This is a genomic window from Pseudomonas putida group bacterium ESBL64 (assembly GCF_045277175.1).
In the GTDB taxonomy this organism is placed as follows: domain Bacteria; phylum Pseudomonadota; class Gammaproteobacteria; order Pseudomonadales; family Pseudomonadaceae; genus Aquipseudomonas; species Aquipseudomonas alloputida.
The window spans coordinates 631,405-687,310 of sequence record NZ_CP145799.1 but is presented as its reverse complement, the minus strand read 5'-3'; the positions used below and the strand labels follow the sequence as shown (position 1 = coordinate 687,310).

56 protein-coding genes and 2 pseudogenes (2 of these 58 running past the window's edge) are annotated in these 55,906 nt (G+C 59.9%); 38 read left to right on the top strand and 20 right to left on the bottom strand.

Annotation, left to right across the window (positions count from 1 at the left end; genetic code table 11):
- A protein-coding gene (locus V6093_RS03100; RefSeq protein ID WP_223817459.1) for a multidrug effflux MFS transporter crosses the window boundary here: on the bottom strand, positions 1-734 show its 5' portion. It extends 517 nt beyond the left edge of the window; the window shows 734 of its 1,251 coding nt (coding positions 1-734); it begins with the start codon at positions 732-734; the stop codon falls past the left edge of the window.
- A gap of 323 nt (positions 735-1,057) precedes the next feature.
- Here V6093_RS03100 and V6093_RS03095 point away from each other — a divergent pair, with 323 nt between their 5' ends.
- The 3 genes from V6093_RS03095 to V6093_RS03085 are packed head-to-tail and all read left to right on the top strand — an operon-like array spanning position 1,058 to position 2,698.
- Complete coding sequence (locus V6093_RS03095; RefSeq protein ID WP_047604906.1) at positions 1,058-1,549, top strand: cupin domain-containing protein; 492 nt, start codon at positions 1,058-1,060, stop codon at positions 1,547-1,549.
- Entirely contained in the window at positions 1,546-2,334 is a 789-nt protein-coding gene (locus V6093_RS03090) for a carboxymuconolactone decarboxylase family protein (protein ID WP_047604907.1), read from the top strand. The genes V6093_RS03095 and V6093_RS03090 overlap by 4 nt, the downstream gene beginning before the upstream one ends.
- Positions 2,335-2,347: 13 nt before the next feature.
- Positions 2,348-2,698 carry a hypothetical protein gene (locus tag V6093_RS03085; RefSeq protein WP_047604908.1) on the top strand — a complete coding sequence of 117 codons (351 nt, stop codon included), beginning with the start codon at positions 2,348-2,350 and terminating at the stop codon, positions 2,696-2,698.
- Here V6093_RS03085 and V6093_RS03080 read toward each other — a convergent pair.
- A complete protein-coding gene (locus V6093_RS03080) occupies positions 2,670-3,587 on the bottom strand; it encodes a LysR family transcriptional regulator (RefSeq protein WP_047604909.1) in 918 nt (305 codons plus the stop codon). The genes V6093_RS03085 and V6093_RS03080 overlap by 29 nt on opposite strands.
- A 214-nt stretch (positions 3,588-3,801) precedes the next feature.
- Here V6093_RS03080 and V6093_RS03075 point away from each other — a divergent pair.
- The 9 genes and pseudogenes from V6093_RS03075 to V6093_RS03035 all read left to right on the top strand — a co-directional run.
- A pseudogene (locus tag V6093_RS03075) lies at positions 3,802-4,692 on the top strand (transposase); the annotation flags it as partial.
- The gene (locus V6093_RS03070) at positions 4,598-5,587 is read left to right on the top strand and encodes an aldo/keto reductase (protein ID WP_047604910.1); all 990 of its coding nucleotides are present in this window, start codon (positions 4,598-4,600) and stop codon (positions 5,585-5,587) included. The pseudogene V6093_RS03075 and the gene V6093_RS03070, both read left to right, overlap by 95 nt.
- Positions 5,584-6,174 (top strand): flavodoxin, encoded by a 591-nt coding sequence (locus V6093_RS03065; RefSeq protein WP_014861122.1) that lies wholly within the window; start codon positions 5,584-5,586, stop codon positions 6,172-6,174. Before V6093_RS03070 ends, V6093_RS03065 begins: the two co-directional genes overlap by 4 nt.
- A gap of 24 nt (positions 6,175-6,198) precedes the next feature.
- The gene (locus tag V6093_RS03060; RefSeq protein ID WP_014861121.1) at positions 6,199-7,191 is read left to right on the top strand and encodes an aldo/keto reductase; all 993 of its coding nucleotides are present in this window, start codon (positions 6,199-6,201) and stop codon (positions 7,189-7,191) included.
- Positions 7,192-7,250: 59 nt separating this feature from the next.
- Positions 7,251-7,718: a cupin domain-containing protein gene (locus V6093_RS03055; RefSeq protein WP_406669696.1), complete on the top strand. Its 468-nt coding sequence runs from the start codon at positions 7,251-7,253 to the stop codon at positions 7,716-7,718.
- 229 nt (positions 7,719-7,947) lie between these two features.
- Positions 7,948-8,721, top strand: coding sequence for a carboxymuconolactone decarboxylase family protein (locus V6093_RS03050; RefSeq protein WP_406669695.1), 774 nt, complete (start codon positions 7,948-7,950; stop codon positions 8,719-8,721).
- A 121-nt stretch (positions 8,722-8,842) separates the two neighbouring features.
- On the top strand, positions 8,843-9,787 hold the full coding sequence (locus tag V6093_RS03045) for an alpha/beta fold hydrolase (protein ID WP_176393446.1): 945 nt from the start codon (positions 8,843-8,845) through the stop codon (positions 9,785-9,787).
- Between the two features lie 49 nt (positions 9,788-9,836).
- Complete coding sequence (locus tag V6093_RS03040; RefSeq protein WP_047604915.1) at positions 9,837-10,889, top strand: alpha/beta hydrolase; 1,053 nt, start codon at positions 9,837-9,839, stop codon at positions 10,887-10,889.
- 81 nt (positions 10,890-10,970) lie between these two features.
- Complete coding sequence (locus V6093_RS03035) at positions 10,971-11,864, top strand: LysR family transcriptional regulator (protein ID WP_003248221.1); 894 nt, start codon at positions 10,971-10,973, stop codon at positions 11,862-11,864.
- Positions 11,865-12,206: 342 nt separating this feature from the next.
- On the opposite strand, the gene V6093_RS03030 is transcribed toward V6093_RS03035, so the two are convergent.
- The 3 genes from V6093_RS03030 to V6093_RS03020 all read right to left on the bottom strand — a co-directional run bounded on the left by V6093_RS03030 (position 12,207) and on the right by V6093_RS03020 (position 14,643).
- Positions 12,207-12,968 (bottom strand): SDR family NAD(P)-dependent oxidoreductase, encoded by a 762-nt coding sequence (locus tag V6093_RS03030; RefSeq protein WP_019751731.1) that lies wholly within the window; start codon positions 12,966-12,968, stop codon positions 12,207-12,209.
- Positions 12,969-13,245: 277 nt separating this feature from the next.
- Positions 13,246-13,317, bottom strand: coding sequence for a DUF6196 family protein (locus V6093_RS03025; RefSeq protein ID WP_337994390.1), 72 nt, complete (start codon positions 13,315-13,317; stop codon positions 13,246-13,248).
- A gap of 69 nt (positions 13,318-13,386) precedes the next feature.
- A complete protein-coding gene (locus V6093_RS03020; protein ID WP_265978851.1) occupies positions 13,387-14,643 on the bottom strand; it encodes an NADH:flavin oxidoreductase/NADH oxidase family protein in 1,257 nt (418 codons plus the stop codon).
- A gap of 301 nt (positions 14,644-14,944) precedes the next feature.
- Here V6093_RS03020 and V6093_RS03015 point away from each other — a divergent pair, with 301 nt between their 5' ends.
- Together V6093_RS03015 and V6093_RS03010 are read left to right on the top strand one after the other, a co-directional pair.
- A complete protein-coding gene (locus V6093_RS03015) occupies positions 14,945-15,748 on the top strand; it encodes a type 1 glutamine amidotransferase domain-containing protein (RefSeq protein WP_014861114.1) in 804 nt (267 codons plus the stop codon).
- A gap of 114 nt (positions 15,749-15,862) precedes the next feature.
- Entirely contained in the window at positions 15,863-16,789 is a 927-nt protein-coding gene (locus V6093_RS03010) for an acetoacetate decarboxylase (ADC) (RefSeq protein WP_265978928.1), read from the top strand.
- A gap of 15 nt (positions 16,790-16,804) precedes the next feature.
- Here V6093_RS03010 and V6093_RS03005 read toward each other — a convergent pair whose 3' ends face one another.
- Positions 16,805-17,284, bottom strand: a complete 480-nt coding sequence (locus V6093_RS03005; RefSeq protein WP_004576673.1) for a MerR family transcriptional regulator — start codon at positions 17,282-17,284, stop codon at positions 16,805-16,807.
- 440 nt (positions 17,285-17,724) lie between these two features.
- On the opposite strand from V6093_RS03005, the gene V6093_RS03000 reads away from it, so the two are divergent.
- From V6093_RS03000 to V6093_RS02985, 4 genes are all read left to right on the top strand, one after another.
- On the top strand, positions 17,725-19,194 hold the full coding sequence (locus V6093_RS03000; protein WP_181321354.1) for a benzaldehyde dehydrogenase: 1,470 nt from the start codon (positions 17,725-17,727) through the stop codon (positions 19,192-19,194).
- Positions 19,195-19,212: 18 nt separating this feature from the next.
- A complete protein-coding gene (locus V6093_RS02995) occupies positions 19,213-20,337 on the top strand; it encodes an NAD(P)-dependent alcohol dehydrogenase (protein ID WP_265978855.1) in 1,125 nt (374 codons plus the stop codon).
- Positions 20,338-20,397: 60 nt separating this feature from the next.
- Positions 20,398-21,288, top strand: a complete 891-nt coding sequence (locus V6093_RS02990) for a transporter (RefSeq protein ID WP_108078594.1) — start codon at positions 20,398-20,400, stop codon at positions 21,286-21,288.
- Between the two features lie 85 nt (positions 21,289-21,373).
- The gene (locus V6093_RS02985; protein WP_265978858.1) at positions 21,374-23,164 is read left to right on the top strand and encodes a sigma-54-dependent Fis family transcriptional regulator; all 1,791 of its coding nucleotides are present in this window, start codon (positions 21,374-21,376) and stop codon (positions 23,162-23,164) included.
- Between the two features lie 14 nt (positions 23,165-23,178).
- Here V6093_RS02985 and V6093_RS02980 read toward each other — a convergent pair whose 3' ends face one another.
- From V6093_RS02980 to V6093_RS02970, 3 genes are read right to left on the bottom strand one after another with little or no spacing between them, the layout of a single operon-like run.
- Positions 23,179-24,246, bottom strand: coding sequence for an alkene reductase (locus V6093_RS02980; protein ID WP_108078596.1), 1,068 nt, complete (start codon positions 24,244-24,246; stop codon positions 23,179-23,181).
- Positions 24,247-24,286: 40 nt separating this feature from the next.
- Positions 24,287-25,081, bottom strand: coding sequence for an SDR family oxidoreductase (locus V6093_RS02975; protein WP_265978860.1), 795 nt, complete (start codon positions 25,079-25,081; stop codon positions 24,287-24,289).
- Positions 25,082-25,127: 46 nt separating this feature from the next.
- The gene (locus V6093_RS02970) at positions 25,128-26,126 is read right to left on the bottom strand and encodes an NADP-dependent oxidoreductase (protein ID WP_014861112.1); all 999 of its coding nucleotides are present in this window, start codon (positions 26,124-26,126) and stop codon (positions 25,128-25,130) included.
- On the opposite strand from V6093_RS02970, the gene V6093_RS02965 reads away from it, so the two are divergent.
- A complete protein-coding gene (locus V6093_RS02965; RefSeq protein ID WP_230623088.1) occupies positions 26,125-26,685 on the top strand; it encodes a helix-turn-helix domain-containing protein in 561 nt (186 codons plus the stop codon). The genes V6093_RS02970 and V6093_RS02965 overlap by 2 nt on opposite strands.
- Positions 26,686-26,828: 143 nt before the next feature.
- Here V6093_RS02965 and V6093_RS02960 read toward each other — a convergent pair whose 3' ends face one another.
- Complete coding sequence (locus tag V6093_RS02960) at positions 26,829-27,728, bottom strand: LysR family transcriptional regulator (RefSeq protein ID WP_144000055.1); 900 nt, start codon at positions 27,726-27,728, stop codon at positions 26,829-26,831.
- Positions 27,729-28,037: 309 nt separating this feature from the next.
- On the opposite strand from V6093_RS02960, the gene V6093_RS02955 reads away from it, so the two are divergent.
- The 3 genes and pseudogenes from V6093_RS02955 to V6093_RS02945 all read left to right on the top strand — a co-directional run bounded on the left by V6093_RS02955 (position 28,038) and on the right by V6093_RS02945 (position 29,883).
- Positions 28,038-29,066 (top strand): SDR family oxidoreductase, encoded by a 1,029-nt coding sequence (locus tag V6093_RS02955; RefSeq protein ID WP_108078597.1) that lies wholly within the window; start codon positions 28,038-28,040, stop codon positions 29,064-29,066.
- A 51-nt stretch (positions 29,067-29,117) separates the two neighbouring features.
- Positions 29,118-29,249, top strand: a pseudogene (locus tag V6093_RS02950) (histidine phosphatase family protein); the annotation flags it as partial.
- A 118-nt stretch (positions 29,250-29,367) separates the two neighbouring features.
- On the top strand, positions 29,368-29,883 hold the full coding sequence (locus tag V6093_RS02945; RefSeq protein WP_144000054.1) for a GrpB family protein: 516 nt from the start codon (positions 29,368-29,370) through the stop codon (positions 29,881-29,883).
- A 230-nt stretch (positions 29,884-30,113) separates the two neighbouring features.
- On the opposite strand, the gene V6093_RS02940 is transcribed toward V6093_RS02945, so the two are convergent.
- A complete protein-coding gene (locus V6093_RS02940) occupies positions 30,114-31,115 on the bottom strand; it encodes a zinc-dependent alcohol dehydrogenase family protein (RefSeq protein WP_144000053.1) in 1,002 nt (333 codons plus the stop codon).
- 107 nt (positions 31,116-31,222) lie between these two features.
- Here V6093_RS02940 and V6093_RS02935 point away from each other — a divergent pair, with 107 nt between their 5' ends.
- Positions 31,223-32,101 carry a LysR family transcriptional regulator gene (locus tag V6093_RS02935; RefSeq protein ID WP_003248202.1) on the top strand — a complete coding sequence of 293 codons (879 nt, stop codon included), beginning with the start codon at positions 31,223-31,225 and terminating at the stop codon, positions 32,099-32,101.
- Between the two features lie 62 nt (positions 32,102-32,163).
- Here V6093_RS02935 and V6093_RS02930 read toward each other — a convergent pair whose 3' ends face one another.
- Positions 32,164-32,985, bottom strand: coding sequence for an AraC family transcriptional regulator (locus V6093_RS02930; protein WP_014861104.1), 822 nt, complete (start codon positions 32,983-32,985; stop codon positions 32,164-32,166).
- 129 nt (positions 32,986-33,114) lie between these two features.
- Between V6093_RS02930 and V6093_RS02925 the strand changes: the two genes are divergently transcribed.
- Together V6093_RS02925 and grxC are read left to right on the top strand one after the other, a co-directional pair.
- Complete coding sequence (locus tag V6093_RS02925; protein WP_010953859.1) at positions 33,115-33,633, top strand: carboxymuconolactone decarboxylase family protein; 519 nt, start codon at positions 33,115-33,117, stop codon at positions 33,631-33,633.
- 13 nt (positions 33,634-33,646) lie between these two features.
- Positions 33,647-33,901, top strand: coding sequence for a glutaredoxin 3 (grxC, locus tag V6093_RS02920; RefSeq protein WP_047604923.1), 255 nt, complete (start codon positions 33,647-33,649; stop codon positions 33,899-33,901).
- 91 nt (positions 33,902-33,992) lie between these two features.
- Here the strand turns inward: grxC and V6093_RS02915 are convergent, their stop codons facing one another.
- Positions 33,993-35,087 carry a GNAT family N-acetyltransferase/peptidase C39 family protein gene (locus V6093_RS02915; RefSeq protein ID WP_014861103.1) on the bottom strand — a complete coding sequence of 365 codons (1,095 nt, stop codon included), beginning with the start codon at positions 35,085-35,087 and terminating at the stop codon, positions 33,993-33,995.
- A gap of 94 nt (positions 35,088-35,181) precedes the next feature.
- On the opposite strand from V6093_RS02915, the gene V6093_RS02910 reads away from it, so the two are divergent.
- From V6093_RS02910 to V6093_RS02900, 3 genes are all read left to right on the top strand, one after another.
- A complete protein-coding gene (locus tag V6093_RS02910; RefSeq protein ID WP_003248192.1) occupies positions 35,182-36,762 on the top strand; it encodes a RimK family alpha-L-glutamate ligase in 1,581 nt (526 codons plus the stop codon).
- Positions 36,763-36,765: 3 nt separating this feature from the next.
- Positions 36,766-37,677, top strand: a complete 912-nt coding sequence (locus V6093_RS02905; RefSeq protein WP_144000051.1) for a magnesium transporter CorA family protein — start codon at positions 36,766-36,768, stop codon at positions 37,675-37,677.
- A gap of 179 nt (positions 37,678-37,856) precedes the next feature.
- Positions 37,857-38,612, top strand: coding sequence for a DUF4239 domain-containing protein (locus V6093_RS02900; RefSeq protein ID WP_003248187.1), 756 nt, complete (start codon positions 37,857-37,859; stop codon positions 38,610-38,612).
- Between the two features lie 312 nt (positions 38,613-38,924).
- On the opposite strand, the gene V6093_RS02895 is transcribed toward V6093_RS02900, so the two are convergent.
- Positions 38,925-39,311 carry a putative quinol monooxygenase gene (locus V6093_RS02895; RefSeq protein ID WP_080580378.1) on the bottom strand — a complete coding sequence of 129 codons (387 nt, stop codon included), beginning with the start codon at positions 39,309-39,311 and terminating at the stop codon, positions 38,925-38,927.
- A 118-nt stretch (positions 39,312-39,429) separates the two neighbouring features.
- Positions 39,430-40,437: a zinc-binding alcohol dehydrogenase family protein gene (locus tag V6093_RS02890; RefSeq protein WP_003248183.1), complete on the bottom strand. Its 1,008-nt coding sequence runs from the start codon at positions 40,435-40,437 to the stop codon at positions 39,430-39,432.
- Positions 40,438-40,542: 105 nt separating this feature from the next.
- Here V6093_RS02890 and V6093_RS02885 point away from each other — a divergent pair, with 105 nt between their 5' ends.
- From V6093_RS02885 to V6093_RS02875, 3 genes are all read left to right on the top strand, one after another.
- Positions 40,543-41,433 carry a LysR family transcriptional regulator gene (locus tag V6093_RS02885; protein WP_003248181.1) on the top strand — a complete coding sequence of 297 codons (891 nt, stop codon included), beginning with the start codon at positions 40,543-40,545 and terminating at the stop codon, positions 41,431-41,433.
- A 124-nt stretch (positions 41,434-41,557) separates the two neighbouring features.
- Positions 41,558-42,130, top strand: a complete 573-nt coding sequence (locus V6093_RS02880; RefSeq protein ID WP_223817389.1) for a TetR/AcrR family transcriptional regulator — start codon at positions 41,558-41,560, stop codon at positions 42,128-42,130.
- Between the two features lie 47 nt (positions 42,131-42,177).
- Complete coding sequence (locus V6093_RS02875; protein ID WP_003248177.1) at positions 42,178-42,654, top strand: nuclear transport factor 2 family protein; 477 nt, start codon at positions 42,178-42,180, stop codon at positions 42,652-42,654.
- A 112-nt stretch (positions 42,655-42,766) separates the two neighbouring features.
- Here V6093_RS02875 and V6093_RS02870 read toward each other — a convergent pair whose 3' ends face one another.
- Positions 42,767-43,633: a DMT family transporter gene (locus V6093_RS02870; RefSeq protein ID WP_003248175.1), complete on the bottom strand. Its 867-nt coding sequence runs from the start codon at positions 43,631-43,633 to the stop codon at positions 42,767-42,769.
- Between the two features lie 121 nt (positions 43,634-43,754).
- Between V6093_RS02870 and V6093_RS02865 the strand changes: the two genes are divergently transcribed.
- A complete protein-coding gene (locus tag V6093_RS02865; RefSeq protein WP_047604927.1) occupies positions 43,755-45,137 on the top strand; it encodes a PLP-dependent aminotransferase family protein in 1,383 nt (460 codons plus the stop codon).
- Between the two features lie 128 nt (positions 45,138-45,265).
- On the opposite strand, the gene V6093_RS02860 is transcribed toward V6093_RS02865, so the two are convergent.
- Positions 45,266-46,600, bottom strand: a complete 1,335-nt coding sequence (locus tag V6093_RS02860; protein WP_108078603.1) for a HAMP domain-containing sensor histidine kinase — start codon at positions 46,598-46,600, stop codon at positions 45,266-45,268.
- On the bottom strand, positions 46,597-47,256 hold the full coding sequence (locus tag V6093_RS02855) for a response regulator transcription factor (RefSeq protein WP_003248169.1): 660 nt from the start codon (positions 47,254-47,256) through the stop codon (positions 46,597-46,599). Before V6093_RS02855 ends, V6093_RS02860 begins: the two co-directional genes overlap by 4 nt.
- Positions 47,257-47,388: 132 nt before the next feature.
- Between V6093_RS02855 and V6093_RS02850 the strand changes: the two genes are divergently transcribed.
- The 6 genes from V6093_RS02850 (at position 47,389) to V6093_RS02825 (ending at position 52,894) form a co-directional block, all read left to right on the top strand.
- Positions 47,389-47,712 (top strand): PepSY domain-containing protein, encoded by a 324-nt coding sequence (locus V6093_RS02850; RefSeq protein ID WP_003248168.1) that lies wholly within the window; start codon positions 47,389-47,391, stop codon positions 47,710-47,712.
- 91 nt (positions 47,713-47,803) lie between these two features.
- Positions 47,804-48,274, top strand: coding sequence for a DUF2271 domain-containing protein (locus tag V6093_RS02845; RefSeq protein WP_003248166.1), 471 nt, complete (start codon positions 47,804-47,806; stop codon positions 48,272-48,274).
- 25 nt (positions 48,275-48,299) lie between these two features.
- Positions 48,300-50,480, top strand: a complete 2,181-nt coding sequence (locus V6093_RS02840; RefSeq protein ID WP_265978876.1) for a PepSY domain-containing protein — start codon at positions 48,300-48,302, stop codon at positions 50,478-50,480.
- A complete protein-coding gene (locus tag V6093_RS02835; RefSeq protein ID WP_047604930.1) occupies positions 50,470-51,435 on the top strand; it encodes an FAD:protein FMN transferase in 966 nt (321 codons plus the stop codon). Before V6093_RS02840 ends, V6093_RS02835 begins: the two co-directional genes overlap by 11 nt.
- A 69-nt stretch (positions 51,436-51,504) precedes the next feature.
- Positions 51,505-52,206, top strand: coding sequence for a VIT family protein (locus V6093_RS02830; RefSeq protein ID WP_179053014.1), 702 nt, complete (start codon positions 51,505-51,507; stop codon positions 52,204-52,206).
- Positions 52,207-52,417: 211 nt separating this feature from the next.
- Complete coding sequence (locus V6093_RS02825; RefSeq protein ID WP_265978879.1) at positions 52,418-52,894, top strand: GNAT family N-acetyltransferase; 477 nt, start codon at positions 52,418-52,420, stop codon at positions 52,892-52,894.
- Positions 52,895-52,968: 74 nt separating this feature from the next.
- On the opposite strand, the gene V6093_RS02820 is transcribed toward V6093_RS02825, so the two are convergent.
- A complete protein-coding gene (locus V6093_RS02820; RefSeq protein ID WP_004576691.1) occupies positions 52,969-54,372 on the bottom strand; it encodes an ATP-binding protein in 1,404 nt (467 codons plus the stop codon).
- Positions 54,369-55,906: the 3' portion of a DAHL domain-containing protein gene (locus V6093_RS02815; RefSeq protein WP_144000047.1), read on the bottom strand. It continues 277 nt past the right edge of the window; only the last 1,538 of its 1,815 coding nucleotides appear in the window; its start codon lies off the right edge, out of view; it ends in the stop codon at positions 54,369-54,371. Before V6093_RS02815 ends, V6093_RS02820 begins: the two co-directional genes overlap by 4 nt.

Here is a 55,906-nt window from a genome sequence, read left to right as displayed (position 1 = left end):
GCGTAAAAGAACCCACCCGCAGCGACATAACCGATGAATTTGCGGTGGCTTAGCAAACTGCCGTAGCGCATCACGACTGCACAGGGTGAAGTAGGCGTTCGATGGTGAGCTGGGAGGGTCTCGGGCAGCCACAGCAGACTGGCCAATGTCGTCAGCGCAACCAGCACCAACGTCCAGAAGATCGCCTGCCAGGACAACCAGTGCAGAATCTGCCCACCCACAGTCGGACCGGCCAATGGGGCAATTGCCATGATGGTCATCAGCGTCGACATCTTCTGCGCAGCACGCTGGCCTTCGTACAGGTCACGCACCATAGCGCGTGCCAGGACAACATTGGCGCACGCTCCCAATGCCTGAATAACGCGCCAGATGATGATCGTCGAGCCGTCAGCAGCAAGCGCGCAGCCGCTTGAACCGATGATAAACAGCAGCAACCCCAAGGCGACTGGCAGGCGCCGCCCAAAGCGATCACTGAACGGCCCCCAAAACAGCTGGCCCAGACTGAACCCCGCCAGATAACCGCTGACCGTCAGTTCCATCATGCCGCTGCTGGCATGCAGCGACGTCGCCATGACCGGCATCGCGGGCAGGTAGAGGTCAGTGGAAATGGAGGCAAACGCCAGTAACGCACTGAGAATCAGCAGAACGCGCAGCCCATGCTCGACATTGTTCGTCGATGCGTCAGCCAGCGCGACATCATCACCACGCGGCGCAATCACCTCCAGTTTGCTCACTGTGTGTTCTCTCGGGGAAAAATACGAATGGTTGCCTCGCGGGATCATTCTCTTGGACTCTTGATCTTCAGTGCTGAACAGGGGCAACGCGACGCCATTGTTCGATGGGGTTACGGTAATGAACCGTGATGGAGACGAGTACCCGCCGAAAACGGGATGTTCCTGTGAGCAATGCTCATCAATCATCCAGGCCGCGTTGGCTTTGTTCGGCCGACCTACTGATGAGCATTGCTCATCGCTTCATGCAGGATTTGTGGGGTAGTTCTGCCGAAGATGTTCCTCTAGCGTTTCAGCTCTTCCGAATAACGAGCAGGCGCTTACCGATGAGAGCACTCGCCACCCTATCTACTCTGGCCGCGACATTGATGGCCTCGATGTCTGGCTACGGCGCCGACATTCCCGCCGAGAAGACCATGAATGTGGTTCGCAACGGCGAGCAGGCTTCCATCATGGGCGCCCCCGGCAATTTTGTCGGCAGCGCCCGGATCGATCCTCTTTTTGCTGTCCGCGCGCCGTCGAAAGTGTCGGCAGGTGCGGTGACCTTTCAGCCCGGCGCGCGCTCGGTATGGCACACCCATCCTCTGGGTCAGACGCTGGTTGTCACCTCCGGCATGGGCTGGATACAGCAGGAAAACGGCGAAAAAATCGTCATCAAGCCTGGCGATGTGATCTGGACGCCACCCGGCGTCAAACATTGGCATGGTGCAACAGCCACGACCGGGATGAGTCACATCGCGATTCAGGAGTCCCTGGATGGCAAGAATGTGGAGTGGCTGGAGCCTGTCACTGACGCACAGTACGAGGCGTCGCGATGAAGTGGGCGAAGGCCGGGCTGGCCTCCCTGTCATTGCTGCTGGCAGCCTGCTCGAACCACACGCCCGGCGACTCGGCTCAAGTACCTCCTGTTCCAAGCCTGGATGACATGCGTGCCGTGTCTCCAGCGTTGGCACACAACACTGAATCGATGCTGCTCGGTGAAGTGTGGAAACGCCCAGGGTTGTCTCCTCGCGACCGCAGCCTGGTCACCCTCGCAGTGCTCATTTCCAAGCAGCAGACTGTCGAATTGGCGTACCACCTGAACCTGGCCCTGGATAACGGCATCAAGCCTTCGGAAATTTCCGAAGTCATCAACCATCTGGCCTTCTACACCGGTTGGGGCAATGCCACCGCAACCATCCTGGTGACCAAGCAGGTCTTCGCCCAGCGCGGCGTCACAGCGGATCAACTTCCCCCCGTGTCCCCTCCGCTGCTGCCTATCGACCCAGCATCCGAGAAAGTGCGCACAACCTTCGTCGACAAAGCAGTCGGTCCGGTATCACCGGGTGTGGTGCATTACACCAGCGCTGCTCTCTTTCATGACTTGTGGCTACGACCTGGGCTCGCCCCACGGGATCGAAGCCTCATAACGGTCAGCGCTCTGATCGCCACCGGGCAGGTCGCACAACTCGGCGCACACCTCAACCGGGCCATGGACAACGGATTGACGCAGGGCGAAGCCTCCGAAGTGCTGACACAACTGGCGTTCTACACCGGATGGCCAAACGTCTTTACCGCAGTGCCCGTGGTCAACGATGTATTTGCTGGCCGTAAGAAAACCTGAGGAGCGAAGCTGCATGAGGGAAGAGAAGACATCCGACGCGACGCCTTCGGCCATGAGTCGGCGCAAAGTACTGATGGCGGGAGCAGGACTGGCGGCGGCCCCCTTGCTGAGCTTGGCCGACCGCGAACAGAACTGTCTAAAAGGAACGACATTCACCTACGCATCCCCAGACAAGGTGTTGGGAGGAATGACGTATGGTGGCTACTCCGAACGCATCGTGGTGGCCGAGCACTTTGCGATCCGCATGCCTTCGGGCGCCAACGTGGCGGACATGACGTCCTATAGCCGCCTCGAAAAGAGTCTGAGAAAGCCAGCCGCATCGAGGTCTGATGCGGCTACGGCAGGCAATCTCCCATCGGTTTGAGTTCTCTGATCAGGTCGATCAACAGCGTCAGGCCCATCGGGACCTGCCGGTGGCTCGAAAAGTACATATGAAATCCCGGCGCCACGCTGGACCAGTCATCGAGCACCCGGATCACCTCCCCGCGCTCCACCATAGGAGCAATCGCAGGCTCCGGGGCGTACATCAGACCCGCTCCCTGGCGCACCAGCGAAAGCCCGACGCGTGTCTCGTCGATGGTGATGCAGCCCGGTACGGTAATCGCCAACTGCTCACCGTCCTTTTCGAATTCCCAGTCATACATCGCACCATTGCCCAGGCGAATGCGCAGGCAACGATGTTGCACAAGATCGTTCGGATGCTGCGGCACGCCGAAACGTTTGAGATAGTCCGGACTGCCTGCCACCACCCAACGGATGTCTGGTGACAGACGCTGGGCGATCATGTCTTCGGGTACCGTACCGCCGTAACGAATACCGGCATCGTGCCCGCCGCCGATCACGTCGACGATCAAGTTGGTGACTGTCAAATCGACTTGCATGTCCGGGTAGCGGTCGTTATAGACCGGGAGAACCGGGCCCAACAAGAGGTCGGCAGCGTCACTGAGAAGATTCAAACGGATACGTCCGGTAGGCTCATCCCGATAACGATTCAAAGCTTCGGCTGCTTGAGCGATTTCGTCCATAGGCTTGCAGATGAAGCCGTGCAACTCCTCGCCAGCCGCCGTCAGCGTAACACTGCGAGTGGTGCGGTTGAGGAGACGAACGCCGAGACGCGTCTCAAGCCCCTTGATGGCATGGCTCAACGCAGACGCACTGATGCCAACCTCCTTGCCCGCCCGGCTGAAGCTCTCGTGCCGGACGATGGCCAGGAAATAAACGAAATCGGCAAAGTTCGCACGGTTAAGATTCATATTCCATGGTCCGTTCGTGATGGACGAGGCCCCGTTAGCCATCCAAAGTGGCCAGCATTCTACGGGTTATCGAGCTGACGATTGGTGAACATTAATCAACCTATCAGTACAGATTGCTCATCAATATCCCTAGGTCGATATTACGCGTGTTATTGGCCCCCACCTTCACGAATCTGCTTAATGCGTTGCGGAGGACACGACTGGTCGGTGATCGACGGTTGGCTACACCGTACAAACAGCAGTCGATGACAATCACCATCTGATCATCGCTCATCAAGTCACTCATGTTGGCAATGACCGAACGCAACTGAGCAATATGGCGAACCAGGCACGCGAAGAGATCGGCGCTGAGTCGCTGACAGTGGTCGCCGACCGAGGCTATTACAAAGGTCCGGAAATCCTTGCTTGCGAGCAGGCCGGGACCACCACTTTTGTCCCGAAGCCGCTGACATCAAGCAGCAAAGCGCAAGGCCGATTCGGTAAGCAGGACTTCATCTACATTGCTGCATCGGATGAATACCGATGCCCTGCGGGTCGGCTACTGACCCGCAGGCACTCTTCGATGGAGGACGGCATGTTGCTGCACTCCTACGGGTTCTCTGGCTGCCAAAGTTGCTCCATGCAGAAGCAGTGTACGACGGGTAAGGAACGCCGGTTGAAGCGCTGGGAGCATGAAACGGTAGTCGAAGCCGTGCAGATCCGATGGGAGCATGACCCAGGAAAGATGAAGGTTCGCCAGCAGACGGTGGAGCATCCCTTTGGAACGCTCAAATACTGGATGGGAAGCACTCACTTTCTGAGCAAAACCCTACCGAGGGTAAGCTTAAACGCGAACGGCCTGTTTCTGAGCACTTGCGAAGGGCGTCTAGGCGTTCATGAGGACACAGTCGCCACCTCCCGATTTCTGGGACTGATGAGCAAACCTCATGAACCCTTGCCGATTTCACCGTCTAGTCCCCGCTCGTTAGCTCGCTTACTGTGCTCCCAACGCCAAATGTCGGGAGATCCAAATGCACAAGCGCACACTCGGAAACAGTTCACTCGAAGTGTCAGCCCTGGGTTTGGGTTGCATGGGACTGAGCCATGGCTACGGCCCGGCGACTGACACAAAACAAGCCATTGCGCTGATCCGATCGGCGGTTGACCGAGGCGTCACGCTCTTCGATACCGCCGAGGTTTACGGCCCTTACCTGAACGAACAAGTGGTAGGCGAAGCCCTCGCCCCGGTGCGCGATCAAGTGGTCATCGCCACCAAGTTCGGCTTCACCTTCGGCGACGACAATAAACAGCAGATTCTCAACAGCCGCCCTGAGCACATCCGGGTCGCGGTCGAGGGTTCGTTGCGTCGACTGAAGACCGATTACATCGATCTGCTTTACCAGCACCGCGTCGATCCGGATGTGCCGATCGAGGACGTCGCCGGGGTGGTGAAAGACTTGATTGGCGAAGGTAAGGTCAAGCACTTCGGCCTGTCAGAAGCTGGTGCGCAGACCATTCGCCGTGCGCACGCGGTACAGCCGGTCGCAGCGTTGCAAAGCGAATACTCGCTGTGGTGGCGCGAGCCTGAGCAGGAAATCCTGCCGACGCTGTGGGAGTTAGGCATCGGCCTCGTGCCGTTCAGCCCATTGGGCAAAGGTTTTCTCACCGGCGCGGTGTCGGCGCAAGCCACTTACGGCAGCGACGATTTCCGCAGCATCGTCCCCCGTTTCAGTCAGTCGGCGCTGCAAGCCAATCAGGGACTGGTGGTGTTGATTCGTCAGATCGCCGCGCAGAAACAAGCGACACCCGCACAGATCGCACTGGCATGGCTGCTCGCACAGGCGCCATGGATTGTGCCGATTCCGGGGACAACCAAACTGCATCGCCTGGAAGAAAACCTCGGCGGCGCGGACATCACGCTTGACGCCTTCGAACTTAAGGCAATTGATACAGCGCTGGCGCAGATTCGCATCGAAGGCGAGCGTTATCCCGAGGCCCTTAAGGCGCGCGTAGGTCGATGAGCAACGATCACGACCCGCTGCGGCGCACGGTGATCGCCGCACTGGCCAGCGCCCCGCTGCTGTCGCTCGCCGACACGCAAGGCGTCCGTCAAACACCGCGCTCAGGCTCGCGGATTCTGGTCGCGTACTTCTCGCGCTCAGGCAATACCCGCGTGGTCGCCGGGCTGATCCAGCGTGGACTCGGTGCCGATCTCTTCGAGATTCGCCCGGCCCACGCCTACCCCGAGGACTATCTGCAAACCGTGGAGCAAGCGCGTCAGGAGCGTGACAGCGGCTTCGAGCCCGAGCTGCAAAACAAGGTTCACGCCCTCAGCGACTACGACACGATCTATCTCGGCTTTCCGATCTGGGGTGAAACCGCCCCGCCCATCGTGCGCGCCTTTCTCAGCGCCCACGACCTGACCGGCAAGACCCTCATCCCCTTCAATACCCACGGTGGTTATGGCTTGGGCAACAGCCGCAGCGTGCTGGTCGAGCACGCGCCGAAGGTTAGGGTTCTCGAAGGTTTTGTGATGGAGAGTGAGCAGGAGCGCAAGACCATGGAACGCGTGAACGGCTGGTTGAGCAATCAACCCAGCACGCGTTAATCGAATTCTGTACGGAGTGACATCATGAAAATCCGCACGTTGGGCAATGGCCTGGAAGTGTCTGCACTGGGCCTTGGCTGCATGAGCATGACCTCGGCCTATGGGCCGGCTGCCGACAAAGCCGGCATGATCAAGCTGATTCGTTCGGCCCACGAGCAAGGCATCACTTTGTTCGACACCGCCGAAGCGTATGGCCCGTTCGCCAATGAAGAACTGCTGGGCGAGGCCTTGCAGCCGATCCGCGAGCAGGTCGTCATCGCCACCAAGTTCGGCTTCGATATCGACCTGATCACCGGTGCACGCGGCGGTGGAACCAACAGCCGCCCGGAACATATACGCGCCGTGGCCGAGGCGTCGTTGAAGCGTCTGCGCACCGATTGCATCGACCTGTTTTATCAGCACCGCGTCGATCCGCAGGTCCCCATCGAAGACGTCGCCGGCACCGTCAAGGATCTGATCGCTGAGGGCAAGGTCAAGCATTTCGGCCTATCTGAGGCGGGTGTGCAAACCATTCGCCGGGCGCACGCGGTGCAAGCGGTCACGGCGGTGCAGAGCGAATATTCGCTGTTCTGGCGAGGCCCGGAGTTGGAGCTGCTGGCCGTACTGGAAGAACTGGGAATCGGTTTCGTACCGTTCAGCCCCCTCGGAGCCGGTTTCCTCACCGGCCAGATCGATGAGCACACGCAGTTCGATGCCAGCGATTTCCGCAACTTCGTCCCGCGTTTTTCCCCTGAAGCGCGCAAGGCCAATCTGGCATTGGTCGAGGTGGTGAAAGCCGTCGCGCAACGCAAACACGCCACGCCGGCGCAAGTGGCGCTGGCCTGGTTGCTCGCACAGAGACCGTGGATTGTGCCGATCCCAGGCACGACCAAACCCCATCGACTGGAAGAGAACCTGGGCGCAGTCGAACTGCAATTGACCGGTGACGATCTGCGCGAGATCAACCAACAGATGGCGCAGATTCAAGTGCACGGTGAACGCCTGCCGGAATCGGCACTGAAGATGACCGGACTCTGAGTCTGCCCAACGCGGCGCCACGTGCGGCGCCACTTTCGCGTCTGAACGGAGTTGACCCGATGAACCGATTGATTGCACCACTCGTTGCTTTGTCATTCATGGCGGCAGAATCCCAGGCCGCCAGCGAAATCCGCGTTACGCCGAACGGCTCGCAGCCCTCGGTCAAGGGCGCTGCTCAAAACTTTACCGGCACGGTGCGCGTTGATGGCCTGTTCAACGGTGATGCGCCGGCGCGCATCGGCGGCGGCACGGTGACCTTCGAGCCCGGCGCACGCACGGCTTGGCACACCCACCCGCTGGGGCAAACGCTGATCGTCACCGCCGGCGTCGGCTACATGCAGCAAGAGGGCGGCCCGCGACAGGAAATCCGGCCGGGCGACACTGTCTGGATTCCGCCGCACACCCGTCACTGGCATGGCGCCACGGCCAGCAACGGCATGACCCACATCGCCATCGCTGAAGCCGAGGACGGCAACACCGTCACCTGGGCAGAACAGGTCTCGGAGGCGCAATACGCCGGCCAATGAAGTTACGGAATGTGTCGAAGTTGCTCGCCCGGCACCTTTATCGCAGTCCGTCATCCGCCCTGCAGGCCCCGCATCAGCGGGGTCGCGCCGGAATTGCAGCGGTAAGGTCAAGGTCGACTCATGAGCTCTGCTCAGAAGTCCATGCGCAATTTCGGGGTTAATCGATACAACCACCCTCCGTACGATCCAGCGACACCCCGGTGACCTGCAATGGATGGAGCCTTTCACGATGACCATTGACACACGCAACAACGCTACCCTCCCCACACTCATGGCGCTTTGTCTGGGCATCGGGGCGATGTTCAGCGTTACCACTCAAGCAACCGAGGCATCGCAGACCATGGCCAGCAAGCCCGCCAGCGCAGCCACGTTGTCGCGCCAACAACAAACGATCCCTCTGATCGCCGCGTTCATGGCGACCAGCGACATGCCCAACCTCAACACCGCGCTCAATCAAGGGCTCGATGCCGGCCTGACCATCAGTGAAACCCGGGAAATTCTGGTGCAGCTGTACGCCTATGTGGGCTTCCCGCGTAGCCTTAACGCCTTGAACGAGCTGATGACCGTGGTGCAGGCGCGCAAAAAGCGCGGTATCGAAGACGCACCGGGGCGTGAGCCGAGCCGGCCGACCCCGATCGGGGATGAGCTGCTGGCCGCCGGCACTGCAAATCAAACCCGGATCTCCGGCGCCCCGGTCAAAGGCCCGGTGTTCGAGTTCGCGCCAGTGATCAACCGTTTCCTGCAAACCCACCTGTTCGGCGACATCTTCGAGCGTGACAACCTCGACTGGCAAAGCCGCGAACTGGCGACCGTCGGGGCCCTGGCGGCAACGCCTGGGGTCGAGCCGCAACTACGCGCGCACATGGCGGCGAGCCTGCGCGTCGGTCTGAGCCCGGCACAGTTGCACGAGGTCACGGAACTGCTGAAAAAACACGGCGATGCGCAGACGGCTGAACGCGCCAACACCGCGTTGGCCCAGGCCCAAGCGGCTTTGGGGAAATGACATGAAATCTGCAAAGTACCTGCTGAGCATCACGCTGTTGAGCCTGTTGGCGGCCTGCGCGAACCACCCCGATGGCCCGTTGCTGATTCAACAACAAGGCAGCTTCGCCGCAGGCGGAACGGTGACCACTGCACCGGGCACCTTCAACCCGCACCAACCGATGACGCCCAACGGCCAGACCTACCATGGTGACCATGCCTACGCCTTCTATCAAATCCCGGTGGATGCGCGAAAGCTGCCCATCGTCATGTGGCACGGTGCGGGTCAGTTTTCCAAGACCTGGGAAACCACCGCCGATGGTCGCGAAGGCTTTCAGAACATCTTTCTGCGCCGCCATTACGGCGTCTATCTGATTGATCAGCCCCGGCGTGGCGATGCCGGGCGCAGCATGGTCGAGACCACAATCAAGCCTGTGCCTGACGAACAACTGTGGTTCAACCAGTTCCGCATCGGCTTGTGGCCCAACTACTTCAAGGGCGTGCAAGTGGCACAGGACGCCCAGACCCGGGAGCAGTTTTTCCGGGCGATGACGCCGAACACCGGGCCGTTCGACATGGGCGTGGTCGCTGATGGCGTGTCAGCACTTTTCGACAAAATCGGCCCAGGGATTTTATTCACCCACTCGCAAGGTGGCGGGCCGGGCTGGTTGACGGCGATCAAGAACGACAAGGTCAAGGCCATCGTGGCGTTCGAGCCGGGAAGCAGCTTCGTGTTTGCAGATGGTGAAGTGCCTGCGCCGATTCCCAGCGCGTTCGACACGGTGCAAGGCGCGGCGGTGCCGATGGAGCAATTCATGGCCCTCACGCGCATTCCGATCCTGATCCTTTACGGCGACAACATCCCGGAGCAGGCGGTCGACCTGCCCGCTCAGGACAGTTGGCGCGCACGCCTGAAAATGGCCCGGCTCTGGCGTGACGCGGTCAATCGCCACGGCGGTGATGTGAGACTGATCCACCTGCCGGAGATCGGCATTCACGGCAATACCCACTTCCCCATGTCGGATCTGAACAACGTGCAGATCGCTGACCTGGTCGCGCAATTCCTCAGAGATAAACAGCTGGACTGACCCAAACACATCTGCAACTGCCGCCCTTTTGATTGCTCAGGAGCTTCACGTGAAAAACACTCTCAAAGCCACGCTCATGTCGGCATTGGTCGGCCTCTCGGCGGGCGAAGCCTTGGCCGCCGATTACAAAAAGAACCCGTTCACCCTCTCCTACGACGGCGCGATCAGCAAGAACGAACCGGGCAAGGTCAACATCCACCCGGTCAGCTACAAACTCAATGGTCTGGACATCGCCGCCAACGTTTACACTCCAGCCAACTACGATGCGAAGAAGACCTACCCGACCGTGGTCGTTGCCCACCCCAATGGCGGCGTGAAAGAACAAGTCGCCGGTCTGTATGCCCAACGCCTGGCCGAACAGGGCTACATCACCATCACGGCCGATGCGGCGTATCAGGGTGCCAGCGGGGGTCAGCCGCGCAGCATCGATAAACCGGCGTATCGCATCGAAGACATTCACGGCATGGCCGACTTCATCAGCCAATTTGCCGGCGTCGATGACAAGCGTCTGGGCCTGCTCGGTATCTGTGGTGGCGGTGGTTATTCGTTGGCGGCAGCGCAAACCGACAAACGCTTCAAATCGCTGGCAACCGTGAGCATGTTCAACTCGGGCCGGGTACGTCGCAACGGCTACAACGACTCGCAACTGGACAGCATTCAGCAACGCCTGCAACAGGCGTCAGCAGCCCGCGCGCAAGAAGCGGCCGGCGGCGCGGTGCTGTACTCGGGCGATGCCAACCTCACCGACGAGCAGATTGCCAAACTGCCCTTCGAGCTGTATCGCCAAGGTTATGCGTACTACTGGAAGACCCACGCGCACCCGAACTCGACCTTCAAATACACCACCAGCAGCCTGATCGACTTGATGCGTTTCGACGCCACTGACCATATCGAGCTGATCAACCAACCGTTGCTGATGATCGCGGGCAGCAAAGCCGATAGCCTGTACATGACGCAGGACGCCTTGCCCAAAGCCACCGGCACCACCGACAAGGAAGTGTTTATCCTCGACGGCGCGACGCACATCGAAACCTATTGGGTGCCGCGTTATGTCGATGCCGCAATTGGCAAACTGACCGCGTTTTACGCCCGCACCTTGTAATTTCCGCTCTTGGGGTCGCGCTTCCGTGTGTAACCTGCTTTCATGGATTAATCCCGCGCCCCTCATGAGAGGTTCTCATCAATGTCACGCGCCAATCTAAACGACCTGCAAGCCTTCGTGGTCATCACTCGCGAAGGCAGTTTCACCCGCGCGGCCGCTCAGCTTGGCGTCTCGCAGTCAGCGCTGAGCCACACCATGCGCGCGCTGGAAAGCCGATTGGGCGTCCGCCTGCTGACACGTACCACCCGCAGCGTGTCGCCCACCGAGGCGGGTCAGCGGCTGTATCAATCGATGGCGCCGAGGTTCGATGAAATTGAACTCGAACTGGCTGCGGTCAGCGAGTTTCGTGACACCCCAGCAGGCAATGTGCGGATTCAAGCATCCGAACATGCCGCCAACAATATTCTGTGGCCCAAGCTATTGAAGGTGCTACCCGACTATCCGGACATCAAAGTCGAAATCACAGTCGACTACGCCCTCTCCGACATCGTCGCGCAACGCTATGACGCCGGAGTACGTTTGGGAGATCAGGTGGCTAAGGACATGATCGCCGTTCCTATCGGCCCACCCTTGCGCATCGCGGTCGTGGGCTCACCCGAGTATTTCAAACAGCGGCCGGTGCCGAAGGAGCCCGGTGATCTGGCCGCGCAAAATTGCATCAATCTACGCCTACCCACCCATGGCAGCCTGATGCAATGGGATTTTGAAAAGGATGGTCACGAACTGAAGGCCCGTGTCGAAGGACAATGGACGTTCAACAGCAGCCTGCCGATCCTGCGTGCGGCCGTGGCGGGATGTGGCTTGGGGTTCCTGCCGGAGGACATGGTGGCGAAGGAGCTAGCGGACGGTAGCCTTGTGCGGGTATTGGAAGATTGGTGCCAACCCTTTGCCGGTTACCATCTCTACTACCCCAATCGCCGAGAACATTCGTCAGCGTTTGGCGTTGTAGTTGAAGCGTTACTCTACAAGCACTGAGTCATCGACCTTCAAGGCGTCTGACTTTTACCCGCCCCACAAACCCGCGAATGAGTAGATATCGTTGATAGATTGCAGGCGTACGCGACCGATTGCAATCGGTCGTTAGAAGTCCTTCGTGAAGGGCTGCTTTGGGTCCAGGCTGTGTGAAAACGCCTGCGATTGTCTAACCTTCTGATCGTCGAGATCGTGGCGCCAAGGCTGAGCATCTTCGGCATCATAGGGCTACTTGAGGCGATCAGGGCGTGACTCCCGCCGCTTGCTGGCCCGTAAACAGGCATATGGGCCAGCAAGCGCCCCATATGGCCTTCTTCTCTTCTGCTCCACCGGGACACGCTAAACCTAAGTCAGATTCAACCCACCGTCTGAAAGGAGTATCTCGCCGGTCAAGTAGTCCGACTCGACCAGCATGACAACAGCTTTTGCGATGTCGTCTGGGCTGGCGGCCCTGCGCATGGGTGCGCGAGTTCGCCACAACTCTTGGGCCTCTGTCCACTCTGCGGTCAGAGGCGTGTCGACCAAGCCAGGCGCCACAGCGTTTACGCGAATGTCTGGCCCCAGCGATAGCGCGAGCAAGCGGGTCATGTGATTTAGCGCAGCTTTGCTTACCGCATAGGGAATCGATGCGCCCTTAGGACGGGTACCGGCATGCGAACTGATGTTTACGACGCAACCTGCTCGACGGTAACGGGCGGCATCGCGCAGTGCCGACTCGGCCAAAGCAACCAGATGGAACGGTGCCACGACATTAACCTCGTTAAGCTCGTGCCACACCGTCGAACTGGCAGCGGCAAGGTCGCCGTGCGCAATGACTCTGCTAATACCGGCGTTATTGACCAGTACGTCGAGCTGCCCCCACGCGGCGATAGCCTCGTTAACAAGCCTGACCCTGTCAGCTTCGACAGCAAGATCAGCTTGCAAGTAAATAGCCTGCTTCATTTCGGCAACCATCGCGCGTCCCGTATCCGCAGAGTTTCGCGAATGGAGCACCACCGCATAGCCTGCCCGGCTAAGGACACGTGCAATGGCTGCACCGATACCGGACGTTGATCCTGTCACCAACGCAACGCGTAATGCGTTATCGGTTGTCGGATTGGGTGTCATATGGATATCTCGAATGGAGTGCTAAAGAGTAAGCGGCCAGCGTACACACCTTGCACAGATCAGTCAGCCATCCGCAGATGCGGAAGCAGTTGCTCGGTCTCACTGGCTCACTGCGTCGGCAGCCGCGTCAGCACATCGTTTAGCTACGCGCATGGGTCATGACCCTTCAGCCGCGCAGAAGCTGACAACGGGGGACACGCGAACATATCCGCTACCGGGAAACGCCACCTCCCCGTCTGCTTGGCCATCTACCAATGTCTGGATCTCTGCGAAGACATCAAGCCAGGCTAGCCGGGACGACCCAATTATCAAAAATCCCGCCCTCCTCTCGATTCTGGCCACAAGTCACAAAATGCCGGTCCCAAACTTCTGCTTCAGGCGCATTGCCAAACAGCCAACGAGCCCTCTACAGCGATCGTCATCTTGCGTCTCCCAGGCCCTTGTCATGCGCAGACGTTTCAATCCATTTTCGATACTGGCGCGTGCGATAAGCCATGAAGAGCTGTTGCACGATCAGCGCGCGCAACGGCGAAACGCTCGTATCAGGCTTTTTAGCCCGGCTGAGTTTGCGCAGTTGAAACTTCACTACTGCCATGTTTGCCAAGGATGCGATGGCTTTGTTTTTCCAAGTGATGGCCGGCAATTGAGGGGCGTTGTCTTTGCCCTGCAACCAGTCACGAGGCAAGTGCGGATCGATGGCTAACGCCGTGCCGATACCCACCATGTCCACACCGCTCTGCACGACGCTTTCGGCCACCGCGCGGCGACGTATACCGCCAGTGACCATCACCGGCATTTTGGCGACGGTTTGGAGATCACGGGCGAACTCGACGAAATAAGCTTCGCGAGCCAGGGTGCGACCATCGCGCGCGTCACCCTGCATGGCGGGGACTTCGTAGCTGCCTCCCGATAACTCCACCATGTCTACGCCCAGGTCGTTGAGCCACTCAACGACCTTTTTCGCGTCTTCGGTGGTGAACCCTCCACGCTGGAAATCGGCGGAGTTGAGTTTGACCGCCACTGCAAAATCCACAGAAACCTCGGCCCTGACCGCCTTGACGATTTCGAGCAACAGGCGCGCCCGATTTTCCAGAGAGCCACCCCACTCGTCCTTCCTTTGGTTGGTCAGTGGCGAAAGGAACTGGCTCAACAAATAGCCGTGGGCCGCGTGGATCTCCACACCTGTGAATCCGGCTTGTTCGCCCAGGCGTGCGGTGTTCGCAAAGCGCTGAATAACTTCTTCGATGACGCCGGAGGGCATCGCGTGAGGCGTGGCAAAACGCTTGGACATTGTGCCCAGTTCCAGCGGCACGGCTGACGGTGCCCAGGTTTTTTGCCCAAGATTGGACTGCATCTGCCGCCCTGGGTGGTTTATCTGCAACCAGAACTGCGCGCCGCCGGATCGACCAATACGCGCCCAGCGCTTGAACTTGTCCAGTTGCTGATCGTCCTGTAACACCACACCACCCGGTCCGGTCATGGCGCGGCCGTCGACCATCACATTGCCGGTGATAATCAGGCCGGCACCACCGTCGGCCCACGCTTGATAGAGACGCATGAGTGCTTCGGAAGGCGCCTGGTCGGCATCCGCCATGTTCTCTTCCATGGCGGCTTTGGCGATTCGGTTCTTGACGGTCGAACCGTTGGGAAGCATCAGGGTGTCGAACACATTCATGGAGCAGTCCTCAACTGGGTATGAGGTCACCTTAAGTTTGAAGTCAACTTTAAGGTCAATACCTTTTTCAAGATCAGTCGATTTTCAACACGCCGGCACCTGGCAAGTGCGTCACCCGATGGGCGCCCAACAACCGAGTGGGGAGTGTTCAATCGAGGTCTTGGCCGTACCGGGTGAAAAGCTTGAGCGCGAATCAAACCCCAGCGCCAGATGCGTCGGACATTATTTGCAGCAGGGGGATTGACCTTAAAGCGAGGTTTAAGGTGAGCATGCGCTGACCTGCTTGAGTGATGGAGCTCGGATGATGCTCAACACCTTTGTTTCTTATGCGTTGGTACTGATAGGTAGCGCTTTCATGACATTTGCAAATGCTGGCACCGCCGCTTCCACAATGACTGCCAAGAATCGCCAAATGCTGGTGATTCTGACCAATCACGCCAGATATCCCTCACGCACCGATTCCACGGGGTTGTGGCTTACTGAGCTGACGCATTTCACCGATGTGGTGGAGGCGGCTGGCTACAGCACAGTTTTTGCCAGTCCCAAAGGCGGTGCGGTGCCACTGGACGAGCGCAGTCTCGGTTGGCTGTACATGGACAAAGCCGCGCGTGAGCATTTGCAGTCCCCGGCCTTTCGCACTCGCTTGCAAAACACGCTGCCGATCGCCGATATCGATCCGTCCCAGTTCGGCGTCATCTACTTCACCGGGGGCCATGGCGTGATGTGGGACTTCCCCAATAATCCCGACCTGCGACGTGTCGCCGAAACCATCTACAACCAGGGTGGCATCGTCTCGGCCGTCTGCCATGGCGTAGCGGGCCTGCTGGATCTGAAGGATGAAAAGGGCCAGTTGATCATCAAGGGCAAGAACATCACCGGCTTCTCTGATCGCGAAGAGCTGTTCTCCGGCATGAAAAGCCAGGTGCCCTTCTTCCTTGAGGACAAGTTGGTGAGTCAGGGTGCTCGGTACCGCAAAGGCTGGCTGCCATTCACGTCATTTGCCATCACGGATGGAAGGCTTGTCACCGGCCAAAACCCTCAATCGCCCAAAGCCGTAGCTGAAGCCGTGGTGGCGGTGCTCTCTGGCAACAACGTCGCTCGCTGACCCCTCAAGCAGTTCCCACCCGCGGAGTAAGACCGATTGAAACTCGCACGCACCGTATTAACAGGATTGCTGTTCAGCTCAATTGCCAACCTAGGGTTGGCGGGGACGCCTGAGATGCTCACGTCGACTGAAACCAATACAATCGAAATCGCAGGCCACCCAGTGCCGGTCGTCAAAGGCGGCCTGTACGACCGTTATCGCTCGAACCCGCCCTTGTCGGTGATTGCAGCAGAGCTGCCGGGTGTTGATTTGAGCTGGTTCAAAGGACTGCAAAAGCACAAGGTCGACATCGGCTTCGAGTCATACTCCCCGAACTTCTACTACCAGAACAGTCGGGTAACGGCTGTCTACACGGCCGACTTGGACGCACTTCGGGCATTGATGCCGCCGGAAGTACTAGCAACCGCATCCCCCCTGCAAGTCTGGCCAGGCCGGGGCTTGGTTGCGTTTACTGCATACACCTATGAGCATTGTGATAACGACGCCTATAACGAAGTGGCCGTGTCGATCATTACCAACACGCCAGGCAAAGCCAATCTGGGTCCGTTCACACTGATTGGCCAGTCGATGTCCGGCGACTTCTGGGGCTATGTACTCAAGCTGCCGGTCAATACCGAGCTCGCACGGGTGCGTGGTGTCGTCGGTTACAACCTGCCGAAATGGCTGACCGGTATCGACCGCAAAGAAGATGCCCAGTCTGTGGTCTATGACATCACCGACAGCCAGACCGGAAAAGTCGACGTGTCCTTCAAAGCGAAGAAACTCGACAAGCTCTCTCGCGAAGTCGATATCGTCACCAGCAGCTTCACCAATCTCGATCATCAGGGCCAGTTGGCATACGGTTATGCGGTTTCCCGCCAACTGCGTCACGGCTCGAGCCGCGACGCAGATTCAGCCACCCTCACACTAGGCGACGGCGCTCTGTCGAATTACCTCCGCACCCTGAAGTTGGGGAAAATGATGAAGTACGAATACGTGCCAGCGTTCCAGAGTGCGCTCTATGCACCCAAACCACTCGCTGGCCTGATTGGCGAGCGCTGAGACCTTTTGCGCCTGTCAGGCCCCGGAAGCCTGGCGGGTGTTTTTTCTCGTTGAAGACGTTACCGCACGCTTGCCGGACGCTTGGCCAACCCCTTCTTCACGCAAACGATTTATCAGCATTTGCGCATTGTCCGCGCACGCCATGCCTTCGGGCTTACCCTCGATGCCTTCGATGACGAGCAGAAGTTGCGCTTTGTTTTGTGCCAGCCGTTCCTCCAGTGCACTGATTTCCTCAACCTTTTGCTTGAGCCCAGTGAGCAACTCGTCGTGCCGCCAGCCACTGGCGTCCATCGGCATCAACTGCCGGATCTCCTCCAAAGAAAAACCTGCTGCCTGTGCGCTGGTTATGAGTTGCAGCACCCATTCGGTATCAGGCGCATAGTCCCGGTATCCATTGGCCTTGCGCTCGACGGCGCTGATCAGGCCACTGGCTTCATAGAAACGGATGCGTGACGGAGCCAGCCCACTGATTTTTGCCAGTTCGCCTATTCTCATACCTCACCCTGAAAAACCTATTGACCTTAAAGTTGACTTTAAATCTAAAGTCATCGGGCGGCCAAGCACAAGGTTTGACTGGTCGCCCTGAAATTCATGGGGAAGCGAAGGCCGCTGAGGACGGACGATTGGGGTCTGGGATGGACACGACATGGGTAACCGTCCGGCGAACGCACCTTCATAGTCCCTCAACATGGCAAGCGTTTGATTAACGCGCTCTAGCGTCGCTCCGCGATCCTGTGACCCGGTTTCAACGCCGTAAGACTTCCACATACCCATCTGCGAATTCAGCATTTGGCATGTTCAGAATCTGAACACTGCGAAAGCAGGAAATCGTTCAGAAGCTGAACACTCCGCGCACCGATATCCCGGTATTTAGCCCCTGCAGCTCATTGGCATGCCCTCTGCAACAAGCATCCGCAAATACAACAAAACACAGGATGCTTCACGTGGAAACCTTACTGCCTAACCAACTCTGGAACGAGCGACTGTTCACTGGTACCTGGGTGCCAGGTGAAATGCCCGCCACTACAGTCACCTCCCCTGGCAATGGCCAGCCGCTGGGGACCCTGGCCAACGCCGGTGCCAAGCAGGTGGAGCAAAGCGCCCGCGAGGCCGCCAAGGCCCAGCGCAACTGGTATGCCCTGCCTTATGATGACCGCGCCAGCGTGCTGCGCAGGGCGGCAGCCATCGCCGAGCAGTACCAGGCAGAGATCACCGACTGGATCGTGCGTGAAAGCGGCTCGACGCAGGCTAAGGCAGGCTTCGAATCCTCCATCACCATCAAGTCGCTGCATGAAGCCTGCGCCCTGCCCTCGCGCAGCCAGGGTGAAGTCCTGCCCTCCACCGCCGGCCGCCTGAGCATTGCCCGGCGCCGCCCGCTGGGCGTGATCGGGGTCATTTCGCCGTTCAACTTCCCGCTGTACCTGGCCATGCGCGCGGTTGCCCCTGCACTGGCCACAGGCAATGCGGTCGTGCTCAAGCCCGACCCGCGCACTGCAGTGTGCGGCGGCCACGTCATCGCCCGCATCTTCGAGTTGGCCGGGTTACCGGCAGGTGTGCTGCATGTGCTGCCGGGTGGCGCTGAAGCCGGCGCAGCACTCACTGCCTCACCCTGCGTGGCAATGATCCAGTTCACCGGCTCCACTGCCGCTGGCCGTAAAGTGGGAGAAGCTGCCGGCCGCCACCTGAAAAAAGTCTCGCTCGAACTTGGCGGCAAAAACTCGCTGATCATCCTCGACGACGCGGACCTCGACCTGGCCATCGCCAACGCCACCTGGGGGGTGTACCTACACCAGGGACAGATCTGCATGTCGACCGGTAGGTTGCTGGTGCAACAGGGCATCTATGAGGCCTTCGTCGAACGCCTGGTGGCCAAGGCACGCAGCCTCACCGTGGGCGACCCGGCCAGCAGCCACGTGCACCTAGGCCCGCTGATCAATGCGGCGCAGCGTGACAACGCCTTGCGCATTGTCGACGCCGCCCGCGCTGCCGGGGCAACACTGGCAACCGGCGGTTCAGCTGACGGGCTGTTCTTCCAGCCAACCGTGCTCAGTGACGTACAACGTGACAACCCGGCATTCCACGAAGAAATCTTCGGCCCCGTGGCCGTGGTGGTGCCATTCGACAGCGATGAGCAAGCCGTGGAGCTGGCCAACGACACTGACTACGGCCTGAGCGCCGCCATCCTGTCGCGCGATACCGGCCGTGCCTTGCGCCTGGGCGAGCAATTGCGCACCGGGCTACTGCATATCAACGACCAGACCGTCAACGACGAGGTCATCAATCCCTTCGGCGGCGTCGGCGCATCCGGCAACGGCACCAGCATCGGTGGCGCCGCCAACTGGGAAGAGTTCACCCAATGGCAATGGCTGACCCTCAAGGGCGAAGCACCTGCCTACCCCCTGTAACCCCGGAGAACAATAACAATGACAACACCCCTTTTGCGCCCCATTAAGGCTGCTGTGACCCATGGCAAAGGTGCCCCCTTCGTACTGGAGCAGGCACGCATTCGAGCACCGCAAGGTGACGAGGTGCTGGTGCGTATCGTCGCCACCGGCATGTGCCATACCGACATGATCGTGCGCGACCAATATTACCCGGTGCCGCTACCGGCGGTGCTGGGGCATGAAGGCTCGGGCATCGTCGAGGCTGTTGGCCCATTGGTGCAGAACCTGGCCGTGGGCGACCATGTGGTGATGACCTATGGCTACTGCGGCCATTGCCTGGCCTGCGACGCCGGCCAGGCCGCCTACTGCCAGGACTTCTTCGGGCGCAATTTCAGTGGTGCAGGCCCCGACGGCCAGCATGCCCTGCAAGACCTACAGGGCCAGGCACTGAACGACCACTTCTTCGCCCAGTCATCTTTTGCCACCTACGCATTGGGGCGCGAGAACAACACTGTACGTGTGCCCAAGGAAGCGCCTATCGAGCTGCTGGGCCCGCTGGGCTGCGGCATCCAGACAGGCGCCGGCGCCGTGATCAACTCGCTGAAAGTAACGCCCGGCAGCGCCTTTGCTGCCTTTGGCGGCGGTGCGGTAGGCCTCTCGGCCGTGCTGGCCGCGCAAGTGGCAGGGGCAGCAACCATCATCGCGGTAGACGTGGTGCCTTCGCGCCTGGCGCTGGCCCTGGAGCTGGGCGCTACACACGTGGTCAACAGCCGCGAGGCCGACCCGGTGGCCGCCATCCGCGAAATCACCGGCGGCGGTGTGCAGTTCGCGCTGGAATCCACCGGGCGCCCAGAGGTGCTGCGCCAGGCCGTGGATGCCCTTGGCAGCCGTGGCGCGCTGGGGGTGGTCGGCGCACCGCCACTGGGCACCACGGCACAGTTCGACGTCAACGACCTACTGCTGGGCGGCAAGATCATACGCGGCATCGTCGAGGGTGACAGCGTGCCGAAAAAATTCATCCCCGAGCTGGTCAACCTGTACCTGCAGGGCCGCTTCGCCTTCGACAAGCTGGTCCGTTTCTACGACTTCGAGCAGATCAACCAGGCCGCCGAAGACAGCGAAAAAGGCTTGACCCTCAAACCGATCATTCGCATCCAGAAGTAAGCCTCAGGGGGCAGCCGCGCGCTGCCCCCGCCCAATAACAAGAACAAGGAAAACCCTGTCATGACCAAAAACTCCAGCCTTGCCTGGGGCACGCTGGCCTGCGCGCTGGTTTCAGCCAAGGCCCTGGCCGTCGATGTGAATGCCGGCGACTACACCGCGCTGCCGCCGGGCACCAACGTCGCCGCCTGGTACCAGCAATTCAGCCGCGCCGACCGATTCAACGGCGACGGTGCACCCGATGCCAAGCACGACACCAGCCTGCGTTCCAACATCAGCATCCTGCGCCTGATCCATTTCACCGAGATCGCCGGCATCACCGTCGACCCGCAAGTACTTCTGCCCTTCGGCCATGTCTACGACGTGAAGGTTGCCGGCCAGTCACTGGGCAGCAACAACGGCATGGCCGACCCGATAATCGGCGCCACCTTCTGGCTAGTGAACCAGCCAGGCGTCGGCGCCAGCGGTCGCTACTTCGGCATTACCCCGCTGCTGTACCTGCCATGGGGCCAGTACGACCGTGGTGCTGGGGTGAACTTGGGCGAAAACCGCTGGAAAGGCGACCTTCAGCTGGGCTGGGTAGAACCGCTGTGGGGCCGCTGGTCGATGGAGTGGTACGCCGATGCGGTATTCTATGGCAGCAACGACAAGGCTGGCAGTGGCAGCCAGACCTTGCGCCAGGACCCGACCTACCAGTTACAGACCAATCTGCGCTACGACTTCAACCCGGCCCAGCGCCTGGCCCTGGGGATCTCCGCCAGCGAAGGCGGCAAACAGCAGCTGTCTGGCGACTACACCGGGCAGAAGACCGAAGTGCAGCAATTGCGCCTGGAGTTCCAGCAGATGGTCGGCAAGACCTTACAGTTGAGCGGCCAGCTGACCCATGACACCCGCGTGGTCGGTGGCTTCCAGGAGGACACCGGGGTCAACCTGCGGGCGCTGCTGTTGTTCTGATTTGCCCGGTTGCCTTGACGCGCTGCTGGCAGCGGCGCAACGTGCGCAGTCAGTAGCGTGCCGTCAACCCTCACAAGGTGTACCCATGGATCGCCTACAGCTCCAGTTGCACAGCGCCCGTCAGCAGTTTGCCGAGGGCTTGCCATTGCCAGCCGGGCTACTTCCCGAACCGATCGAGCGCTCATGGGAACGTTCCAGGGCCGCCGGCCTCAGCCCGTGGCAACCACGCCTGGCATGCGGGCAGCTGGATGTGCTGCCACTGACCGAGGCCGACAGCCAACTCGCTGCTTGCGTGCAGCCGGAGCTGGAACGGCTGTGGGAGCTGATTGGCGATTCGCACTGGATGCTGTTTTGCGTCAACCCGGACAACCGTATTGTCCAGACCCGCAAGCCCGTTGGCATCGACAGCCCGCTGTCGGCACTGCATGCCGGACGCCGGGTTAGCGAGGTCGACGTCGGCACCACGGCCCCGGCCTGCACGCTGATGGACGGCCTGCCGGCGATCGTTGCCGGTAACCAACATTACCTGCAGGAGTTTGCCGAGTTTTTCTGCGTCAGCGTGCCGTTGCGCGGGGTCGATGGCGAGCTGCTCGGGGCGCTGGACCTGACCGGCATTGGTACCCGTAACGCTGGCACCATGCTCGAACGCCTCAAACATGCCGCGCTGGCCACCGAAAACAACTTCTTCCTCAACCTGCCTGGCTGCCGCATCGTCGAACTGCAACACGATCCCAGGCTGCTCGGCTCACCGCTGCAGGCGCTGCTGGCGGTGCATGACGATGGCACGGTGCATGCGGCCAACCGCGCTGCGCAACAATTGCTGGGCGTGCCAAGCTACCGCCCAGAAGGGCTGTGCCTGGGGCAGCTATTCGACCGCCCCAGCCAAACCAGCCTCGATGGCTCACCGCAGCTGTTGACCCTAGCCGATGGCTCACGCCTGTATGGCCGGCTGTTGGCCAAACCCATCGCCAAGCCGCGGGCGCTGCCTGCCAGCACGACGGCGTTGGGCAGCGACCGGCGGGTCAATGCTCGCTTCGACGATGCCTGCAAGGCTGTGGCGGGTAACCTGCCGGTGCTGATCACTGGGCCGACCGGTTCTGGCAAGGAAGTGTTCGCCAAGGCGTTGCATGCGCACTGCTGCCCACAGGCTCCGTTCGTGGCGATCAACTGCGCCGCCTTACCCGAAAGCCTCATCGAGGCCGAACTGTTCGGCTACACCGAGGGCAGTTTCACCGGCGCCCGCAAAGGCGGTGCCATGGGCCTGCTGGAGTCTGCTGGCGACGGCATCCTACTGCTCGATGAGATCGGCGACATGCCGCTGTCCCTGCAAAGCCGGCTGCTGCGGGCGTTGCAGGAACGGCAGATTACCCGCGTTGGCAGCACTCGCACGGTAGCACTAAAGGCCCACGTGATCGCCGCCACCCACAAGGATCTCGCCAGCCTGGTAAGCAGCGGAGGCTTCCGCGAGGACCTGTTCTATCGCCTGGACGGCCTGCGTGTGGCCCTGCCCTCCCTTGAGGAGCGGCTGGACAAGGCTCAACTGATCGACAGTTTTTTCCAGCGCCCAGGTTTCCCACCGCTGGCGGCCGACGCCAGGCGCCAGCTGCAGGCGTACCATTGGCCGGGCAACCTGCGGCAACTGGAGAACATGGCGCGCCTGGTCGGGGTGCTAGCTGCCGGTGAACCGTGCATTGGCGTGCAACACCTGCCTGATGAGCTGCAGGGCAATGCAGCCCCGGCATCGTGCAACCTGGCTGACGTCACCCAAGGGGTGATCGAGCGCGTGCTGCTGGCCCATGGCGGTAACGTCAGCGCCGCCGCCAAAGAGCTCGGCATCTCGCGCACCACCTTGTACAAGCGCCTGGGTCGGGTCTGAGAGGACAACGTACGTCAATAATCGGTATATCCCTTTTCTCCGGGTGTATAAAAGGTCGAACTGTCAGGTTCTACCAAGTGCTGTCCCGACGCTAGCTTGGCGACCAGGTCCGGGTTCGAAATGAACGGACGACCGAAAGCCACCAGGTCGCCACGCTGCGCGTCGAGGTCCGCATTGGCGCGGGCGACATCATAGCCACCGGAGAGTATGTACTGGCCGGTGAAAGCGGTGCGGATCGCGGATTTCAATTCGGGGCTGACTTCGGGCGCTCCCATGGCGCTGTGATCGACGATGTGGATATAGAGCAGGCCAAGCGCATTCAATTCCTTGATCAGGTCCAGGTACATCGCGTCCATATCGGCATCCGGTAGTTGGCCGTTGAAAACCCCATACGGCGAGATACGCATGCCAACCCGTTCCGCGCCAATGGCGTCGACAGTTGCCTTGGCAACTTCGACCGCGAAGCGGATGCGGTTTTCTACCAGGCCTCCCCAGCGATCATTGCGCTGGTTGGATGCGGTATTGAGGAATTGGTCAATCAGGTAGCCATTGGCTGCATGCAATTCGACGCCATCGAAACCCGCTTGTATCGCCAGTTTGGCCGAAGCTGCGTATTCGGTGATGCTCTGGGCAATGTCCGCCTCGCTCATGGCGTGTGGGACCGAATGTGGCTGCATGCCTTCGCTGTCGGTCCACATCTCGCCGGGAGCAGCGATCGCCGAAGGTGCCAGGACGCGGGCGCCTGCCGGCAGGTTCGCGGGGTGGCTGACCCGCCCGGTGTGCATCAACTGCACAAAAATCCTGCCGCCGGCTTGATGGACGCCATCGGTCACGCGTCGCCAGTTTTGCACGTGCTCTTCGTTGAACAGGCCAGGGATACGTGGGTAACCCAGGCCATTGGGTGAGGGAGAGGTACCTTCGGTAATAATCAGTCCGGCGTCCGCCCGAAGGCGGTAGTACTCTGCCATCAGTTCATTGGGCTGGTTGCCGATCGCGCGGCTGCGGGTCAGCGGCGCCATTACAATGCGGTTCTTCAGTGTGAGGTTGCCGAGCTGCGCAGGGGTAAACAAGCGGTCGTTCATGGAAGTCTCCTGGGTGGCGGATTCGATCATTCGTACACAATCACGCGTTCAGTGGGCGCTGATATCGTTCAGCCGCGTGGGTTTGTCGAATGTCAGACATCAGCCCTTGACGTGCACCTTCCAGCGCATCCCAGCGCTCGGCAACATGAAGTGGCGGGATGGTTACCAACTCGCGACGGTCGAAACCGACAAGTGCAGCATCGACCAGCTCACCGACCTCCATCACCTCCGGGAGTGTGTTGACGTCAATGCCGGCACGCGCCCAGATCTCGGTACGGGTCGCGGCTGGCAGCACCGCTTGCACGTACACGCCCTTGGGTGACAGCTCCTGACTCAGCCCCTGTGACAGAAACAGCACGAAGGCTTTGGTAGCGCCGTAGATGGACATGCCGAACTCGGGCGCGAAACCCACCACTGAACCCACGTTGACGATTGCACCAGTGCCCGACTGCGCGAGGCGCGGCGCGATTGCAGCAGCGAGCCGCGTCGGCGCGGTGGTATTGAGCGTGACAAGGCGCTCAATAGCTTCAGCGGACTGGTCCAGGAAACCACCCGATTGGGCCATACCCGCGTTGTTGATCAACACGCCGATATTGGCGTCGTCGCGCAGTCGACTTTCAAGTACGGACAGGTCTGCCGAGCTTGTCAGGTCGGCGGGCAGCACCTCAACGGCCACATGGCTTTCCTTGCGCAAGCGTAATGCAAGCGACTCCATGCGCGATGTGTCGCGCGCCACAAGGATGAGATCGTGGCCACGACGGGCGAAACGCTCGGCGTAGGTGGCGCCAATGCCGCTGGAGGCGCCGGTAATGAGTACGGTCGGACGTGTGGTCATGGAAGTTACCTTTATGTCGATAGTTGTGTGAGAAACACGGCGGCAGTCACATCTTGATTACGACCTTGCCCTTGGAGCGCCCTTGAGCAAGGTACTCAAGCGCACCCTTTGCATCCTCGAACGGAAATACCCGGTCGATCACCGGCTTAATTTGCTGGGCGTCCAGAAGTTTGCCGATTTCGGCGAGTTGGGCACCGTCGGGCTGCACGAAAAGAAACGAGTATTTGACATTGCGCCTCTTTGCCAGGCGCATGATCTTGCGGCTCATCAGGCCGAACACGAAGGTCAGGAGGACGTTCAGGCGTTTGGCCCGGGCGAACGCAGCATCCAGTGGGCCAATGAGCGAGACAATCTGGCTTCCGGGTCTGAGGATGGACATGGATTTTTCAATCGCATCCCCCCTTACGGTTCCGAGCACCGCGTCGTAGTCGCGCAGCACGGTCTCGAAATCCTGCGTCTTGTAGTCCACAACCTCGTCCGCCCCCAGAGCGCGCACCAGGTCAACGTTGCCTGTACTGGTGGTGGTGCCCACCTTTGCACCGAGGTGTTTGGCCAACTGGATTGCGAACGTACCGATGCCGCCGGACCCGGCGGGAATGAACACCTTCTGCCCGGCCTGAAGCGTGAGGCGCTCTTTGAGCGCTTGCCATGAGGTGAGGCCGACCATCGGGATGGACGCCGCCTGCTCGAAGCTCAGATTGGCCGGTTTCAGCGCGGCGGCGCTTTCTGGCACAACCGCGAATTCAGCAATCGCCCCTGTGCCAAGATCGAAGAGGCTGGCGAAGACAGCATCGCCTGGCTTGAAGCGGGTCACATTGCTACCCACCTCGGTCACGATGCCGGCCAGATCGCTGCCCAGGGTGGCTGGCAGCTGGAAATGCAATACTGGCTTGAACATCCCCGTTGGAATCATGTTGTCGATCGGATTCAGGCCGGCAGCGTGGACGTGCACCAGTAATTCGTCAGCCTTTGGCGTGGGGCGGGGAACATCGGCCAACCCGATGTCGGGTGACTTGCCGTAGCGCTTGAAGGTCAGTGCTTGCATGGTTCGGCTATTCATCATTGGTTTTTTTCGGGTGGATGGCTCATCATCGAGGTGTTACTATCAATTTGATACAGACAATACTCCCCTTTTGAAGGCAGGTCACTATCAAAATAGTATGGACGTGAAAAATAGTTGTGATGACCCGTGCCCGATCGCCCGCAGCCTGGCTGTTGCCGGTGACGCCTGGAGCATATTGATCCTGCGCGATGCCCATGCTGGCATCGCTCGCTTTGACCAATTCCGCAAGAGCCTGGGTATTGCACCGACAATGCTGACTCGCCGGCTGGCGGCACTGACGGAGGAAGGATTACTGGAGAAGCGGCGCTACTCGGAGCACCCGCCTAGGGAGGAGTATCTGCTGACCGCTGCGGGTCGCGATTTTCTCCCTGTGCTGTTCATGATTGGTGCATGGGGCCGGCAATACCGAGGCGGTGGTAAGCTGACGCGCTTCTTCGATGCGCAAACCGGCACAGAAATCAAAGCTGTCGCCGTGGACGAGATTACGGGGGCAAAGATCGGCACGCGCCCCATGCGTATTGTCACACCTGACGAAAGTTGACACCGCCTGTTCAGCCTTAGAACCGGTAGTCGTACAGCAACATGCCGTCTTGCGCCGAAGAATGCCTGCGGGTCACTTGCTGATCCGCTGTCGCTCTGGATCGTCGCGCCGACATCCACCCTGAAACTGCAGGCTTTATTGCGTTAACAGGTGGCTCGTGGAACAACCGTCGCATTTGCCGAGGACACGGCTTCGAGCAGAACCCCCTCCAAGGTGTCAAAAAAGCATTTGATGTGAGCTTGCTTCAAGGCCTGAGGCCGGGTCACCAAATAGATCTCCATATCGGGAAGTTGGAGATGCGGGAACAGCTCGACCAAATCGGTAGCCGCTATACGGGGCAGCACAGCCACCCCCATCCCTCGCTTCACCGACTGGAGCTGCACGGCGAACGAATTCACGCTGATCTGCGCGCGGTCCAGACCCGCGGCCTTTGCCGCTCGCATTTGCGGCAAGATATCCAGCGGGGGAAGCAAGGAAACACTGACTGCCGTGGTAAGCGTCACGCCTGGAAATTGCTTCAGATAACCCGGGGCAGCAAAGATGCCGTAGGCGAGCCGGCCAATGGGTCGATAAATCAGTGACGGTTCCCCCAGATGGGCGGTGCGCACAGCAACATCTGCCACGCCGCGGGCGATCTTGTGAAAGTCGGCTGCCACCGTTAGCTCCACTGAGCAACGCGAGTGCAGGGATGTAAAGCGCCTTATCGCCTCCAGAACGTAATCCGAGAACCCCTCCCCTGCACTGACCAACACACTGCCGGACAGCTCGGTAGGCTGCTGCGATGTGCCAGAAAGGGTTTGCCGCCTCAAGCCTGATTCTGCAGCGATAGCAACTTCCACCAGGGATTGCCCCCGGGACGTCAGCCGGCATCCTTCAACGCCGCGCTCGACAAGTGGCTCGCCCACTGCAACCTCAAGTTGAGTCAGGCGGCGTGACAATGTAGAAGCTGCGATACCGAGCAATTGTCCAGCCTGAAGAAAGCTGCCACGTCGCGAGACGGCCAGCAGAAGGCGAAGATCATCCCAATTTGCGTGCAACGTCATACTGTCGGTCATTCCCGGCTTTGCGAATATGCAAAGCCATTATGCAGTGATTGCTGTTTTTCGAAAGCACCCTCAAAGGTATATCTATAGCCCTTCGATACGAATGGACCGGACTTTATGACTCTCCCCCCCAACGTCTATGCGCAACACGCTTCTGGCGCTTTCAATCGACCAGATCCAGAGGCGTTGCTTGCAGTGCTTGGCGACGATTGCATCCACCTCGATAGCAGGGGTCTGATCGTCAGCGACGAGGCCTTTTTCGACAGGGCCGTGTTGCTGCCGTTAACCGAACAGCGAGCGTGTTGAGCCATGCGCAACGTATTTGTGACCGGAGCAACCGGCTTGCTGGGCAACAACCTGGTGCGTGAATTGGTCGCTCGCGGCTACACGGTCAAAGGCCTGGTCCGCTCAAAAGCCAAAGGTGAACAGCAGTTCAACAATCTGCCGGGCGTGGAACTGGTCGTTGGGGACATGGCCAAGGTCGACGCATTCTCAGCATCGCTGCAAGGCTGCGATACGGTATTTCACACAGCGGCGTTCTTTCGCGATAACTACAAGGGCGGCAGCCACGGGAACGAACTCGAACAGATAAACGTGTCGGGTACGCGGCGCCTGCTTGAGCAGGCCTACGGGGCCGGCATACGACGGTTCATCCATACGTCTTCCATTGCTGTGCTCAACGGCGCACCTGGCACGTCCATCGAGGAGAACTGCCTGAGGGCCGACGCCGACGCAGATGACTACTACCGCAGCAAGATCCTCGCTGACCGTGTCGTGTTGTCGTTCCTTGAGAGCCACCCCCAGATGCATGCCTGTATGGTCCTGCCTGGCTGGATGTGGGGGCCTGGCGACATTGGCCCAACCTCGTCGGGGCAATTGGTCAACGATGTGGTACAGGGCAAAATGCCCGGGTTGATCCCTGGCAGTTTTTCCATTGTCGATGCCCGCGATGTGGCATTGGCACACATTGCCGCAGCCAGACATGGACGCCGAGGTGAGCGCTATCTCGCGGCGGGTCGACATATGACAATGCGCGAACTGATGCCTGTTTTAGGACGTATGGCGGGCGTCAAGACACCAGCCCGACAAATACCGCTGCCCTTTCTATACACCTTGGCGGCTGTTCAGGAGATCTATGCGCGCCTGACCGGCAGACCCATTCTGCTGAGCATGGCCACGTTGCGTCTACTGGTACGAGAGCAGGACCGCACCCGTTTCGACCACCGCAAGAGTGAACAGGAGCTTGGACTGAGTTTCCGGGCACTTGAGCTGACAATCGCCGACACCGTGGCGTGGTACCGTGATCATGGCGGGTTTGAAAAAGGCAGCCGACTGTGAGCGGGGAAATTATCCTGATGCGCCACGGCCAGCCAAAACGAGTCACAGCCATTGTTCGGTCACGGTTTCATGAATCGGATGATCTCCAAGCACCTGATGGCAGACGGATGGAAACACCAAACGCGTAACGGCAGCCAGTATTGGAGTGCGACGGTCTATCGATATGCAGGTGTTGAAGCGTGAATCGCCCGGATTCCGAATACACATATCGGCGACAGTGATTGACCTGTAAGTGAGTGGCAAAAGCACACGCCTTGATGGACAATCCGGCGCCTCGAGGATTTATCGCCAAGGAACGGACATGGCACTGACCAGCAAGATTACCCCCTACGATCCCACATGGCCCGCCCGCTTCCTGACAGACAAGCCACTCATTGCCTCTGCATTTGACGCTGAACTGATTGCTGTCCACCACGTTGGAAGCACGTCTGTCCCAGGGCTGGCGGCGAAGCCCGAACTCGATGTGCTCATTGAGGTTCACGCGCATCGCAATACCTCGGCGCGGGACGAGGTGTTGATGGCTCTGGGGTATGTACGGGGAAGTGATCTGTCAGAGGGCCATCATTTCTACCGGCGCAATGTGGATGGGATTCGCACGCACAAGCTCCATGTTTGTACCCGGGACCACCTGTCGATCACTCAGATGCTGGGGTTCAGAGATTTGCTTAGGCGCGATGCCTCGATCCGCCAACAGTATGAAACGCTGAAGCTTCAGTTGGAGTCGAGCAATACGGGTGGGATGGCTGAGTATCTAGAGAAGAAGGCGCCTTTCATTATCGCGGCGCTGCTTCATGCCGGTATAACCACGCGTGAATGATCGATTCTTCTGGCACTCCCCTTCCTCCCGACAGTAGCGACGAAGTCACCACTTCGATTGCGGCCAGCTTGACCGGCCGCCGGCAACGCCTGGAACAAAGCCCCTCATATCAAGGAACAACTTTCATGATCACTTGCCATGTCCCCCTTTGGCAGTTGTTTGTGAAGGCCAGCCAAGGCTGGAAACGGGCATTTCTGGCAGGTAATTGCTGATTAATAAAGCTCGGGAGACTATTCACTTGCCAACTGGATAACCGTCTTGCCCCTGCCGCGACCTTCCGCGACCTGTCGGAATGCGTCGTTGACCTCATCCAATGCAAACTGTTGCGGGTCCACCCGGATCGCCAGTTGCCCGGCATTGGCCAGAACGGCAGCCTCGCGCAGGATACTTCCATGGTGTTCGCGTCCCTTGCCGGTTAGCAGCGGTGCCAGGGTAAATACGCCCGAGTAGGTGGCACTTTTGAAGGATAAAGGCGCGAGGCTGTGCTGACCCCAACCGAGGCAGCTGAGTACGTGCCCGGTATAAGGCTTTACTGCCTTGAATGACGCGTCCAACGTGCTGCCGCCGACGGTGTCATAAACGATGTCGAAACCCTCCCCAGCCGTAAATTGTTCGACATAGGCCTCTACACGCTGCGTTTGATAGTCAATCGCCGTGGCCCCCAGCGCGCGAATGAAGTCGAGATTGCCCACCGAACCGGTGGCGTAGACCTCGGCACCGCGAGCCTTGGCCAATTGCACCGCAACTTGGCCGACGCCACCTGCGCCGCCATGGATCAACACACGCTGACCACTACGAACATTGGCGTGATCTACCAAACCTTCCCAGGCGGTGATGAATACCAACGGCAGCGCGGCAGCCTCACGCATGCCGAGTGCATGCGGCTTTGATGCAATCAGCCTGGCATCCACGGCGATGTATTCGGCCAGGGTGCCTTGGGCGCCGCCGATTCCGCCGGCCATGCCGAAGACCTCCTGGCCAGGCGTGAAGCCATCAACTGCCTCGCCCAGTTCGACGACCGTACCGGCGAGATCCAGGCCGAGCACGGCCGGTAACTCCTGGCGGGCGTGAGCACCCGCACCGATTGCAATCTTGGTGTCGAGCGGGTTGACCCCGGCGGCGTGAATCCGCACCAAAACCTGCCCCTTACCGGGCACAGGGCGGGCGATGTGGCGCACGACCAGCGGGGTCTGGGCGGATTCGGCGATAGCGGCAAGCATGGTCTGATTCATGACGGAAACCTCTGAATGAATGGACGCTTACAGGTTGCACCGCCTTCCTCATTCCGATAAGAAACTAAATTTGGATATTACTTATTCCCCAAAGAGGCCCAATAGCGATGGATCTGTTCGACAGCATGCGCATCTTCGTGCGCGTCGTGGAGCGTGGCTCGTTTTCCGCAGTGGCTCGGGAGCTGAACATGGGGCAGCCGGCAGTCAGCAAGCAGGTCCGTGCGTTGGAGCAGTACCTGGGCGGAGCCGTGTTCGCCCGCAGCACCCGGCACCTCGCCCTCACCGATCAAGGGCAACGCTTCTACAGCCACTGCCAGGAGATTCTCAGCCAGCTAGAGCATGCCACGCGCAGCTTCGCCAGCGGCCAGGAGCAGATCGCCGGCCCCCTGCGAATAGCCGCACCGGTCAGCTATGGGAGGCTGTGCATAGCGCCCCTGATCGGGGCTTTTCTACAGCGCCACCCCGATGTGCAGATCGACCTGCGCCTGAACGATTACAACGAAGACCTGCTCATGGAAAACATCGACCTGGCCATCCGCATTGGTGTGGTGAAGAGCGAGGGGCTGGTGGCCGTGCCCCTGGGCACCAGCACACGGCGAGTCTATGCTGCACCGGCCTATCTCGATCGCCATGGCCAGCCACGCGAGCCCGCCGAACTGGCAGGCCACAACTGCATCGCCTTCACCTTGCTTGAGCATTACGACCGCTGGCACTTCACCCGTCGTGACGAAGCACTTGAGGTTGCAATCAAAGGCAACGTCACCAGCAACAACAGCGAGGCCATTCGTGAAATGGTCCTCGGTGGCCTGGGCATCTCCCTGTCTCCCCAATGGCTGTTTGCTGCAGACTTCGAGCAGGGTAGCGTGTGTAGCCTGCTCGACGAATACCAGACGACCGCGCTGCCGGTCAGCGCCGTGTTCAGCCGTGAGCGGCGCCGCTCGGCAAGGACGATGGCGTTCATCGATTTTCTTCGGGAGAACGTGTAAGCCACCCCGATGAGGCGCAGGACCTTGCTCATTCCCTGGCGTGCAAGTCGGTCGACCAGGCGTCACACCGTTCCCTGCTGCAACCATTGTTTCGGGCTCGCGCCCACCTTGCGGCGAAAGGTTCGGGCTAGCGCAGAAGGACTTTCGTAGCCGACCTCATCGGCGATCAGGGCAATGGGGCGCCCTTCGCGAAGGCGTTTTTGCGTCAAACTGATGCGCCAGTTCGCCAGGTAGTCCGCAGGCGTAATACCCACGATCTCGCGAAAGTGCGAAGCAAAGCTTGCCCGCGACATGCCCGAAAGATTCGCCAGTTCCGCCACGGACCAATTGCGCTGCGGCTCATCGTGGATCCCCACAAGCGCGCGAGACAGCTGAGCGTTGGCCAGACCCGCCATCATTCCCGAGGCGATGCTGCGGCTGGCGATGAGGTGGCGAAGCAGCTGAATGATCATCAGCTCGAACAAGCGATTGAGAATGACATCACGACCACACTCATCTCCAAAGGCTTCTTCGAACAGCCAGTCAAGGGTGCCATCAAGGCCTTGCAATTCGCCGAGGGGCTTGATGATGAAGTCCGGCAAAGCCAGGGTCAGCGGATTGTTGGCGCCGCCATCGAATTGCAGGGTGGCGCACACTAACTCCGCTTCATCGGCGTCGGTGGCAAGCAAGTGATGCTCCTGCGGGCGCACCGCCAGAATCAGGGTGGGTTCGGTCAACTCGATACGCTGCCCACGCTTGTCCTTGAAGGACAGACGCCCCGAGCGCAACAGATGGGCGTGCCCGACACTGTGTTGCCCAAGTTGGGTCGTTCCACAGAACCCACCCTGGTGAAACGCACTAGCGTGCAGGTTGAAGTGCTTAAGCAGTGTCGACAGTCGGTCCATAGCGCACTCAGGTTTAGACGATCTGTTGCATAACTTCGACGATCTGAAGCCGAAAGAAAAGTCTGCCTCTCTAGTATGGACCCCAAGCTTGATAGACAAGCCGGTTACTCAACCTATTGGAGAACGACCATGACTCGTATTACCGCTCTCTCGCTAGACCAGGCGCCTACTGGCTCGCGCGCAGCTCTCGAAGGCATTCAAAAAGGTCTCGGCTTCATTCCCAACGCATTCAGGACCCTGGCGCACGCTCCGGTCGCGCTCAATGGTTACCTGGGCCTCGCCCAAGCGTTGGGTAAAAGCTCACTGAGCGCCGCCGAGCGTGAAGTCGTTGCCCTCGCCACCTCGGAAATCAACGGGTGCGACTACTGCCTGGCCGCACACACCTTCTTCGGCGGCAAGGCGGGTTTGAGCGATGAGGCCGTAAGCCAAGCCCGAGCCGGCACACTCAGCGCGGTTGCCGCACTGGCGCAGCAGATCACGGCAAGGCGCGGCCAGTTGAGTGACGAGCAGATCGCTGCCGCGCGTGAGGCAGGGCTTACTGATAGCAAGATCGTGGAGGTGGTGGCACAGGTCACGCTGTTAACCCTGACCAACTACCTGAACAACATCGCCGCTACCGATATCGACTTTCCGCCATCGGCAAACTAGGAGGGTAACCGCCATGAGCCCTGTGACTATCTATACCACCCCGCACTGCCCATACTGCCTGAGCGCCAAGCGACTGCTGTCGAACAAGGGCATCACCCCTGACGAAATCAACGTTGAAGCGTCACCCCTGCACCTGGCGGAAATGATGCAGCGATCCCAACGCCGAACCGTCCCACAGATATTTGTTGGCAAGGTGCATGTCGGCGGCTTCGATGACTTGGCACGTCTCGACAGCAAGGGCCAGCTCGAGGCATTGCTTCACGCTTGAAGTGTAGAGTGCTCCGGCATGTGACCCCATCCGGAGCACTGCTTGCGTTCACTCAATGCCCATGCCATACGTACTCACCTGTGCAGCCGTTCTATCGCCCGCGCAACAGCACAGCGGCCCTTACCCGCTGCCTGCCGAAACTGCTCATGCGCTGAAATTCGGCATGGCTTACGGGCAGATGCTGGCAATCCAGGATGCGTTTCTGGCGGCTGTGATCCACATCAGGATCATGCAGGTACACGAATTCGTCATCGCAACCCGTGACCAGAATCCAGTGCGGGGCCTTCAGACGGGTGAAACGGTAGCTGCTAATCAGCACCACCGGCCTGAACCCGGCTTGCAACGCTGAACGCACATCAAGGCCGGGCGCCAGCACCTGATGCACGTCGGTTTCGGCCAACGCCCCGGCAAAGCCGTCCTCGACCAATTGCATTACGTCTTTTTTCTGCGCGCTGCGCACCCCATCGAGGAACAGCGATCCAGGCTGGCTGACCACCATGCACACCTCGAACCCGCGGCGCCAGGCCGCCAGTGCAAGCCCCTGCGGGCTGCAACCGCCGTGCCCTGCCGTCATGAAGATGGTGGTCGCTTCTCGCCACAGTTGAATTTCCTCACTGCGGTGCATGGCCCGCTCCCGTTCGACCGCAGCCATGGCCATCAGCAGGCAGGCCGCTCCGCAGGTGAACTCGGTCGTTTGCGCGTAGTACGGCACTTGCCGTGCAGGGGGCGGAGCACTGCGCAGGATACGCTTCTCGAAACGCAGCGCCTGGCTGTGGTCTTCGTAGTAGTTCTCAACCACAGCGAAGCGTTGATAGCCATTGCTTTCGTACAAGCTGATGGCCGCAGGATTGTCCGCGCGTACTTCCAGGCGCAGCCAGGCGCAATTACGCTCCAGCGCACTGGCCTGGGCCTGGTCCAGCAACTGCTGGCCCAACCCATGGCCGCGCCAGGCCGGGCTTACGGCAATTGAATACAAACGGGCAAGTGATGTACCGCGATGGAACAGCAGCAGCGCATAGCCTGCCAGATGACCCTGTTGTTCAGCGACAATAAGGCAGGCATTGGCGCGTCGCACCATCCAGTTGAAATTACGCGGGCTCAGGCGGTCGAGGGTGAAACAGTCCTGCTCCAGGGCAACCAGCGCATCGATATCGGCCACCGATGCAAAGCGAAAATCAAAAGCCATGGCAACACCGTAATGTTTGAGTAACGAACCGGGACAGGTCGGGAAACCCGTGATTTATTGAAGGGGCGTCTTCTTCAACAGGGATCGAATACTCATGTCAGCGGTGCAAGCCAACGTGGCCGAAGTATTGGCCAAAACCGACGTTTCCACAATAACCCTCTCCGAGGAGCCACCCAGTAAGCGGAGCGCTGGTAACCGCTTGTTGATCGTGGTGGAGCGCAAGGAAGACTGGGCCAGCTACTTTCCCAGCGAGAGCCTGATGCTGGCCCAGGATTACTTTGAACACAGCGACGACGTTGCGAGGCGTACGCAGGTAATCAACCTGTGCCGCAGCTACAAGTATCTGGGGCAAGGCTACTACTGCTCGCTGCTCGCCGAGGCACGGGGCCACAAGGTGTTCCCGTCGGTGCGAACCATCAGCGAGCTTACCCGCAAGGCGCTCTATGGCGTGGGGCTGGATGACCTGGAACGCACGCTGGAGCGAGCCCTGGCCGATCACCCTTATGGCAGCACCGAAGCCTTCACCCTCACCTTGTATTTCGGGCGGACCGCCATTGAACCCCTTCAGGATATCGGCCGACAGCTGTTCGAGTCGTTCCCCTGCCCTGTCTTGCTGGTGGAGTTTCGCAGGCGTGACACCTGGCAGATCGACGGGATCAAGGCCGGCGCGCTGCACAAACTGCGGGATGAGCAGCAGCACTTGTTTGCCGACGCGCTGGATGCCTTCAACCGCCGGACGTGGCGCCAGCCCGCCTCGAAACGCCTGGCCCGGTTCGACCTGGCGATTCTGCATGACCCGGCCGAGGCGCTGCCACCTTCCAATCCTGAGGCGCTGGAGCAGTTCATCGAAAACGGCAAACAGCTGGGCATCGATGTAGAGCTGATCGAAAAGAAGGACTATGCACGCCTGGCCGAATTTGACGCCTTGTTCATTCGGGAGACCACGCGGGTGGACGACCATACCTACCGTTTTGCCAAAAAGGCCGAAAGCGAAGGCTTGGTGGTGATCGACGACCCTTCCTCCATCCTGCGCTGCACCAACAAGGTGTATCTCGCCGATCTGCTCAAACGCCACAACCTCGGCGCACCGGCCACGGAAATCCTGTACAAGGACCGCCCGCAGGAACTCGAGCTTGTGGGCCGGCGCCTCGGTTTTCCGCTGGTGTTGAAGATTCCCGACGGCTGCTTTTCGAAAGGCGTGATCAAGGTCGCCGACGCCCAGGCACTGGCCTCGGCGGCACAGGAGCTGTTCGAACACTCGGTACTGTTGCTGGCCCAGGAGTACTGCTACACCGAATACGACTGGCGTATCGGCGTACTCAACGGTGAGGCGCTGTACGCCTGCCAGTACTTCATGTCCAAGGGCCACTGGCAGATCTACAACCACAAGGCCCAGGCCGGCGAAGTCAACGGCCTGTGCCGCGCGGTCCCGGTGGAACAGGCACCGCCCGAAGTCGTAAAGCTGGCCGTCGACACCGCCAGGCTGATCGGGCAAGGGCTGTACGGTGTGGACCTGAAGCAGACCGGCGACCGCGTACTGGTGATCGAAGTCAACGACAACCCCAACCTCGATGCAGGCACCGAAGACGCCGTGCTGGGTAACGCGCTTTACCAGCGAGTGCTGCAGGCTTTCGTGCAGCGGCTTGAACGTAAACACCTCGGCCAGGCCTGGTAAACGATGATCGAATACTACCTCGCCGTAGACGGTGCGCTTCTTGAAGCCCCCGAGGAACGAGCCAGCGTATGGTTGTGTGTCGCGCCAGACGCCGCGGAGCAAACCCGGTTGTGCAAGTGCCTGGGGGTCAGCGCCCAGTCGCTGGAGTCCTCCCTGGACCCGGATGAAGTGGCGCGTATCGAGATCAAGCCCGATCACCTGTTCCTGATCTGGAAGCGCCCGGAAAACTTTGATGGCCGGGTATTCAATGTCTCGTCATTTGGCGTCGTACTCAGCGAAAAGCGCCTGGTGGTGATCTGCGCCGCCAACTCGCTACTCGCCGGGGTAGACCGGCAGACCGGCATGAGCACCCCATTGGATGTGCTGATGGCGATGCTGGCTGAGAGCGTGCATCACTACCTGGGCCACCTGCGGGTGGTAAAGCAGGTGGCCCGCGAAATCCAGCTGCAGTTCGATCGGACCATGGACAACCAGCACCTGGTGCAGATGTACAGCCTGAGCGAAAGCCTGGTGTATTACGTCAACGCCATTCAAAGCAATGGCGCCGTGCTAGCCCTGCTGCGCAGCCATGGTCAGAAACACGGCTTCGGGCCCGAACAACTGGAAATGCTGAATGACCTGATCATCGAAAACGAGCAAAGCTACCAGCAGGCGAAGATCCATGCCCAGGTCTTTACCAACCTGATCGAGGCCCGCGGCAACCTGGCCAACAACGGCATGAACCACGCGCTGCGCAACCTGACCATGATCAATGTGGTGTTCCTGCCCTTGAACCTGCTCGCCAGCATCGGCGGCATGTCGGAGTTCAGCATGATGACCGCCGGCCTGCCCTGGTGGTGGACGTTCCCCGCGCTGCTGCTGGCCATGGCGGTACTCGGGGGGGCCATGGTCGTGGCGTTACGGCGTATGACATGACCCGCCGTCCAGGAATTTTCGTCGACGTCTAACCATCACCCCGCAGGACGAGATCATGGAACAGTCATACATCGGGTTATTCATGCTGGCGCTGATTGCAATTACAGGCACCCTGATAAGTCTGTTTGAACACGGTCTATCTTCTAAGACTTGACTCAGATTGATCGGAGCCTTGATGCATGAACGCCCTCTGGATCGCACTGGCCATTTTTGGCTGCTTGGTCGCCGCCTCGCTGCTCATGATGCAGTGGTACCCAAAGCTGGCATCCCACCACAGGGATGAGGACACGAACACGGTAATTCGCCTGGTAGCTAACATTTTTGTGGTCATGACATCGCTGGTCTTTGGCTTGATGATCAATTCCGCCAAAAATACCTTCGAGTCCATCGACGCAAACTTCCATGGGTACGCAACCAGCATGATCATTTTTGATCGGACACTGCGGGGCTATGGCGATGCGGCCCAAGACACGCGCAATCGTCTGATCACCTATCTAGAGCACGCTATCGAGACGCCCTATCGGGGGGACGAGGCGCTGCAACACCGTAACAGCGAGGCGGCTAAATACTTGGATGACATAGGCAAAGCGCTGGCCGTTATAAGGCCTGTGGACCGCTACCATGAAACGATGCTTCAGGATATTCGTCAGCAATATCACTCGCTCATTGAGCAACGCTGGAGAATCGTCGAGCAGTCAGAGGGGGCAATTCCTGGCCCGCTTATTGGGATGCTTGCTGCTTGGTTGACGCTCATTTTCGCCAGTTTTGGATACCGTGCGCCTCGTAACTCGATGGTAAAAGGCATGTTCATCCTCTCTTCATTGCTTATTGCGGCTTCCGTGTACCTCGTATTGGACATGGACATACCATTTCACGGTCCTATCCAGATATCCGACGAGCCCCTGCGTAGAGCGCTCGCCGTGATGCAGCTCTAGTGTGGTGTTTCACAAATAACGACCATAACTCGCGGCGCTTTTTGCACTCATGCGGCGTTGTCGCTCCTCGCCGTAGCTGGGCTACGACTCGTCGCGACGCCTTGCTTGAGCGCAAAAATCGCTCGCGAGTTATTGGCCGTATTTGCAAAACACCACACTAGGCTCTGTACGAAAAGTCTTGAGACGCAGGTCAGGCGAGGCTGTTTTCAACGCAGCATGGCCTGGCTCTGTTTGCCCGCCACGCTTGGGTGAGCCTACGTGCCAATGCTGCTGGCAGTAATGCCACAGTGGCCAGGGCCTGGATGAATGACCTCAGGGACAGGGCGCAACGGCAGATGACACCGGGTCAAGGAAGATCAGTTGCAAGGGCTCTGCCAGCAGCTGTTCAGCCTGCTCGGCAAACCGCTGGAAATGAGCAGTGGTCAGGTGCGCATCCAGGGCCTGCTGGTTATCGAACGCCTCGCGCATGTAGAACGTCCCTGGCTCGTCACGACGTTCGAACAGCATGTAGTCGCGGTTACCGGGCTCCGCCCGAGTCGGTTCGATCAACGCCAGCAAGGCCGCTTTGAGCGTTGGTGCCTGGCCTGGTTTGGCCTTGAGGATGGCGAGGGAAACGAGGGGGTAATCTTGTCGGTTCACATCAAGCTCCTGGTCAGTTGCAAAGAGCAGGCACGGTAGTGCCTGCTTCAATGTGTGCATGCGTTTCACCGGGCGTAGCGCCGGGAATCTGCGCGGCGCAGAGAAACACGGTTCGTTCAAGCATGCATGCTCCTGGCAGACCGGATCGACCAGTCCGCCGCTGTCTGTCAAACAGTTTTCAGAAGCCTTCCAGGACGATCTTGCCGCGCGCCTTGCCACTCTCGACCAGCGCATGGGCACGGCGCATGTTGGCGGCATTGATGGCGCCGAAATGCTCGCCCAAGGTGGTCCGCAGGATGCCTTGATCGATCAGCCCGGCCACGCGCTCGAGCAGCTCGTGCTGGCGCACCATGTCGTCGGTTTCGTAAAGCGAGCGGGTGAACATCAGCTCCCAGTGCAGCGACAGCGACTTGCGCTTGAGCGGCATGACGTCCAGGGTCTGCGGGTCGTCGATCACGCCCAGGCGACCTTGTGGTCGCAGCACTTCAACCAGTTGCGCAAAGTGTTGATCAGTATGGGTAAGGCTGGCGACATGGCTGACTGACTCGATCCCCAAGGCCTGCAGCTGCCCTTGCAGCGGCGCACTGTGATCGATGACGTGATGGGCGCCCAGTTCGCGTACCCAGTTGCTGGTCTCGGCGCGGGAGGCCGTGCCGATAACCGTCAGGCGGGTCAGTTGCCGGGCCAACTGCACCAGCATCGAACCGACGCCACCGGCAGCGCCAACGATCAGCAGGGCATCGCCCTCCCCGCCGCCCTCCACGATACCCAGGCGATCGAACAGCAGTTCCCAGGCGGTGATGGCCGTCAGCGGCAGCGCGGCTGCCTGTGCTGCACCCAGGCTACGCGGTTGATGCCCGACGATACGTTCGTCAACCAGGTGATATTCGCTGTAGCTGCCGGGCCGGGCGATGGAGCCGGCGTAGTACACCTGGTCTCCGGGCTTGAACAGGGTCACCTGGGCCCCGACTTCGCGGACGATACCGGCCGCGTCCCAGCCGAGTATTTTCGGCTCACGCGTGAAAGTGCCGGCGCGCACCTTGGTGTCGACGGGGTTGACCGACACGGCGTTGACCTCGACCAGAAGGTCCCTGGGCCCAGGGCTGGGCTTGGGCATGAAGATGTCTTGAAGAGACGCAGGGTCTTCGATAGGCAAACCTTTGTGGATGAAACTGATCGCTTTCATGGGCACTCGCTGCTGAATGTGGTTTGATTTGGCATTGAGTCTGGCGTGCCTGGCGTCCGGGAAAAACGGGCCCTGCCCGTCAACACTTTCATTGCAGGAGTGATAATGATCCGTCTCGACGACCTGGGCATCTTCGTTCGCAGCGCCGCGCTGGGCAGCTTTACCGCGGCGGCCCGCGAGGCCGACCTGCTACCCGGCCAGGCGGCCGAAGCAGTCAAGCGCCTGGAGCGTGAGCTGGATGTGCGATTGTTTGCCCGCACCACGCGCAGCTTGCGCCTCACAGCCGAAGGCGAGCAGTACCTGCCCTCGGCCCTGATTGCCCTGGAAGCCCTCAGGCACGGGCGCGACAACCTGCGTCAGGAAAGCGCCCAGCTCAGCGGAACGTTGCAGGTGGCCGCGCCCTCCGATCTGGGGCGCAACGTGCTGTTGCCCTGGCTCACGGCGTTTCGCCGAGAGCATCCCCAGTTGAACCTGCGCTTCTTCCTCTCCGACCAGATCGCCGATCTGTTCCGCGATCCGGTGGATATCGCCATCCGCTATGGCCTGAACGCCGACGCCAACTATGTAGCCCTGCCACTGGCACCTTGGAACCGCAAGGTACTGGTGGCCTCGCCCGAGTACCTGGCGCGGGAAGGCACCGTGCAAGCCCCCGAAGATCTGCTCGAACACCAGTGCCTGCTGTACATGCAACAGGGCCGGATCTACGACAAGTGGCAACTGGGAACGCAGACCGTCCAGGTGCGTGGCGCCCTGCTCTGCGACGACGCCGATATTGCCCGGCGCTGGGCCGTGGGCGGCGAAGGGATAACCTACAAGTCGTGGCTGGATGTGAGCGACGATGTGCTGGCGGGAAGACTTGTCGTGCTATTGCAGGACTACCCCGGGCCGACCATGCCTTTGAGCCTGGTGTGCCCGCACCGCAAGCAGTTGTCGCCTGCGGTAAGGCACCTGCACGCCTGGTTGTCCAGCCGCTTCGCCGAACTGGAGCGCGACTGATCAGCGGGAAGCCAGCCACCCTGATCGAAAGCACGCCGGCCCCCCGCTGCACGCAATCGAATAATTTCAAGCGCTGCTTGACCAGGGAGAACGATCGTTCTACTCTGGCTACATGGATAAGCCAATGACTGACACACGCGAAAAAATCCTGGCGACTGCCGAGAAGCTGATTTACGAGAACGGGATTCACGCCACGGGCATGGACCTGTTGGTAAAGACCTCGGGCGTCGCACGTAAAAGTATTTATCGCTATTTTGCGAATAAAGACGAGGTCGCAGCAGCGGCACTCAATGCACGCGATATACGTTGGATGACGTGGTTCAGAAGTGAATGCGAAAAAGCGCAAACGCCAGAAGCGCGCATCCTTGGCATTTTTGATGCACTCAACAGTTGGTTCGCGTCTGACGGTTTTCGCGGATGTGCTTTTATCAACACCGCCGGAGAGGTGGGTGACGCAGACGATCCTGTTCGACAGATCGCAAAACTGCATAAACAAAAGCTGCTGGACTACACGCTAGAACTGACCAGCGCATTAGGTGTTAACGATCCGACTGGCTTGGCCAAGCAACTTCTTTTGATTATAGAGGGCACGATAACCGTGGCCCACGTCATGGGTGATCACAGCGCGCTCGACAGTGCACGAGAAATCGCAAGGGTCTTGCTCAAAGATGTGCAGCGCGCAAGCGCTTTAAGTTAAAGAAATACCCACTCAACTGAACCATCCAAACGATTGGAGGCACCACCATGTCCAACGAACACGCTCGTCCGCCACTTCCTCCTTTCACTCGCGAATCGGCCATCGAAAAGGTCCGACTTGCCGAAGATGGTTGGAATACCCGTGAGCCGGAAAAGATTGCGCTGGCCTATACGGTGGACACCCAATGGCGTAACCGTGCCGAGTTTGCAAACAACCGTGAAGAAGCTCGGGACTTCCTCACTCGCAAGTGGAAGAAAGAACTGGACTACCGCTTGATCAAAGAGCTCTGGGCCTTCACCGACAACCGCATCGCCGTCCGTTACGCCTACGAGTGGCACGACGATTCGGGCAACTGGTTCCGCTCCTACGGCAACGAAAACTGGGAATTTGAAGCCGACGGCTTGATGCATCGCCGCTTTGCCTGCATCAACGACATGCCCATCAAGGAAAGCGAGCGAAAGTTCCACTGGCCACTGGGTCGCCGTCCGGATGATCACCCAGGTCTGAGTGAACTGGGCCTGTAATTCAGGTTTAACCTGATCCTTTTACATAAAGGATCAGGTGTTTTGTGCAACTCAGCCCGGGGTCAGACGGCGGGGGCTATACCCAACTGTTTGACTGGGCATGACGCTGTGCTTAGGCATATTTCCTGGCCCCGTAAACACAGATGACAGCCCCCAGCGTCACGAGAAGCATCGTCCAGCTGACATGCTCGTGCAAAAGCAACGCTGCCAGCCCAAGCCCCATGAACGGCTGAAAGAGTTGCAGTTGACCCACAGCCGCAATCCCCCCCTGGACGAGCCCTCGGTACCAGAAGACAAACCCGATCAGCATGCTGAACAGTGAAACGTAGCCAAAGCTGAGCCATGCAGGAGCACTTACCCTGGCAAAGTCATCAGGGGCTGGAAGATTGACCACCGTCAGCAGCAGCATGACCGGTAACGCTACAAGCAATGCCCAACTGATTACCTGCCAACCACCCAATGTCCGCGAGAGGCGCGCCCCTTCGGCATAGCCCAAACCACAGACCACAACCGCAGCCAACATCAGCAGATCGCCCACCGCCGATGCCTCGCCTCCGTTCATCAAGGCATAGCCAACGACCAGCCCGGCACCTGTCAACGAGCACAACCAGAACAGTGGCCGAGGTCGCTCACCGCCCCGCAGAACCGCAAATACTGCGGTACACAATGGCAGGAGCCCGACAAAAACAATGGAATGAGCAGAGGTGATGTGCTGGAGGGCGAATGCTGTCAGTAGCGGGAAACCGATAACGACGCCGAGCGCTGTTACGGCCAATGGCGACAAATCCCCCCGTTTGGGGCGAGGCTGCCGTAGCACGATCAGGAAAAGCGCACCCAGCATGGCGGCAATTGTTGCCCTGGCACAGGTCAGGAACGTAGGTTCGAAAGCCGTGACTGCCACTCGGGTGGCCGGCAACGAGCCTGCAAAGATGGCGACGCCTATGAAACCATTGAGCCATCCGCTTGCTGATTTTTCCATCGGTAAGTCCTCGATAAGCCAAGGTTCAGTACATCACCGACAGGCTCGCCCAGGCCATGTACAATCCAATACACTTAAACCGAACTGTTAGGCATATTTATCCAGCACAGTTGAGGGTGTGATGAAACGGAGCGCAACGCGAATTCGAACTGTCATGGGTGAGATCCAGTCGCGGATAGCCTCTCGAACCTACACCCCGGGCGCGAGAATCCCCTCGGTCCGCGCGATGGCTCAGGCCATGCAAGTGTCGGTTTCTACGGTGCTTGAGGCCTATGAAAGGTTGATGGCAGAGGGTGTACTCAACTCTCGCCCTGGCTCCGGCTTTTACGTAGCCGGGCCAGTGGCACCCCTGGTGCTCACCGAACTCGGCCCAAGGCTTGATCGTGAAGTGGACCCGCTGTGGATCTCGCGCCAGTCTCTAGACACCGCTAGCGATGCGTTGAAACCGGGGTGCGGGTGGCTACCGGCCTCCTGGATGTTCGAAGCCGGCTTGCGCAAGGCGCTTCGCACCGTTGCCCGTTCAGACACGTCGAAACTGACGGAGTACGCCTCGCCACTTGGGCATCTGCCGCTCAGGCAGTTCCTGTCACGCAAGCTGACAGGGATCGGGGTCGAAGCCCCTCTTGAACAGCTCATGCTCACTGAGTCCGGCACCCACGCCATCGACCTGATCTGCCGTTTTCTGCTTGAGCCGGGGGACACTGTGCTGGTCGACGACCCCTGCTATTTCAATTTTCACGCACTGCTGAAAGCGCACAGGGTGAACATCGTAGGCGTTCCCTACACCGCGACGGGCCCGGACATCGATGCATTCGGCGCTGCCCTGCTCGCGCATTCTCCCCGGTTGTACATAACCAATTCAGGCATCCACAACCCGACCGGCGCTACCCTGTCTCCGGTCACGGCACACAGGTTGCTGAAGCTGGCCGACAACTCCAGCCTGGTGATTGTAGAGGACGACATCTTCGGGGATTTCGAGAGTGCGCCAGCGCCACGGCTGTCTGCCTTCGATGGCCTCTCTCGTGTTATCCAGATCGGTAGCTTTTCCAAGACCATCTCCGCTTCGATTCGATGCGGCTACATCGCGGCTCGCAGTGACTGGATCGAGAGCCTGGTCGATCTCAAGATTGCGACCACATTCGGGGGTGGCCGCCTGGCCGCGGACATCATCCATCTGGCGATTACCGATAGCGGGTACCGGAAACACATGGAGAGTGTTCGCCTCAGGCTGGCCGAGGCTATGGACAGAACGGTAGCGAGGCTTCGGGCCATTGGCATCAAGCCCTGGATAACGCCCCAGTCAGGCATGTACGTCTGGTGCCAACTCCCTCAAGGCAAGGATGCAGCAACGCTGGCTCGGGCTTGCTTGAATGAAGGTGTAGTGCTGGCGCCTGGTAATGCGTTCAGCCAGTCGATGGCTGCGGGTGACTTCCTCCGTTTCAACGTTGCCCAATCAGGTGATGCCAAAATTTACGAAGTGTTGAAACGGGCGCTGAGTGCTTAGTCGCGTGACCATCCCCGTTCTGCCTGAGCAAGGATCGTTAGATGCAGCCCTTCATCTCCTTACATTCAACCTGGCCGAGGCTCGGGTATCAGGAAAGCACTGTTGAACGTGGTGAGTTCCAGGGTCTTTCAGGATGGGGCAAGCGGTAACCAGATGCAGACTTCAAACCCATCGCGTCGACCTGTTGCCGGGGATAACAATGCCATGCGCGCGTTTACCCCCTGCACGATGGTTTTGGCAATCGCCAAGCCCAGCCCTGAACCACTGATCTCACTGTGACCGCGCACAAAACGCTCGGTCAGGTGCTCTAATACAGACTGCGGCACTGCCGGGCCGCTGTTGACTATCCGCAGCTGTGCCTGATCGGTGAGACTGACTTCGACCGGTTGGTCCGTTGCACCATACTTCAGCGCATTCTCAATCAGGTTGCGCAGCAGGATGCCAAACGCGTCCGGGTCAATGATCGAGTACACGCCGGCCTGACTTGGCAACTGCAACTCGATGCGCTGCCCGCTGCGCTGGTTCCACTCGTCGACGCCGTGGGCAAGCAACGGAATCAGGTCTTGTGGCGTTTCGGACAACAGCCCGCCGCCCTCCGCTTTGGCCAACTGCATGAGCTTTTCTGAAAGCCTTGAAAGCTCGCGCAACGCCTGCTCGATCTTCTGCGCACGCAGTCGCAGCGGACCTTCCGGCGCTTCGTGGTGTAACCGCTGGATCTGCGCCAGGGTCGAGGCCAATGGTGTGCGCAGCTCGTGAGCGCTGTTGGCGGTAAAGCTGCGCTCGGCCTCAAGGGCATTGCGTAAGCGCTCCAGCAGGTGATTGACCGCCTCCGCCAACGGATCGATTTCTGCTGGCAGGTGCGCCACCTTGATCGGCGACAAGTCACCCACACCGCGTGTTTCAATGGCACGACGATAAGCCCGCACGCTGCGCAGGCTGAAACGTACAAACAACCAAGTGCCCGCCAGGCTGACAGGAATCAACACCATTAGAGGCAACAACAACGCAAACAAGGCCTCCCGCGCGGCTTCACGACGATGACCAAGCGGTTCGGCCATCTCGATGAACAGTGTCTGGCGCAATGCGCTAGCGCCATACAATCGGTATTTTTCAGAAGTGGAAAAACCTTCAGACGGTTGTCGGTTGAAAATCTCAGGGTTGGCGTCGTGAGATTGCATCAGGATGTTGCCCTTGGCGTCGCGCACCAGGTAAGTCAGGTACTCCTTGTGCATCTTCAGCGTCGCGACGTGTTGTGCAGTCCGGGATTCTTCCCGATTGCTGATTTCCAGCACAGCCAAGGGCAGGATGCGTTGTGCTGTCTCTTCCAAGGCGCTATCGAACGCTTCGTTCAACTCATGCCGCACCACGAGCCAGGCCCCCACTGTCGCTACCAGCCAGAGTAAGGTCATACCAAGCGTCAGCCCCAGGCCGAGACGTATCTGCAGGCTCGAAGACGGCTTCATGCGGACATTAACCGGTAGCCCATGCCTCGCACGGTTTCGATCAGTTCGCGTCCGAGTTTTTTACGTAGACGGCTGATGTATACCTCGATGGTATTGCTCTCGATTTCAGCGCCGAACGCATACAGCCGCTCTTCGAGCTGCGACTTTGACAGCAGTGCGCTGGGGCGCTGCACAAACGCCTCGAACAGCGCCCATTCCCGCGCCGTGAGGTCCACCGTCGCACTGCCCCGCTGCACCGTGCGGGCACTCATGTCGACCTGCAAATCACCGAGTTTGATCTGTGGATTGGGGTTGCCGCTATAACGGCGGCCCACCGCTGCCACGCGGGCCGAGAGTTCAAACAGGTCGAACGGTTTGACCAGGTAGTCATCGGCGCCAGCGTTCAGGCCGGCGATACGATCGGAAATCTGATCCTGGGCGGTCAGGATAATCACGGGGGTCACGTCTCCTGCCGCGCGTTGTTGACGCAGAAAGTCCAACCCGCGCCCGTCCGGAAGCATCAGGTCCAGCAAGATCAGATCGTAAGGCGTGGTGCGGACGCTGTTGCGCGCGTGGTCCAGGCGCTGTACCCAATCGACGGCGTGGCCGTCATCGGCAATTTGTTCGCGCACCGCTTCACCCAGGCCTGGAGCGTCCTCAACCAATAGAACCCGCATCTGACATCTCCTGAGATGGTTGCCTTGCAGCACCTTAATCGCCTTGCCTGATGTGAATCTGAAGATTCAGCTGGCTGTCAGGTAGGCACTTTAGGTTATGCCACAGACGCCGCCCTCGACAGGAGACAAGTCATGAAATCCGGTTTTATTGCCAATGCCACGCTGTTGGGCTTGCTGGTCAGCGGTTACGCCCTGGCCGGTGACGACTGCAGCGACCCAGTAAGCGACTGGCAGCCTCGCGAAACCTTGCGTCAGCAGGTAGAGCGGCAATACGGCTGGCGCGTGCAGCGCATCAAGGTCGACGACGGCTGTTACGAACTCAAGGGCCTGGACCGCAAGGGCAATGACATCGAAGCCAGCTACTCCCCGGCATCGCTGCGCCTGAAGACACTCGAGGTCCATTTGCGCAATGACGGCGATGCCAATGACTATCTCGGCAGCCCGCTCGCCGAATGACAACTCACCTGTCTATGAATTTTCCTGCCGTTCAGGTTGCTGTCAGCCGGCAGGTCCAGGCTCTCGACCTGACGATCAAGAGGACACGCTCATGAAAAAGATCATCGCAGCAACCTGCCTCATCGGCGCCATTACCCTACCGGCGCTGGCCCAGGCCCGTGAAGTGACCCTGACCACGCAGCTCAAGGACTACAGCGGCAATGATGCCTACCTGGCGATCTACGTCACCGACGCCAATGGCCAGTACCAGAAAACCCTCTGGGTGGCCGGCAAGAAGGCCAAATATTACAAGCACCTGGCCGACTGGGCCCGGGGCAGCGGGATGAACCCGAGCGAATTCGACGGGGTCAGCGGCGCCAGCGTCGGCAGTGGGGGCACGCTGAAAGTCAGCGTAGAACTGGCGGACACGCTGATTGATGCCGGGTATCAGATCCGCATCGACAGCGCCGTCGAAGACAAACGCGACGCCCGCGGCGATGTCAGCGTGCCGCTGACCTCCAAGGGCGCAGGCAAGCCCGCGACCGGCAATGCCTACGTCGACGCCTTTACTTACGACCTGTAGCACCCGCCACCTCCGGAGGCTGAACATGCTTCGTCAGTTCCATTCCCTTCCTGGCCTGATCGCCGCCCTGTTGGTCATGGTATTGGCCAGCAGCGGCGCGATTCTGTCTGTCGAGCCGGCGCTGGAGCGTCTGCACAGCACGTCCACTTCTGCCGGGCAACTCAACGTCGGCCAACTTGCCGGGCGCGTGGCCAACCACTTTACGGGGGTGGAGCAGATCCAGCGCTCAGCGTCCGGCACGGTGATCGTCTACTACAACCAGAACGACAAGGCCGGGGCGGAGAAGGTCGACCCACTGACCGGCCAAGGGCTCGCCCCTTACGAGCCATCCGCGTTCACCCGCTGGGTGAAAGACCTGCACCGCTCGCTGTTCCTTGGCACGCCGGGCCATGGGGTGTCGGGTGTTGGTGCCCTGCTCATGCTGGCGCTGTCAGTGTCCGGCGCGCTATTGCTGGCCCGACGCCTGGGTGGCTGGCGCAACCTGCTACGGCCGCTGCGGGGCACTTTCAGCCAGCGCTGGCATGCTGAAGTCGGGCGACTGGCCTTGCTCGGGCTGTTGTTGTCGGCACTGAGCGGGGCCTACCTGTCCGCCACCACGTTTGATTTTATCGCCGACGGCAGTCAAGCTGAACCCGCCTTCCCTGCCCACGTCAGCGCCGGCCCGGCCTTGCCGGTGGCAAAACTGCAGGCCTTGCAAGCCACCGACCTGAACGACCTGCGCGAGCTGGTCTACCCGAGCCCCGGCAACCCTCGCGATGTGTTTTCCCTGCGCACAGCACAGGGCGATGGCTACGTGGACCAGGCCAGCGGCGCCTTGCTGTCCTATCAAGCCCACGACCCAATGCTCAACGTCTATGAATTGATCTACCAGTTGCACACTGGCGAAGGCCTCTGGTGGCTGGGCCTGCTGCTCGGGCTCTGCGCCCTCTGCGTGCCGTTGATGAGCGTGACCGGCATTCTGTTATGGTGGCGCCGCCGCAAAGCTGGCCCGCGCCTCCGCCACAACAGCCCTGCTCATGCCGCCGACAGCGTGATTCTGGTGGGCAGTGAAAACAACAGCACCTGGGGTTTTGCCAAAACCTTGCATGACGCCTTGCACCAGAGCGGCCATCAGGTGCACAGCGCGGCGATGAATGACTGGTTGGGCGATTACCCTAATGCCAAACGAGTGTTCATCCTCACCGCGACCCACGGTGACGGCGATGCGCCGGCTTCGGCTTCGCAGTTCCTGACGCGGCTGGCCAAAACCGGCGTCAAGCCCGGCCTACCCTTTGCGGTACTGGGCCTGGGCGACCGCCAATTTGCGCGATTCTGTCGGTACGCCCATCAAGTGCAGCATGCGATGTTGCAGGCCGGTGGCTCGCCATTGCTGGGGCTGGAGACCGTCAACCGCCAGTGCCCTCAGGCGTTTGCGCGTTGGGGCCACGCGCTGGGCGACGTGTTGGGGCAGGCGCTGGCGCTGGTTCACACCCCGCAGCAGCCGCGCACCCATTCATTGGAGCTGACAGAGCGGATTGCCTATGGCGAACAGGTAAATGCACCGACCCATGTCCTGCGCTTCAACGCTCGCGGCGGACTGCCGAATTTTCTGGCCGGCGACCTGGTCGGGATTCTGCCCCCGGGCAGCCCAATCCCGCGCTTCTACTCGCTGGCCAGTGGCGCCCAGGACGGCGTGCTGGAGATCTGTGTGCGTAAACACAACGGGGGCATGTGCTCGGAGTTTCTTCACGGCCTGGACATTGGCGCGCAGATTGACGCCTTCATTCAGCCCAACCCGCAATTTCGTCCGGCATCGGGCACGCACCCGGTAATTCTGATCGGCGCCGGTACCGGTATTGGTCCTTTGGCCGGTTTTATCCGCAACAACAAGGCCCGACACCCGATGCACCTGTATTGGGGCGGGCGCAACCCGGCCTCGGACTTTCTCTACGAACCGGAGCTCAACCAATACTTGTCGGACCGCCGCCTGACGCAATTGCACGCCGCCTTTTCTCAAGTCCAGGAGCGCAGCTACGTACAAGATCGGCTGATCAGTGATGCCCTCGCCTTGCGCCGGCTGATTGAAAAAGGTGCCCAAGTGCTGGTGTGTGGCAGTCGCGAAATGGCCAAAGGCGTGATGCAGGCCCTGGATGAAGTCTTGGCGCCCCTCAACCTCAGCGTGCTGATCCTCAAGGCACAAGGACGCTACCGTGAAGATGTCTACTGAGTTGCAGCGTTATAGCCTGAACGGCGAAACCATGGGCACCCGCTACACCGCCCTGTTTTATGCCGGGGCCGGGATGGATACCGACGAACTTGGCCAGCAGTTGGCCCGCGCCGTGGCCCGGGTGGACCAGCAAATGTCCACCTGGAAACCCGAGTCGGACCTTAACCGCCTCAATGCCGCCCCCGAGCAGGAATGGGTATCGGTGCCCAAGGAACTGGTCACGGTGCTGTCTGCTGCATTGCGCGTCAGCCGGCAATCCGGCGGCGCCTTCGACATCGCTGTCGGTGACCTGGTGAGCGCGTGGGGCTTCGGCCCAGCGGCGCGGCAGGTCACAACGCAGGTGATCGATTCCCCTGCGCCGCGCACCCGGCTGTTAGCCAGCGGCGCATTGGAGGTTGAGCCACAACGCAACCAGGTGCGCAAGCGCGTGCCGCTGAGCCTTGACTTGAGTGGGATTGCCAAAGGGTTTGGCGTGGATGAACTGGCCCGTTGCCTGGAAGGTTCAGGTATCACGCGGTACTTGGTCGGTATCGATGGCGAGATGCGCGCCCGGGGCGTCAAACCTGACGGACAATGCTGGGTCGTGGCGCTGGAAAAGCCCAAAAGGGGCGTGCGGGAAGTCATGGGCGTCATGGCGCTTAGCGATATGTCAATCGCGACCTCCGGGGACTACCGGCAGTGGGTCGACATAGCCGGTCAGTCCTATGCTCACACCATGAACCCGGCCACCGGCGCACCACTGTGCAACGCGCTCGCCGCCGTTACCGTGGTGGCGACCTCGTGCATGCTCGCCGATGCCTGGGCCACGGCGCTGATGGTCCTGGGCGAAACCGAGGGCCCTCGTCTGGCTCAGGAACGCGGGATGGACGCACTGTTCGTGCTGCGCGAAGGTGAGCAGTTCAGGGAAATATCCATTGTCGGCGGACAGCTGCAGGTGCAAATTGAAGCCCGCTGACGCCGGCTGCCGGCCCGCTCGGCACCCGTGCAACGTGAACCGCCTGATGACAGGGAGCCGCGTCAAACAATGAAATTCATGCACAGGCACACCGAGGCACACAGAAGTGATCGTATCGGCTGGCTACGCGCCGCTGTCCTGGGTGCCAACGACGGCATTGTCTCTACCGCCAGCCTGCTGATTGGGGTCGCGGCGGCCAACGCCAGCCACGCCACGTTGCTGGTCACCGGAATGGCGGGGCTGATGGCCGGGGCCATGTCCATGGCCGCTGGCGAGTACATTTCGGTGCACTCCCAGGCCGATACCGAGCGGGCGGACCTGTCCCGCGAACGGGCAGAACTGGCCAGCGACCCGAAAGCTGAGCACGCCGAACTCGCCAACATCTACATGCAGCGTGGGGTAGCACCCGAGCTGGCACATCAAGTGGCCGATCAATTGATGGCCCATGACGCATTGGGCTCCCACGCCCGCGACGAACTGGGCATCAGCGCCACGCTCACCGCCAAACCGTTGCAGGCCGCCCTGGCGTCCGCCGCGAGCTTCGTGGTGGGCGCCACCTTGCCGCTGGCGGTGACGTTTGTCGCACCGGAGCACAGCGTGGGCCCCTGGATATCGGGCATGTCATTGGTATTTCTCGGGTCATTGGGGGCTATTGCCGCCAAGGCTGGCGGGGCCAGCATCATGACGGGCGCCTGGCGGGTGACCTTCTGGGGGGCGTTGGCCATGGGCGTCACGGCACTGGTGGGGCACTTGTTTGGCGCGGTGGTCTAGCGCGAGAATCGGGCCTCAGGCCGCGCCATTGGCGGCCTATGCATCGATCCTGCCTAATACCGTTCGGCCAGGGCGCAGAACTCAGCGTCGGAGTATTCGGCCCAGTTTCTTCGATGTCATGAATTGTCTCAGCTGGTACGAGTCTGAAGATTGAAAAGGGGCAATGGCAGGCGCTATAAATCAGGTTCAAAGCCGTTCGACAAGGCACATCATGCAGCTGCATTTCCGGCGTCTGAGCGACGCCCCCATCGCCGACATCATCGCACTCAACAACAACCCCGATGTCTTGCGCCAAATGCCCTTGGGTCGTCCCGACTTTGACGAACGCAAATGCAAGGTGTGGGTTGCCCAAAAAGAGGCCCAATGGGCACTGAATGGCTATGGTCCCTGGGCTTTTTTCGTTGACGGTCAATTCGCCGGCTGGGGTGGCCTGCAGCAGGAAGACGGCGACGCTGATCTTGCCTTGGTGCTTCATCCAGACTACTGGGGGCTTGGCAGAGTGATTTTCGATGAGATCGTAGGGCGCGCTTTCCAGGAGATGGGGCTAGCGTCCATTACCCTATTGCTTCCATCAACCAGAACTCGAATCAAAGGTATTCTTCGCCTGGGGTTTTGCCTTGACGCAGAGGTGGATATCGACGGCACGCCCTTCTCACGCTATCGGCTACTCGCCACCGCAAAACATTGACTGGTTGGCGGGATCGCCGGGGCACGCATCCCCTGCCCTTTTGGGGTTGTGGCATACCCACCCCGCGTGCGCTATCACAGCGTTGCGCTCTGCTTTACCGGCAGTTGCACGCGAAATGTTGTTCCCACTCCGACCTGGCTTGATACGGATATCTCTCCTCCGTGTTTCTTTACAATGCCGTAGGAAAGGGACAGGCCTAGCCCGGTTCCTTGGCCGACGGGCTTGGTGGTGAAAAAAGGATCGAAGATTTTCTTGATGTTCTCCGGTGCTATCCCAGCGCCTGTATCCGCAACGTCGATGCACACCCAGCCGCCTTGATGAACAGTGCCCAATGTGATGGTGCCCCGCTCGGGGCCCATGGCTTGGACGGCATTGAGCACAAGGTTCATTATCACTTGGTTGATCTGGGACGGTAGGCATTCGACAGGGGGTAACGGCTGGTACCGTTTTACCACGTCGGCTTTATGTTTCAGCTCGCTCGCGACGATGTTGAGCGTGGAGTCAATGCCCTGCTGCAAATCGGCTAATTGCCACTGCTGAGCGTTGTCAACGCGCGAGAAGTCTTTGAGGTCCTTGACGATATGCGCCACTCGACCGATTCCGTCCTTGGACTCCTTGATGAGGATCGGGATGTCTTCCATGAGGAACTCCAGCTCAGTCTGCTCACGAAGCCTTTGCAAGCGCCCAGTGGTTTCGTTTGCGCCGAGCATCAGTTCGGCCTCGCGATAGGCGTCGAGCATCGCTAACAGTTGTTGAAAGTACCCTCCCAGAGTGCCCAGGTTGGAGGACACGAAACCGATCGGATTGTTGATCTCGTGCGCCACGCCGGCGGCCATCTGCCCCAACGAGGCGAGCTTCTCCGATTGCACCAGCTGGCTTTCCAGCTGCTTGCGCTCCTCGATCTCCTGCTGCAGCGCCTCGCTGGCTTGGGTCAGTTGCTGGGTACGCCGCTCTACCCGCTGTTCGAGCTGGTGCATTTTCAGCGAGGCTCGTTGGGTCATTTCCCACTTGGTCAGCAAGGTGCTGGCCATTTGCTGGACCTCGATGTTGTCGAACGGTTTTTTCAGGATCAGCAGGCGATCGTGGGCCTGCAGCCGGTCGAGCAACTCATCCCAGGAATAGTCCGAGTAGGCGGTGCAGACGACTACCTGCAGCAGCGGGTCCTCTTCCCACAGGTGCTCAATGGTTTGAGCGCCATCCCATCCACCTGGCATACGCATGTCGACGAAGGCTAACGCGTAAGGCTTGCTGGCCTGCAGCGCACGCTTCAGCAGGCCGAGCCCTTCCTCACCGCCATAGGCTGAATCGAGCTCGAATACCGGTCGGTCGTTCTTGATCTGCTCGCCAAACAACAACCCTTCCATCTCGTCCAGTTCTGTGTTCTGCGCTTTGGCCGGGGCAAGGATCTTGCGAAAATCCTCGTGGATAGTCGGCATGTCATCGATCAGCAGGATCCGGCGATTGGTCAGGTCACTCATGCAGGCTCCGTCACCGCGATCAGCGGGATCCTCAGGGTAAAGACAGCACCCAGGCCAGGGCCGTCGCTGTGTGCGGTCAGGTGACCATTCATCTCGATGGCGGCCAAGGCGCAACTGTGCAAGCCGAAGCCATGCCCGTCTTTGCGCGTGGTGAAGCCATGGGCAAAGATCTTCTGCAGGTTTTCGGGCGCAATGCCTTCGCCTTCGTCCAGCACGCTCATTTCCAGCAAGCCCCCCTCAATGATGCGCGTCCTGAGGATCATCGTCCGTGGGTCGCTGCCGGGGCCGGACATGGCGTACTTGGCGTTGCTGATCAGGTTGATCAGTATCAGCAACAGCCGATGCCGGTCGCCCATCACCAGAGGCAGATCTGCGAAGTCGCGCACTACCCTCACCTGATGCCGGATCAACGCGCCTGCGTTCATGCGCAGCGCGTCCTCGACCAGGTCGTTGACCGACAGCGGCACTGGTACATTTTTAGCCCCGGCGTAGGATTGCTGGGTGGCCACCACTTCCTTGATGTGGTCGATGCTTTTGTTCATCCGCTCCAGCTCGATCACCATCTCCTTCTGCTCCTCGGCGATCGCCTCGGTCAGCTGGTGGAGGTAGCCGGGAAGCAACCGGCCTCTGGGATCCTCGTCGAGAAACCGACCGATGTCAGTGGCATGCTCGCGGAACAGTTGCATGACCTTGCCCAAACCTTGGGTTTTGCTGCTGCGCAACGTTCGAGCGATCAGATCAGAGGATGTGTTCACGCTGTTGAGCACGTTGCCCACGTTGTGCAACACATTGGTAGCGATCTCCGCCATGCCTGCTTGGCGCGCCGCGTTAAGCAATTCGCTCTGAGCGTTTCTGAGTTCCAGGGTGCGATCCTCGACCCGCTGTTCCAGGACGTCATTGGCGCTTTGCAACGCATTGTTGACCCGTCTCACCTCGGCGAAGCTGCGCACCAGCAGCGCAGCCAGGCAAATGACCGAGAACATCAGCAAGCCGGATAGCCATAACGTGTAGAGATGGTTTTTACGGTTGATCCTTTCAACCTGCTGTTGATCCCTGTCCAGGAGGCTGGTGATCGTATCCAGGCGTTCGGCAACCGGGATCGCCTCGATCTGTTCGAGCAGGCGGTTGACGACAGGTTGCTCGCGCAGGATCAACGCCACGTGATTACTCAACAAATTGAGGGGCGTGTGGAATTCTTTGGGCAGGTTCTCCGCGTTAACAGCCAGGTTACCTAACCCCACCTCTATCTCGGCAGCCCTTTCCACAGAGGTAACCTGCGCGAACTCCAGGGCACTTAGCAACAGGTCATAAGTGTCAGCAACGAATACGTGTACCTCCGGCCGATTCGGGGCCAGCATGGTGTTGATCTGGGCCTGAATACCGTCCTCGGCTGTGGGTAGAAATGCCAACGAATTTCGCAGCAAGGCATTGTGCGATTTGAATTGCTCCACGAGCCGAGCCTTTTCCCCAAACGCAGAGAGAAAACCGTCATAGGCATCGCGCCACTGGTCTGCGTCAACGCGCCCTTGTTCGG

Coding starts and splice junctions, on each gene's coding strand:
- V6093_RS03035 (WP_003248221.1), top strand. CDS start 10,971: ATGTCACGCGCCAATCTAAACGACCTGCAAGCCTTCGTGGTCATCACT.
- V6093_RS02860 (WP_108078603.1), bottom strand. CDS start 46,600: ATGAAGCCGTCTTCGAGCCTGCAGATACGTCTCGGCCTGGGGCTGACG.
- V6093_RS02840 (WP_265978876.1), top strand. CDS start 48,300: ATGCTTCGTCAGTTCCATTCCCTTCCTGGCCTGATCGCCGCCCTGTTG.
- V6093_RS03000 (WP_181321354.1), top strand. CDS start 17,725: ATGCTTCACGTGGAAACCTTACTGCCTAACCAACTCTGGAACGAGCGA.
- V6093_RS03085 (WP_047604908.1), top strand. CDS start 2,348: ATGAGGGAAGAGAAGACATCCGACGCGACGCCTTCGGCCATGAGTCGG.
- V6093_RS02880 (WP_223817389.1), top strand. CDS start 41,558: ATGACTGACACACGCGAAAAAATCCTGGCGACTGCCGAGAAGCTGATT.
- V6093_RS03090 (WP_047604907.1), top strand. CDS start 1,546: ATGAAGTGGGCGAAGGCCGGGCTGGCCTCCCTGTCATTGCTGCTGGCA.
- V6093_RS02875 (WP_003248177.1), top strand. CDS start 42,178: ATGTCCAACGAACACGCTCGTCCGCCACTTCCTCCTTTCACTCGCGAA.
- V6093_RS02820 (WP_004576691.1), bottom strand. CDS start 54,372: ATGAGTGACCTGACCAATCGCCGGATCCTGCTGATCGATGACATGCCG.
- V6093_RS02845 (WP_003248166.1), top strand. CDS start 47,804: ATGAAAAAGATCATCGCAGCAACCTGCCTCATCGGCGCCATTACCCTA.
- V6093_RS02955 (WP_108078597.1), top strand. CDS start 28,038: ATGCGCAACGTATTTGTGACCGGAGCAACCGGCTTGCTGGGCAACAAC.
- V6093_RS03020 (WP_265978851.1), bottom strand. CDS start 14,643: ATGAATGTGTTCGACACCCTGATGCTTCCCAACGGTTCGACCGTCAAG.
- V6093_RS03030 (WP_019751731.1), bottom strand. CDS start 12,968: ATGACACCCAATCCGACAACCGATAACGCATTACGCGTTGCGTTGGTG.
- V6093_RS03080 (WP_047604909.1), bottom strand. CDS start 3,587: ATGAATCTTAACCGTGCGAACTTTGCCGATTTCGTTTATTTCCTGGCC.
- V6093_RS02870 (WP_003248175.1), bottom strand. CDS start 43,633: ATGGAAAAATCAGCAAGCGGATGGCTCAATGGTTTCATAGGCGTCGCC.
- V6093_RS02935 (WP_003248202.1), top strand. CDS start 31,223: ATGGATCTGTTCGACAGCATGCGCATCTTCGTGCGCGTCGTGGAGCGT.
- V6093_RS02940 (WP_144000053.1), bottom strand. CDS start 31,115: ATGAATCAGACCATGCTTGCCGCTATCGCCGAATCCGCCCAGACCCCG.
- V6093_RS03015 (WP_014861114.1), top strand. CDS start 14,945: ATGATGCTCAACACCTTTGTTTCTTATGCGTTGGTACTGATAGGTAGC.
- V6093_RS02915 (WP_014861103.1), bottom strand. CDS start 35,087: ATGGCTTTTGATTTTCGCTTTGCATCGGTGGCCGATATCGATGCGCTG.
- V6093_RS02895 (WP_080580378.1), bottom strand. CDS start 39,311: ATGCACACATTGAAGCAGGCACTACCGTGCCTGCTCTTTGCAACTGAC.
- V6093_RS02965 (WP_230623088.1), top strand. CDS start 26,125: ATGGTTCGGCTATTCATCATTGGTTTTTTTCGGGTGGATGGCTCATCA.
- V6093_RS03050 (WP_406669695.1), top strand. CDS start 7,948: ATGACCATTGACACACGCAACAACGCTACCCTCCCCACACTCATGGCG.
- grxC (WP_047604923.1), top strand. CDS start 33,647: ATGAGCCCTGTGACTATCTATACCACCCCGCACTGCCCATACTGCCTG.
- V6093_RS02960 (WP_144000055.1), bottom strand. CDS start 27,728: ATGACGTTGCACGCAAATTGGGATGATCTTCGCCTTCTGCTGGCCGTC.
- V6093_RS02975 (WP_265978860.1), bottom strand. CDS start 25,081: ATGACCACACGTCCGACCGTACTCATTACCGGCGCCTCCAGCGGCATT.
- V6093_RS02990 (WP_108078594.1), top strand. CDS start 20,398: ATGACCAAAAACTCCAGCCTTGCCTGGGGCACGCTGGCCTGCGCGCTG.
- V6093_RS03005 (WP_004576673.1), bottom strand. CDS start 17,284: ATGAGAATAGGCGAACTGGCAAAAATCAGTGGGCTGGCTCCGTCACGC.
- V6093_RS02905 (WP_144000051.1), top strand. CDS start 36,766: ATGATCGAATACTACCTCGCCGTAGACGGTGCGCTTCTTGAAGCCCCC.
- V6093_RS02835 (WP_047604930.1), top strand. CDS start 50,470: ATGTCTACTGAGTTGCAGCGTTATAGCCTGAACGGCGAAACCATGGGC.
- V6093_RS02885 (WP_003248181.1), top strand. CDS start 40,543: ATGATCCGTCTCGACGACCTGGGCATCTTCGTTCGCAGCGCCGCGCTG.
- V6093_RS02830 (WP_179053014.1), top strand. CDS start 51,505: ATGAAATTCATGCACAGGCACACCGAGGCACACAGAAGTGATCGTATC.
- V6093_RS02980 (WP_108078596.1), bottom strand. CDS start 24,246: ATGAACGACCGCTTGTTTACCCCTGCGCAGCTCGGCAACCTCACACTG.
- V6093_RS02890 (WP_003248183.1), bottom strand. CDS start 40,437: ATGAAAGCGATCAGTTTCATCCACAAAGGTTTGCCTATCGAAGACCCT.
- V6093_RS02855 (WP_003248169.1), bottom strand. CDS start 47,256: ATGCGGGTTCTATTGGTTGAGGACGCTCCAGGCCTGGGTGAAGCGGTG.
- V6093_RS02900 (WP_003248187.1), top strand. CDS start 37,857: ATGAACGCCCTCTGGATCGCACTGGCCATTTTTGGCTGCTTGGTCGCC.
- V6093_RS03070 (WP_047604910.1), top strand. CDS start 4,598: ATGCACAAGCGCACACTCGGAAACAGTTCACTCGAAGTGTCAGCCCTG.
- V6093_RS02995 (WP_265978855.1), top strand. CDS start 19,213: ATGACAACACCCCTTTTGCGCCCCATTAAGGCTGCTGTGACCCATGGC.
- V6093_RS02825 (WP_265978879.1), top strand. CDS start 52,418: ATGCAGCTGCATTTCCGGCGTCTGAGCGACGCCCCCATCGCCGACATC.
- V6093_RS02865 (WP_047604927.1), top strand. CDS start 43,755: ATGAAACGGAGCGCAACGCGAATTCGAACTGTCATGGGTGAGATCCAG.
- V6093_RS03095 (WP_047604906.1), top strand. CDS start 1,058: ATGAGAGCACTCGCCACCCTATCTACTCTGGCCGCGACATTGATGGCC.
- V6093_RS02970 (WP_014861112.1), bottom strand. CDS start 26,126: ATGCAAGCACTGACCTTCAAGCGCTACGGCAAGTCACCCGACATCGGG.
- V6093_RS02925 (WP_010953859.1), top strand. CDS start 33,115: ATGACTCGTATTACCGCTCTCTCGCTAGACCAGGCGCCTACTGGCTCG.
- V6093_RS02985 (WP_265978858.1), top strand. CDS start 21,374: ATGGATCGCCTACAGCTCCAGTTGCACAGCGCCCGTCAGCAGTTTGCC.
- V6093_RS02930 (WP_014861104.1), bottom strand. CDS start 32,985: ATGGACCGACTGTCGACACTGCTTAAGCACTTCAACCTGCACGCTAGT.
- V6093_RS02850 (WP_003248168.1), top strand. CDS start 47,389: ATGAAATCCGGTTTTATTGCCAATGCCACGCTGTTGGGCTTGCTGGTC.
- V6093_RS03055 (WP_406669696.1), top strand. CDS start 7,251: ATGAACCGATTGATTGCACCACTCGTTGCTTTGTCATTCATGGCGGCA.
- V6093_RS03010 (WP_265978928.1), top strand. CDS start 15,863: ATGCTCACGTCGACTGAAACCAATACAATCGAAATCGCAGGCCACCCA.
- V6093_RS03065 (WP_014861122.1), top strand. CDS start 5,584: ATGAGCAACGATCACGACCCGCTGCGGCGCACGGTGATCGCCGCACTG.
- V6093_RS03060 (WP_014861121.1), top strand. CDS start 6,199: ATGAAAATCCGCACGTTGGGCAATGGCCTGGAAGTGTCTGCACTGGGC.
- V6093_RS02910 (WP_003248192.1), top strand. CDS start 35,182: ATGTCAGCGGTGCAAGCCAACGTGGCCGAAGTATTGGCCAAAACCGAC.
- V6093_RS02945 (WP_144000054.1), top strand. CDS start 29,368: ATGGCACTGACCAGCAAGATTACCCCCTACGATCCCACATGGCCCGCC.